This is a genomic window from Sphingomonas sp. Leaf20 (genome assembly GCF_001421535.1).
Lineage (GTDB): Bacteria > Pseudomonadota > Alphaproteobacteria > Sphingomonadales > Sphingomonadaceae > Sphingomonas.
Genome location: NZ_LMKN01000001.1, coordinates 1249855 through 1305506, shown reverse-complemented (window position 1 = coordinate 1305506; position 55652 = coordinate 1249855). Strand labels below are relative to the sequence as shown.

Genomic DNA, 55652 nt, shown 5'->3' with positions numbered 1-55652 from the left:
CAAGGCGGTGCTCGCGATGCAGGCGCTCGCCGAGGCGCTCAAGGTCACGATTCCGACCAGCTTCTTCGAGGCCGATGGCCCGCACCATTACAACAGCCTCGCGATGATCGGCCCCGACGGCGAGGTGCAGGGCGTCTATCGCAAGAGCCACATCCCCGACGGCCCGGGCTATGAGGAAAAATTCTATTTCCGCCCCGGCAATACCGGCTTCAAGGTCTGGCCGCATGCCGCCGCGCAGGGCCGTTCGACGCTCGGCGTCGGCGTCTGCTGGGACCAATGGTATCCCGAGACCGCGCGCGCGATGATGCTGATGGGCGCCGAAGTCCTGTTCTACCCGACCGCGATCGGCAGCGAGCCGCACGACACCAGCCTCGACACCGCGCGGCTGTGGCGGCGTGCGATGGTCGGGCATGCGGTCAGCAACGTCGTGCCCATCGTCGCCGCCAACCGCGTCGGCGTCGAGCATGGCCAGACCTTCTACGGCACCAGCTTCATCGCCGACGAGCGCGGGGATATCCTCGCCGAACTCGGTCGCGACGACGAGGGCGTGATCACCGCAACGATCGATCTCGACATCGTCAAGCGCCACCGCGCCGCTTTTGGATTCTTCCGTGACCGCCGGCCTGATCTTTACGGGAGACTTGTTGCAGACGTCTAGCTATCGTGAAGTTCTTCGTGGCGGAGACATGTGCTATGGTGAACAGAACTTCGCGGGTTATCTTGCTGGCGATCGGTGCTTCGACCATGGCAAATGCGCAGGACAAGTTGGCTCGCCAGCCGGACGTTGAGCCACCCGCGGGGCAAACGGCATTACCTCCCGCGGCAGCATCTGAGAATGATATTGTCATTCAAGGATACAGGCTGCGTAAAGATATCGATACGACTGCGCGTTATCCAACGGCAATCTCAACGATCAATATTCGTGCGCGCTACGACGCCAGCGAGCGAATGGCAAAATGTGCCGCGCGTAGCAATTTGAGCGAGTATGCCTGGCTGCACAAGGTTGTTGATGGCGAGTTCAATAGTGTTCGTCACGCCTACGCGCAGGATAGACTGGCTCGGATCTATGCGACGTGTGGCGAAGGGGCCAATGCACTCGGACGTCAGGGGCGCGATGCCACGGAACTCGAGGCTGCCACTGCTATGAATGGTGGGCAGAAAGGTATTTCACCAAATATCGAGGCCGCGCCGCTCGGCCATTCCATTTATGATCGCGGCGCGTTCACGATCCAAGCATTGAAGATGTTCGTACCAGACTTGGAACTCACCACGGAGCAGACGCGTGATCCGGAGGTCGAACGCCGATTCGATCTCCGGGAGATTCCGCGTAACCGCTTTCGTTCGCCGGTCGACCAAGCCTATTATCGTATTGCAGCGTGCATGGTGCGGCTGCAGCCCAAACTATCCGTGCAGTTGGCGTTAGGTGACGGTCCCGCACTGTTTGGCGATCTTCAGGCTGCTTTGATCGATCAGGCAAGGCCCTGTGTTGGCGGCGCGAAGAACGTTCAGGTCGATCCTACCCAGTTCCGGATTTATATTGCGGATGCGGTTTATCGTTGGGCAGTCGCAGCGCGCAACGTCGCCTCACTGATCCCCGCAGACAAGGGTTAGCGCAACTCCAGCGCCCGCGCGAACACGGCTTCGAACATGTCGGGGGTCAGGACGCGGGTGTTCTGGTTGTAGCGCGAGCAGTGATAGCTATCGATCAGGATGCGGCCGTCGGGCATGACATGCTCGGCGAGATGCCCGAACTTGGCCTTGGGCAGCCGCCCGCCGAGCAGTTTCACGCTGGTCTGGTGCGCGATCTGGCCGAGGGCGATGAAAACTCGCGCCTTAGGCAACTCCGCGAGCTGGTTCTCGACGAACGGGCGGCAGGTGCGGATTTCCTCCGGCGTCGGCTTGTTCTGCGGCGGCAGGCATTTGACTGCGTTGATGATGATCGCGCCGTTCAGCTTTAGCCCGTCATCGGGTTTCGCTGCGAACACGCCGTCTGCCAGCCCGAACTTGCCGAGCGTGTCGTAGAGCAATTGCCCCGCGAAATCGCCGGTGAACGGACGCCCGGTGCGGTTGGCGCCGTGCTTGCCGGGCGCGAGGCCGATGATGCCGAGCCACGCATCGGGATCGCCGAACGCGGGGACGGGGGCATTCCACCAGGTCGGAAATTCGGCGCGCAATTCGTTGCGGAAGGCGACGAGACGCGGGCAATTGGGACAGTCGTGCGGCGGCTCGGTTTCGGGCAGCGGGGAGGGTGCGAAGTTCATCGCGGTGCGTTAGGCGGGTCGGATGGAGCGGACAACCTATGCGATCGCGCTCGGATCGAATCGGCGCGGAATCCACGGTGCGCCCGCCGCGACGATCCGCGCCGCGCTGGCGGCGGTCGGGGGCGTCGTCGCCGTGTCGCCGATCATCGCGAGCGCGCCGCTCGGGCCGTCGATCCGGCGCTACGCCAATGCGGTCGCGCTGGTCGAGACGCACGACTCGCCGCCCGTGCTGCTTGCGCGGCTGAAGCGAATCGAGACCGCGTTCGGTCGGCGGCGCGGCCGCCGCTGGGGATCGCGCGTGATCGATCTCGACATCATCCTGTGGTCCGGCGGCGCATGGCGGGGGCCGGGGCTGAGCGTGCCGCATGCCGCCTATCGGGACCGCGGCTTCGTGCTGGCCCCGCTCGCGCGCATCGCGCCGCGGTGGCGCGACCCGCTGACCGGGCAAAGCGTCCGTCATCTCGCGCACAAGGTTGACCGACCGCGGCTGCGCCCCTAGTGGCTCGCAGCCGATATACGGGTCCGTAGCTCAGTTGGTAGAGCAAGCGACTTTTAATCGAGAGGTCCCGGGTTCGAGCCCCGGCGGACCCACCATCGGCACCTTATCCTCTCGCAGACTCCCGATTCGCACCGGTTGCACCGCGGCGGCGGTGCGCGCATCGTCGCGCGATGGACGAACTCACCACGTCGATCGTCGGGATCGACTTTCCCAATACCGACAAGAGCCGGAGCAACCGGCGGATGGAAATCCTGCTCTGCGCGTCCGGCGACCGCGTGACCTTGCGCCGCGAGCCCAAGAACCCGCATGATCCGAATGCGGTCGGCGTGTGGAGCGAGCGCGACATCCAGATGGGCTATATCAGCGCCGAGCGCGCGCCGCTGATCGGCCAGCGCATGCAGGCTGACGAAACGGTCGCGGTGTTCCAGGCGATGCATGGCGGCGGCGCGTATATCCGCATCCGCTTCGGTGGCGGCGACCCGACGCTGCCCCCTCCGGTCGCGGATACGGGTCGCCGGGCCGCCCCACCCGCGCCGGACCGGAGCGACGGCTTCTATCCCGACGAGGACGGGCCCGAATGGGGCGCCTGAGCGCTGCCGGTCTCCCGCCCGAGCCCCTTTCCGTCATGCTGACGAACGTCAGGATCCAGAGCCAGTCGCGCCAGCGCGCGTAATCCAGGCGTACGGCGCTATCCGCGCGTACCGTCCCGGTCATCCGGATCAAAGCCGGCAGTCACGGGTTATCGCTGCCATACCTACCCCGCACCGGCGACGCGCGAAGGCGTTTTCCGGGGTTGCCCCATGCGAGGGGCGCGGGCAGGGACATTCGCGCAACCCCCGGGAGTCCACAGACATGGCCAGCAGCCTCGTAATCGACCAGAACAGCCTTACCGACAACGACCGCGAGCGGCAGGTCGAATTTACCGCCGAGATCGATGGCGACGACCGCGACTTCGCGGTGAAATACGCCGTGCTCAAGGAACTGAGCGGCGATGAGCCCGAGGATGATGCGCTCGAACTGTTCGAACGCTTCAGCGACGAGATCATCGACGTCTGCGCCGAGGCAGCGATGAAGAAGCCATCGGCGTCGCTCGTCGTGATCGACGAGGGCGATCTGGAGTAAGCTCCGTCGTTAGCCAGCAAAACGGCGCGGACGACGGTCCGCATCGTCGTCGCCTGCCCGTGGTGCTGGCGGGCGCGTCGGTCGGCGCGGCGGGGATCGCGGTCGTCCTGCTCATTGGTCTGGCCATCGGTCACTGGCCGTTTGCGTTCGACCGCGCGATCATCGTCGGTCTGCGCGACTGGGGTAGCCCGTCGTGGCTGCCCAAGGTCGCCGCGGACGTCACTGCGCTTGGCGGCGGCGTCATCCTGACGATCGTCGTCCTGCTTGCCACGGGTCTGCTCGCCGTTCAGCGGCTCTGGCTAAGCGCAGCGGCGACGCTTGCGGCGAGCATCAGCGGCGGCCTCGTCGTCAGCCTGGTCAAGACCGAGGTCGCACGTCCGCGCCCGGATCTCGTCGACCACCTTGTTCAGGTGTCGAACATGAGTTTCCCCAGCGGCCATTCGGCAAACAGCGCGATCGTCTATCTGACGCTCGCCGGGCTGGCCTCGCAGGTCACCGTATCCGCCGCCGCGCGCCGCTATATCCTCGTGATGGCGATCATCATGGTCGGAGCGATCGGCTGCAGCCGCGTCTATCTCGGCGTACACTGGCCAAGCGACGTGCTCGCCGGCTGGAGTTTCGGGACGTTATGGGCGCTTGGCTGGTGGCTTGCGACCGCGCGCGCACGCGAGGCGATCGGCGGCGAACGTCACGCCTTTGGTACGCCGCCGGCCGACGCCTGATCTCCTTCTTCAGCCCTCCCCCGGCGGGGAGGACTAAGGATGGAGACCCTAGCGCTGGCGTTCGGCGAGCGTGCGCTCCCAGGCCAGTGCGTCGCGGACGATGCCGTCGAGATCGGCATGGCGCGGCGTCCAGTCGAGCGTCGCGAGGATCGCGCTGTTGTCCGAGATCAGCATCGCCGGATCGCCTGCGCGGCGCCCCTCGAGGCGGCGATCGATCGTCATGTTGGTGACCTTGTCGACCGCGTCGAGCACCTGCAGCACCGAGAAGCCCGTCCCATAGCCCGCGTTGAGCGTGTGGCTCTTGCCCGGATCGGCGACCAGCAGGTCGAGTGCGGCGACATGCGCAGCGGCAAGGTCGCTGACATGGATATAGTCGCGCACGCCCGTACCGTCTGGCGTGTCGAAATCGGTGCCGTAGACCCCGACATGGCTGCGCTTGCCCGTCGCCGCCTCGACCGCGATCTTGATCAGGTGAGTCGCGCCGACCGTCGACTGGCCGCTGCGCCCTTGTGGATCCGCGCCCGCGACGTTGAAATAGCGTAAAGCGGCATAGTTGATCGGGTGCGCCGCCGCGACGTCGCGCAGCATCGCCTCGGTCATGAGCTTGGACATGCCGTAGGGATTGATCGGCACCGTCGGATCGCCCTCGGCGACCGGCACCTTTTCGGGCGTGCCATAGGTCGCCGCGGTCGACGAGAAGATGAAGTGCGGCACCCCTTCCGCCACCGCGCTCTCGATCAGCGACCGGCTGGCGGCGGTGTTGTTGCGGTAATATTTGAGCGGGTCGCTGACCGATTCGGGCACCACGACCGAGCCTGCGAAATGCATGATCGCGCGGACCTTGTGATCGCGGATCGCCGCGCGGACCTTCGCATCGTCGGCGACATTCGCCTCGACCAGCGTCGCGCGGGGATCGACCGCCCAGTCGAAGCCGGTGACCAGATTGTCGACCACGACCACCTCATGCCCCGCGTCGAGCAGCGCCAGGACCGCATGGCTGCCGATATAGCCGGCGCCGCCCGTTACCATCACCCTGCCATCAAGCCTTGGACCGTCGATCACATGTGTCTCCTCTTTGTTGCGGGGTAGCGGCTTCCTATCTTGGCGGAAAGGAGATCGTGATGACGGATTATGTAACGCTGGCGGGCGGGTGCTTCTGGTGCACCGAGGCCGTGTTCAAGGACGTGATCGGCGTCGAAAGCGCCGAGAGCGGCTATATCGGCGGGCATGTGCCTGATCCGACGTACAAACAGGTGTGCGGCGGCGATACCGGCCATGCCGAGGCGATCCGGATCGGCTTCGATCCCGAACAGCTGAAACTTGGCGACCTGCTCGACATCTTCTTCGCGACGCACGACGCGACGACGCTCAACCGGCAGGGCAACGACGTCGGCACGCAATATCGTTCGGCAATGTTCCCTGCCGACGATGCGCAGAAGGCGGAGATGCAGGCGGCGCTCGAGCGCGCGCAGGCGGACAGCGCCAAGCCGATCGTCACGACGATCGAGCCGATGACCACCTGGTACGAGGCCGAAGGCTATCACCAGGATTATTGGGAAACCTCGGGGCGCTCCAACCCCTATTGCATGGCGGTGATCCCGCCAAAGCTGCAGAAGCTGCGCAAGAGCTTCGCCGCACGGTCGAAGGCGGCGGTCAGCGCGTAAGCCTTGAACCGGCCGGACGAGCCACACCCCCCGTCATCCTGACGAAAGTCAGGATCCAGGGTTTCGGGGGGTGTCGCTCGTGGCTCTGGGTCCTGACGTTCGTCAGGATGACGAGAGCGTCAGCGATGCGCAGCGCGGCGGAGGCGGTCGTTGATTGCTTCGCCGATGCCGTCGAACGGGATCGGCGCGATAGCAATCCGCGCGCTCGCATTTGCGTCAGCGGCGTGGAGCAGGTCGAATAACCTCGCGGCGGCTTTGACGAGGTTTCCCGATGCGGAGAGCGATACGTCGCCCGCGACGTCGCCAAACCCGATCAGCCACTCATCGCGTTCCGCATCGATCGCGTTCAACCGGAGCACCTTGCTCGGCGCGTAGTGGCTATCAAGCTGTCCCGGCGCCGTCACCGCACGCCCCCCCGGCGAAGGCCGGGGCCCAATTGGGGGACGGTCATGATCCGCACCGCGCTCCATTACAGGAGACGTGCCAATTGGGCCCCGGCATTCGCCGGGGAGGTGCTGGCGGAGAGCGTCGGCCGTCACCGGCCCCGGCCGCAACACCGACCGCCCCGCCACGATCGTCGATTCCAGCCCCGCCTCGGTCGCGCCGTCGTCGAGGATCAGCGGCACGTTCCCTCCCAGACTCGCTGCCACATGCACCGCGCTGGTCGGGCTGATCCCCCCGCTCGCATTGGCAGACGGCGCCGCGAGCGGCCGGCCCGACGCTGCGATCAGGCCCTGCATCGCGCGGTGGCGCGGCACCCGGATCGCGATCGTATCGAGCCCCGCGGTCACCAGCGCCGCAATCCCCGAATCGTGGCGCACCGGCAGCACCAAAGTGAGCGGCCCCGGCCAGAACGCCGCGGCCAGCGCCAACGCATCCGCGTCGAGCAACGCGATCCGCTCCGCCGCCGCCAGATCGGCGACATGCACGATCAGCGGGTTGAAACTCGGACGGCCCTTGGCGGCATAGATGCGCGCCACCGCCTCGGCATTGGTCGCGTCCGCGGCGAGGCCATAGACCGTCTCGGTCGGCACCGCGACGATACCGCCTGCGCGAATCAGCGTTGCGGCCTCGGCGATCGCGGCTGTGCCGTAGGGTAAAATCCGAGGGTGTGGACGGGTCATTTCACAGGCTTATAGCGGGTCCAAACCGTAGCGATAAGAGGATGCGATGGCCTTCACACCGGCAACCACCGAACAGCGTTTCGTGCTCGATCACGTCGTACGGATCGGCGACCTTGCAGACACCGAACGCTATGCCGCCGCGAGCGGCGACGTCGTCGACGCGGTGCTCGAAGGCGTCGGGCAGCTCGCCGCCGGCGAATGGGCGCCGCTCAACCGCACCGGCGACACCGTCGGCGCGAAATGGACCCCCGAGGGCGTCGTCATGCCCGACGGCTTCGCGCAGGCGTACAAGGATTATGTCGAGGGCGGCTGGGGCGGAATCGGCGTCGAGGAAGAATGGGGCGGGCAGGGCCTTCCTTTCGCGATCCAGACCGCGGTGCTCGACACGCTGGGTTCGGCGAACATGGGCTTCGCGCTCTGCCCGACGCTGACCGTCGGCGCGATCGAGGCGCTCCAGCATCACGGCAGTCCCGAACAGCAGGCGCTCTACCTCCCGCATCTCGCGACCGGCGAATGGACCGGCACGATGAACCTGACCGAACCGCAGGCCGGCTCCGACGTGGGCGCGCTCCGCGCGACCGCGACGCCACTCGGCGACGGCAAATGGTCGATCAAGGGCACCAAGATCTACATCTCGTTCGGCGATCACGACATGGCGCCGAATATCGTCCACCTCGTCCTCGCACGGACGCCGGGCGCACCGGCCGGGACCAAGGGCATCTCGCTGTTCCTCGTGCCCAAATACCGGCTTCAGGACGACGGCACGCCGGGCGACTTCAACGACGTCCGTGTCGTCTCGATCGAGCACAAGATGGGGCTCCACGCCTCGCCGACCTGCGTCTTGAGCTTCGGCGACAGTGACGACTGCGTCGGCGAGCTGATCGGCGCGGAACTGGGCGGCATCCGCGCGATGTTCACGATGATGAACAATGCGCGGCTCAACGTCGGGCTTCAGGGCGTGCAGGTCGCCGAGGGCGCGACGCAAGGCGCGGTCGCCTATGCGCTCGACCGAGTCCAGTCGGCACGCGCGGGTTCGCCGAACAAGGAGTCGGTCAAGATCGTCGAGCATCCCGACGTCCGCCGCATGCTGATGCGGATGAAGGCGCAGACGCAGGCGGCGCGTGCGCTCGTCTATTACGCCGCGGGGCAGGTCGATCGCGCCAATCTGGGCGATCACGCCGCGCGCAACCGCCTCGAACTCGTCACGCCGCTCGCCAAGGCGCATGGCACCGATCTCGGCAACGAGGTCGCAAGCCTCGGCATCCAGGTGCATGGCGGCATGGGCTATGTCGAGGAGACCGGCGCCGCACAGTATTTCCGCGATGCGCGCATCACGCCGATCTACGAGGGGACGAACGGCATCCAGGCCGCGGACTTGGTTGGCCGCAAGCTCGGTCTCGACAATGGCGGCGCGTTTGCCGCGCTGATCGCCGACATCCGCGCGGAGGCAAAGGACGAGCGTCTGCTGGCGCTGGTCGACGCGTGCGAGGCGATCGGGCGTCGCCTGGCGACCGCGGACGCCGACGACAAGCTCGCGGCAAGCTATCCGTTCCTGACGATGCTGTCGGTCGCGACCTGCGGCTGGCTGATGGAGCGGCAGGGCGGCGTCGCCGGCACCGACGACTTCGGCCGGATGAAGACCGCCGCGGTGCGGTTCTACCTCGACCAGATCGTCCCCGAGGCGATGGGGCTCAACGCGGCCGCCAATGCCAGCGCGGCGGTGCTCTATTCGATCGAGGCGGACCTGTTCGCCGCCTGAGCCGCGCGATCAAGCCCCGTCATCCTGACGAAAGTCAGGATCCAAAGTCACGCGCGCCGGCGTCTGTGGCTCTGGATCCTGGGTCGAGCCCAGGATGACGGAGGGGGTAGGGCCGGCGCTTGTCCATTCTCCTCTACCCCCCGTTCGATCCTCCACCGTCCGTTCGCCCTGAGCGAAGTCGAGGGGCACGTCTCAACCTTAGGTGCTTCGACTTCGCTCAACACGAACGGTATAGGGGGCGGAAAAGGGATACAGAAAACCAGATGTTCGACCTCGACGCCTATCTCACCCGTGTCGCCATGCCCGCGCGGCCGACGCTCGATTCGATCGGGCTCGGTCGCCTGCAACAGGCGCACCGGCTGGCGATCCCGTTCGAGGATCTCGACGTCGTGCTCGGGCGCGGTGTCGCGATCGACAGCGCCCCGGTCTTCGCCAAGCTCGTCACCGCGCGCCGCGGCGGCTATTGTTTCGAGCATAACCGGCTGTTCCTCGATGCGCTCGCCGAACTCGGTTTTACTGCGCGGCCGCTCCTCGCGCGCGTCTGGATTGCCGCGACCGACGTTCCGCCGCTGACGCATACGTTCGCGCTGGTGACGATCGACGGGCAGGACTGGATCGCCGACACCGGTTTCGGCGGCAGCTACACGCCCGTTCTTCCGCTGGCGGACGGCGCCGAGGCGACCGCGCCGGACGGCGCGCGTTTCCGGCTCGACGCGACCGAGCAGGGCTGGCTGTTGCTGCGTGACGGCGATCCGATGTCCACCGATGGCCGCGGCGAGACGGGCGGGTTCCAGCCGCAATACAGCTTCACGCTCGGCGAGGTGTTCGACGCGGATCTGGCGATGGGGAACCACTGGACCTCGACCGCGCCCGCCAGCCGCTTCACGCATACGCCGATCGCGAGCATCGTCCTTCCGAACGGCTTTGCCTCGCTGATCGGCCGCAATTATCGCCGCCGGTCGGGCACCGACACGACCGCTGGCGAGATCACCGATCCGCGCGTGTACCGGATCCGGATGAGCCTGTTGTTCGGGATCGACCTCAGCGTCGAGGACGTCGCCGCACTCGGAATCTTCTAGGCCGGCCACCCGGGACGGGCGCGGCAGGTCAGATCCGCTCGCGCTCCAGCAGATCGTGCGCGTCGAGCCCGAGCAATTCGATATGCCCGAGAATGCGCGGCCACTGCGTCGTCACGAAGTTCTCGCGCTCGGCGACGCGCAGCGCTTCGGCGGCGCCCGGCATTACGAACATGCCGACGCCGCGGCGCACCTCGACATAGCCGTCGTCCTGAAAGCTCTGATAGGCCTTGGCCACCGTCAGCGGATTGGCGCCGTGTTCCGCCGCAAAGGCGCGCACCGATGGCAGCTGGTCGCCCGTGCGATAGTCGCCACGCAGGATCCCGGCCGCGATCGTGCTGCGGAGGCGGAGATATACCGGGCTGTCGTCGCTGCTGAGCGCTGTCATGCTCCCCTAATACAGCAATTCGGCGATTCGTCGAGTCCTACGGCCGCCAGCGCGAGACGACGCGTTCCATATCGGGGCGGGGCCGTTCGTCGAGCGCGCGCGATGGCGTGCCGATGAACATGAATCCGGCGATGCGCTCGTGCGGTTCTCCGAACGCATCGCGAACCGCGTCCGAAAAGCTCGGCCACCCGGTCAGCCAGCCGCCGGCAAAGCCGAGCGCATGCACCGCGTGGAGCAGGTTCATACACGCGGCCCCCGCCGACAATTCCTGCTCCCATACCGGGATGTGGCTCGGCCTTGGGGACGACAGCACGACGACGAGCGCGGGCGCCTGATGTGCGAACTGGTCGAGCGCCTCGATCTCGGTGCGCGACGCGGTGGGGCGCTCGACGCGGTACGCATCGATGATCAGCGCAGCCAGCGCGGTCCGCTGGTCCTGCCCGACCACGACGAAACGCCAGGGCGCCAGCTTGCCGTGATCGGGGGTCCGCGCGGCGATCGCGAGAATTTGCGCGAACTGGTCGGCGTCGGGACCAGGGGCGGCAAGGTCGCGCGGCTTGCCCGAGCGGCGGGTCGCGAGCAGTGCGAGCGGACTGGAAGTGTCGTTGAACATCGCCCCGCAGATAGGCACGTAGCGCGGCGATTTACAGCCGCATCCGCGATTTAGCAGGTGGTCCCACGGCCACCGATATTTACAGTCCCGGCTTTGCCGCTAGGTAAGGCGGCAATGAAGCCGCCGCGTTCGACGGCGGCCCAGCGTAGCAGGGAGCGTAAGAGATGGTGGACACCCCGACCGCGGATACACCGCGAGAGCCGGATATCACCCACGTGAACCCCGCCAGCGGGGAGACCTGGTTCGGCCATCCCCGCCAGCTCGCGCGATTGTTCACCACCGAGATGTGGGAGCGTTTCGGCTATTACGGCATGCGCGCGCTGCTCACGCTGTACCTCACCAAGCATTTCGTGTTCGGCGACCGCGAGGCGACCGGGCTGTACGGCGGCTACACCGCGCTGGTGTATCTGACGCCGCTCGTCGGCGGCTATCTCGCGGATCAGTATCTGGGTTCGAAGCGCGCGGTGAAGTTCGGCGCGATCATCATGGCGATGGGGTATCTGCTGCTCTGCTTCGGCGGCGAGACCGCCAAGCCCTATGCGACGATCGCCAGCCAGCGCTACGAGATCCAGGTCGAGGAGCGCAACGGCAGCGAGGTCCGCTATCTCGCCGATCCCGCCGGGCGCCTTCAGATCAAGGGGAACGACGACGGCACCGTCTCGCTGCTCGCCGCCGACGGCTCGGTCGCGCGCACCGTCGAGAAGGGTGGCTTCGCGTCGGGTGCCGAACGCAGCGAGTTCTACGTCACGATCATGCTGCTCGCTCTGTGCATGATCTCGGTCGGTAACGGCTTCTTCAAGCCCAACATCTCGACGATGGTCGGCGAGCTCTACGCACAGGGCGACAAGCGGCGCGATGCCGGGTTCACGATCTTCTACATGGGGATCAACCTCGGCTCGCTGTTCTCGCAGCTGCTCTGCCCGTTCCTCGCGGTCGCGTTCGGCTGGTGGGCCGGCTTCGGGCTGGCGGCGATCGGCATGCTGTTCTCGTGGACGCTGATCCAGTTCGATGGCGGCAAACTGAACGGATATGGCGAGCCGCCGGTGCGCAGCGGTCCCGATCGCGCGCTCGGCATCTATGCGCTCGCGCTGCTCGGCATCCCGATCTTCTATCTGCTGTTCGTCAACCTGATGAACGCCGAGCCGCCGGTGCCGGGGTCGGGGATCATCGGCTACATCGTCTCGCTGTCGCTGATGGGCAAATTGCTGTTCGGCACGTTCCTGGTCGCGGTGCCGGGCATCCTGATCTGGTCGTTCGTCAATGGCGAGCGGCGCGAGTTCCAGATGATGCTCGCGGCGATGGTGCTGATCGTGTTCAACGTCGTGTTCTGGACGCTGTTCGAGCAGGCAGGCTCGAGCCTCACGCTGTTTGCGGATCGCAACACCGATCTCAGCGTCTTCGGGCTGTTCAGCATCTCGGCCGGGCAGACGCAGTTCTTCAACGCCTTCTTTATCGTCGCGCTCGCGCCGGTGATGTCGATCCTGTGGACCAAGCTCGCCGCCCGGGGCATCGAGCCGTCGATCCCGGTCAAGTTCGGCATCGCGCTGATCGGCGTCGGCGTCGGCTTCCTGTTCCTCGTCTGGGGCGCGAGCATGGTGGGCCCCACGTTCAAGGTCGCGATCTGGTGGCTGGCCGGGCTCTACTTCATCCACTCGTTCGCCGAGCTCTGCATCTCGCCGGTCGGTCTCAGCATGATCACCAAGCTGTCGATCGCGCGCGTCGTCGGGTTGATGATGGGCGTCTGGTTCCTGTCGATCTCGGTCGCGCAATATGTCGCGGGCATCGTCGCACAGGTCGCCAGCGTCGAGACGGTCGGCGGTCAGGTGACCAATCTGAAGGTCAGCCTCGACACCTATGCGGGCGTGTTCTGGACGATCGGGCTGGTCTCGGCGGGGATCGGCGTGCTGCTGCTGCTGATCTCGCCGCTGATCAAGAAGTGGATGCACGGGGTTCAGTAAGGCTGCTGGACCTACCGACGGATCATTCCCCATGATCCGTCATCGCCTAAACGATCCGTCATCCCCGCGAAGGCGGGGATCCAGACACTCTGTGGTTCGTGATAGACCACGGTTCGCCAGTCTGGATCCCCGCCTGCGCGGGGATGACGATTATGAGAGGGTAGGACCCGGTTAGATCCGCGTCATCGACAGCGCCTTCTCCCCATACCGCGGCCCCGCCGTCCCACCCTTGGGAGCCGCCGCATCAAGCTTAGCCAGATCATCCGCCGACAGCGTGATGTCCGCCGCCTTCATGCTGTCCTCCAGCGTGACACGGCGCTTCGACCCCGGGATCGGCACGATGTCGTCACCCTGCGCGAGCAGCCACGCCAGCGCCACCTGCGCCGGGCTCGCCCCATGCGTGTCGGCGATCGCTTTCACCGCCGCGACCATTTCCATGTTCTTGGCGAAGTTCTCGTCCGAATAGCGCGGGTCGTTGCGGCGGTAATCGCCCTCGGGCAGTTCCGACCGCGCGGTGATCTGCCCCGTCAGGAACCCGCGCCCAAGCGGCGAATAGGGCACGAACCCTATCCCCAGTTCGCGACACAGCGGCAGGATTGCGTCCTCGACCCCGCGCTCCCACAGCGAATATTCGCTCTGCAGCGCGGCGATCGGATGCGTCGCCGCGGCGCGCCGGATCGTGTCGAGCCCGGCCTCCGACAGTCCCAGATGCCGCACCTTACCCTCGCGCACCAGCTCGGCCATCGCGCCTACCGTATCCTCGATCGGCACGCCCGGGTCGACGCGGTGCTGGTAGAGCAGGTCGATCGTCTCGACGCCGAGCCGCTTCAGCGATCCCTCGCACGCACGCCGAACATTGGCGGGGGTGCTGTCGACGCCGGTCATGCCGTTGTCGTCATAGCGGAAGCCGAACTTGGTCGCGATCACGACGCCGTCGCGCTTGCCGCGGATCGCCTTGCCCAGCAGCTCCTCGTTGATCAGCGGACCATAGATCTCGGCGGTATCGAACAGCGTCACGCCGAGCTCGATCGCACTGTGGATCGTCGCGATGCTCTCGTCCGCGTTCGCCTCGCCGTACATGCCCTTGCCGATCCCGGCCATCGGCATGCAGCCGAGCCCGAGCGCAGAGACTTCGAATTCGGGGCCAAGCGTACGATATTTCATCGGGTCATCCTTCGCTGTCGCGGCCGCCATTCCGGCGCGAAAGCGTCACCGTGGTCGCGAGATCCATCATAACGTTCCCCAGCGTCCGGATGATGTCGGGGATCGTCTCGACCGCGACGAGCAGCCCCAGCGGCGCGACCGGTGCCCCGATCGCCGCCGCGATCGGCGCGATCGCGCTGACATAGCTGATCGTGCCCGGCAGGCTGACCGACCCGAGCGAGGTCAGCGTCGCGACGACGACGCCGACCGCAAGCACCGCGGGCGACAGCGGCACGCCGAACCAGAAGGCGACATAGATCGCGACAGCAAGGTTCATCGCTGGCCCGGTCGCGCGAAAGATCGCCACCGCCAGGGGCAGCGTGATCCCCGACGTGGCGACCGGGACGCCGAGCGCGCTCGCCCCCTCGACCATTGATGGGAGCGAGGCGATCGACGACTGCGTGCTGATCGCGACCGCCTGGCTCGGCAGCGCGGCGCGTGCATAGTCGCCGATCCGCACGCGTCCGCCGAACACCGCGATCGGATAGGCGGCAAGCGACACGATGACGCCCACGCCGGCGACGATCAGGATATAATGGACCAGCGCGCCGAACGCGCCGGTGCCCGCGCGTGCGCCGACGACGAGCGCGAGCGCAGAGACGCCGACGGGTGCGATCCACAGGATCCATTCGATCACCACCAGCATCGCGTCGCGCACCGCGGTGAAGAACGCGGTCAGCAGCGCGCGACCCTTCGCATCGATCCGCGTCATCGCGAACGCGAAGATCAGCGCGAAGATGATGAGCGAGATGAACGCGTTCTCGGCCGCCGCCTTGACGATGTTGGTCGGGATGATCGCGGCCAGAAACTCGCCTAGCGGCGGCGCCGCGCTCATCGCATGCAGCCCTGGGATCGCCGCGCGCAGGCTGGCGGCGGAGTCGGCGGGAATCGGGAACAGCGCGAGCAGCAGCGGCGTCACCAGCGCAGCTGCGGTCGCCGACAGCGCGAGCAGCGCGACATACAGCGCGATCGCCCGCCCCGCGAGCCGCCCGGCCTGCGCCGCCTCCGCGGTTGCGGCGACGCCGGTGATCAGCAGCGAAACGACCAGCGGGACGATCGTCATCTGCAACGCGTTCAGCCAGGCACTTCCGATCGGCTGTGCGACGGTGATCACCGGACCGACGCTGCCGGGTGCGAACGCGGCGAGCGCGATGCCCGCGGCCAGCCCGATGATCAGGGAGAGAAGAATCCGTGTAGCCTGCGACATGCTCGCCCTTCGTGTGACACCGCGCTATCAACGCCGCCAGACCCCGATACCGGACGGAAAGCATAACGAATGGCAAGGAAATATTTCGGCACCGATGGCATTCGTGGCGCCACCAACCTGTCGCCGATGACCGCGGAGATGGCGATGAAGGTCGGCATGGCGGCGGGCGCCTATTTCCTGCGCGGCGATCACCGCCACCGGGTGGTGATTGGCAAGGATACGCGGCTGTCGGGTTATATGCTCGAATCCGCGCTGGTCGCGGGCTTTACCAGCGTCGGCATGGACGTGGTCATGGTCGGGCCGATGCCGACGCCCGCGGTCGCGATGCTGACGCAGTCGATGCGCGCGGATATCGGCGTGATGATCTCCGCCAGCCACAATCCCTATGCCGATAACGGGATCAAGCTGTTCGGCCCCGATGGCTACAAGCTGTCTGATGAGGCGGAGACCGCGATCGAGGCGCTGATCGACGGCGACGTGCCACTCGTCGCGTCGAGCGCCATCGGCCGCGCACGCCGGATCGACGACGCGCAGGGACGCTATATCCATTTCGCCAAGTCGACCTTCCCCGAAAATCTCCGGCTCGACGGGATGCGGATCGTGCTCGATTGCGCGAACGGCGCCGCCTACAAGGTCGCGCCGTCCGCGCTCTGGGAGCTCGGCGCGGACGTCGTCGCGATCGGCGTCACCCCCAACGGCATCAACATCAACGACGGCGTCGGTTCGACCGCACCGCAGGCGCTCGCCGAGACGGTGGTGGCGAGCGGCGCGGACATCGGCATCGCGCTCGACGGCGACGCGGACCGGCTGATCGTCGTCGACGAGACCGGCACGATCGTCGACGGCGACCAGCTGATGGCGACGATCGCCGCCAGCTGGGCGCGCCAGGGGCGGCTCGCGGGCGGCGGCCTCGTCGCCACGGTCATGTCCAACCTCGGCCTCGAACGGCATCTCGCCGCGCAGGGACTGGGTCTGATCCGCACCAAGGTGGGCGATCGCCATGTGCTCGAGAAGATGCGGTCGAGCGGCTATAATGTCGGCGGCGAGCAGTCGGGGCATATCATCCTGTCGGATTATGCGACGACCGGCGACGGGCTCGTTGCGGCGCTCCAGATCCTCGCCGAGGTCAAGCGCTCGGGCGCGCCCGCGGGCGAAGTGCTGCACCGCTTCGAGCCCCTGCCGCAGTTGCTCAAGAACGTCCGGTTCGGCGGCGGCAAGCCGCTCGACGACGAATCGGTGAAAGCAGTGATCGCGCAAGCGGAGGACGAGCTTGTCGGCAAGGGACGGCTCGTCATCCGCCCGTCGGGCACCGAACCCGTGATCCGCGTGATGGCGGAGGGCGATGATCCCGGTCAGGTCGAGCGCGTCGTCGACCGGATCTGCGACGCGGTGCGCAAGGTGGCCGCCTGATGCTGGAGATGCGCCCCAGCTGCGAACGCTGCGCCGCCGAGCTTCCGGCCGATGCGCCTGGCGCGTTCATCTGCTCGTTCGAATGCACCTTCTGCGCGACCTGTGCAGACGCGCTCGACGAGCGTTGCCCCAATTGCGGCGGCGAACTGCTCGACCGCCCGACGCGGTTGGGCGAAGCGCCCCCGCAGAGGCCGGCGTCGGGTAGGCGGCACTAAACACCTTTCCAACCTCTACCACCCCCGGCGAAGGCCGGGGCCCAATTGGAAAGGCGTCGGTAACGGATCTGCCCTCTGCCAGCAGCCCCCAGTTGGGCCCCGGCCTCCGGCGGGGCGGTGGTGAAGGCATGGCCCTGTCCCGCACCGCACCGACTATGGCATAGCTCAACCCATGACCTCCAACCCCGCCCGGCACCGCCAATGACCGCCAGAATCCTCATCATTGCCGGCTCGGATTCAGGCGGCGGCGCCGGCATCCAGGCGGACATCAAGACCGTGACGATGCTTGGCGGCCATGCGATGACCGCCATCACCGCGATCACCGCGCAGAACACGCTCGGCGTTCAGGCGGTCCACCCAGTGCCCACCGACATCGTCCTCGCGCAGATCGACTCGGTCGTGTCCGACATCGGCGTCGACGCGGTAAAGATCGGCATGATCGGCTCGGCAGAAACCGCCAACGCCGTAGCCGACCGCCTGACCACATTGTTCTCCCGCGAAGGCGGGAGCCCAGACTGGACTCCCGCCTTCGCGGGAGAACAAGGAGGGGCAGGGCGACATCACCAAGCACGCATCCCCATAATCTTCGACCCGGTGATGATCGCCAGCAGCGGCTCCGTACTCGCCGACCCGGCGACCATTGCCGCGTTCGCCCGCCTCATGCGGGTCGCTACGCTCGTCACCCCCAACCTCCCCGAGCTCGCCGCCCTCGGCGGCGAGGCGGCGGTGCGCGCGCTCGGGCCGGCCATGCTGATCAAGGGCGGGCACGGCGAGGGCGAGCAGATCACCGACCGCCTCGTCACCGACGCCGGCGAAACGCGCTGGACCAACCCCCGCATCGAAACCCGCCACGCGCACGGCACCGGTTGCACGCTCGCCAGCGGCATCGCCGCGGGGTTGGCACAGGGCATGCCGCTCGACGCGGCAATTGCGCGCGCGATCGCGTTCGTCCGCGCCGCGCTTGCACAGCCGCCGGGGCTGGGTGCAGGGCACGGGCCGATGGGGCATGCACTCGGTGTCAGCCCGTTCGACCAGCTGAAGGACCGCAAATGCCCGGCATGAAACATGAAAAGCTCTGCGTCGGCCCCGTCGCCGGCGTCGACGAAGCCGGCCGCGGTCCGCTCGCCGGCCCGGTGGTCGCGGCCGCGGTGATCCTGCCCGCCAAAGGCGTCCCCCGCGGCATCGACGATTCGAAGAAGCTCTCCGCCTCCGAACGCGAACGGCTCTGCGCGCGGCTGAAGGGCTGTGCGATCGTCGGTATCGGCATCGTCGAGCCCGACGAGATCGACACGCTCAACATCTACTGGGCGACGATGAAGGCGATGACGCTCGCGGTCGATGCGCTCGCGACCGAACTCGGCCACGCGCCCGGCCACGTCCTCGTCGACGGCAACCGCCTGCCGCGCTGGACCTACCCCGCCACCCCGCTGGTCGGCGGCGATGCCAAATCGCTGTCGATCGCTGCGGCCTCGATCGTCGCCAAGCACACGCGCGACCTGATCATGGTCGCCGCCGCCGACGTCCACCCCGAATATAACTGGCATTCGAACAAGGGTTACGGCTGTGCGCACCACATGAAGGCGCTGCGCGACCACGGCCCCACGCCGATTCACCGCCGCAGTTTTGCGCCCGTCGCCGCGGCCTATCGGACGCGCGAGGGACTCTTCGCAAAGGAAACGACGAGCTGAGTCTTTCGCGCCACACCCCAAGGGCTTGAGGCGCACGTCTCCCACGACTCAATATCTGGAGGACGGCGACTCGATTGGTCGCATCCGCCGAATCGCGTGGGAGAGCCGTTAACGATTGTTTGCTTGACGGAGTCGGACAATTCCGCCGCTATGCGGGCCGACAAGGGGCGGAAAACATGGGTTTGATCGACACGATCGCGCGGCCGCGCGCGGCAAAGAAGGCAGCGGAACCGGCGGTTCAGCCGGCGCTCCCGCTCGACCAGATCCTGCGCGGCGACTGTATCGAGCGGATGAAGGCACTGCCGTCGAACTCGATCGACATGATCTTCGCGGACCCCCCCTATAATCTCCAGCTCGGCGGCGAACTCTATCGCCCCGACGGCAGCCATGTCGACGCGGTCACCGACGACTGGGACAAGTTCGACACCTTCGCCGCCTATGACCGCTTCACCCGCGCCTGGCTGAAGGAAGCGCGCCGCATCCTCAAGGACGACGGCTCGCTCTGGGTGATCGGCAGCTATCACAACATCTTCCGCGTCGGTGCCGCCGTCCAGGACCTCGGCTATTGGATCCTCAACGACATCGTCTGGCGCAAGACCAACCCGATGCCCAACTTCCGCGGCACGCGCTTCACCAACGCGCACGAGACGTTGATCTGGGCGTCGAAGGGCGAGAAGGCGAAGTATCACTTCAACTACCGCGCGATGAAGACGCTCAACGACGAGCTCCAGATGCGTAGCGACTGGGAATTCCCGACCTGCGGCGGCGCCGAGCGGCTGAAGAAGAACGGCACCAAGGTCCATCCGACGCAGAAGCCCGAGGCGCTGCTGTACCGCATCCTGCTCGCCTGCACCGAGCCCGGCGACGTGGTGCTCGATCCGTTCTTCGGCACCGGCACGACCGGCGCGGTTGCCAAGCGGCTCGGCCGCAGCTGGATCGGGATCGACCGTGAGGGCGACTATATCGAGGCCGCGCACGAGCGGATCGAGGCCGCGCTACCGCTCGACGAATCCGCGATCCGCACGATGATGAGCCCGCGCACGCAGCCCAAGGTCGCGTTCGGCGTGCTGGTCGAGAATGCGTATCTGACGCCCGGCACGGTGCTGACCGATTCGAAGCGGCGGTGGCGCGCAACGATCCGCGCGGACGGCTCGCTGCTCAGCGACTGCGGCACGATCGGCTCGATCCACAAGCTCGGCTCGACGCTCCAGAACGCGCCCGCCTGCAACGGTTGGAGCTTCTGGCATTACGAGAGCGACAAGGGGCTCAAGCCGATCGACGACCTCCGCCAGACTTATTTGTTGGCGACGACGGTCTGAGCAAAGTTCCGTTCGTGGCGAGTAGAGACCGAGCATAGTCGAGGGCTCGTATCGAGGGACATGTCCTTCGATACGCCATCTCGACAAGCTCGATGTCTACTCGAGACGAACGGCGTGGGTTTGATCGAGCGACGGATTTGGGGAAAAGGGGATCATGACCAGCCTCCACCTCCGCCCCGTCCAGTTCGTCGACACGCCGATCGGCCACCCCGACGGCAGCGTCGCGCGGCTCGCGGGCGGGATGCAGTGGTTCGCCGCCTATGAGGTGATCGAGGGGCGTGACCGGCGCACGGTGGCGGTCGCCAACGTCGCGGCGCTGGGCGCGCGCGCCGCGCATCTCCACGCCGCCATCACCGCCCCGCGCCCCGCGCTCCGGCTCGGCGAGCGGACGCTGCGTTTCGACCAGCCACTCGTCGCGGGCATCCTCAATATCACCCCCGACAGCTTTTCGGACGGCGGCAAGCATGTCGGCGATCCCGCCGCTGCCGCCGCCGCGGGAATCGACATGGCCGCGGCGGGCGCGACGATGATCGACGTCGGCGGCGAATCGACGCGGCCCGGCGCACCCGCCATATGGGAGGGCGACGAGATCGCGCGGCTCGTCCCCGTCGTCACCCGGCTCGCGCGCGCGGGCGCGATCGTCTCGGTGGACACGCGCAAGGCGGGCGTCATGGAGGCGACGCTCGCCGCCGGGGCGCATCTCGTCAACGACGTCGCCGCGTTGCTGTGGGACGACCGCGCGCTCGAGGTCGTCGCGACGAGCGGCTGCCCCGTCGTGCTGATGCACTCGCCCGATCCCAAGGACGGCGGCCATGGCCGGATCGGTTACCGCGACGTCGTCACCGACGTGTTCGACTGGCTTGAGGCGAGGATCGCCGCGGTCGTCGCGGGCGGGGTCGACCGGGCGCGGATCCTCGTCGATCCGGGCATCGGCTTCGGCAAGACGCTTGCCGATAATCTCGCGCTGCTCAACGGGCTCGCGCTGTTCCACGGCCTGGGTTGCCCGATCATGCTGGGGGCAAGTCGCAAGCGGCTGATCGGTGCGCTGTCGAACGAGGCGCCGGTCGGGGAGCGGCTGGCTGGATCGCTCGCCTTGGCGATTAAGGGGGCAGATGCCGGGGTGCAGATCCTGCGCGTTCACGACGTCGCCGAGACCGTTCAGGCGCTCAAGGTGTGGCGTGGACTGCGCGACCAGTCGTTGAGCGGGGGCTGATCGCCGCGGCGTGTCCGGGGCCCGGCGACGTGGCGCGATTCCGCGGCCAGTCGCTTGGCTGGGGCTGGTCACCGCTGCATTGCAGCGAAACCGGTCTTCGCGCATTAGAGGCGCGTAAACAAGGAGCTGCCCGTTGATCGTCACCGCAACCCCTCGCTTAAGTCAGATCCTCAGCGAGGTGTGGCGCCCGCTGCTCGGACTGTTCGTCTGGGACGTGATCGTGACGGTCACCTATTATGTCCTGCCATTTCACGCGCCGTCGCTGCCGCTGACGCTGTTTGGTACCGCGCTCGCGCTGTTTCTCGGGTTTCGCGACAACTCCGCCTATCAGCGCTGGTGGGAAAGCCGCGGGCTCTGGGGGCTGATGACCAATGCCTCGCGCAGTCTTGCGCGTATGACGCGCAACATGCTGCCCGAGCCCGAGGGGCATGATCTCAAGCGCACGATCGTGCTCCGCCAGATCGCCTATGTGAACGCACTGCGGTGCCAACTCCGCCGCCAGCCGATCGCGCCCGAGGTGCTGCGCTTCCTGTCGGAGGACGAGGCGGCCTATGCGCTGGCCCGGACCAATCCCGCCAACGGCCTGCTCGACGGCACCGGTCGCCGGATCGACATCGCGCGCCGCAACGGCTGGATCGATACCATCCAGCAGACCCAGTTCGAAAGCATCCTCGTCGATATCGCGAATGCACAGGGCGGGATGGAGCGGATCAAGAACACGCCGCTGCCCAACCAGTTTCGCTTCTTCCCCAGCCTGTTCACGCGACTGTTCTGCGTGCTGTTGCCGATCGGCCTGGTCGAGACGCTGGGCTTCGCGACGCCGATCGGCTCGACGATCGCAGGGCTGATGTTCCTTGCCGTGCTGCAGATCGGTGACGATCTGGTCGATCCGTTCGCGGACACGATTCACGACGTGCCGCTCAACGCGATGTGCCGCACCATCGAGATTGATCTGCTTCAGTCGATCGGCGACGAGGCGCCGAAGCCGCTGACCCCGGTCAAGGGCGTGCTCTGGTAGAACGCGGGTGGCGACGGTTCCTGGGCAATCGCGCCGGAACCGCGGCCGCGAAAATCATGCCGCGTTGTCGATCCCGAGTTCGCTGAGCTTGCGATACAGCGTCGACCGGCCGATCCCGAGGCGGCGCGCTACCTCCGTCATCCGGCCGCGATAATGGCCGATCGCGAGGCGGATGACGTCGGCCTCGATCTCCTCAAGCGTCCGCAGATGCCCGTCGGCATTGAACAGCGTGACACCCCCGCCACTCGCGACCGATGGCTTGGTATGCCGCTGCCGGGTACCGAGCGCGGCGATCTGCGGAAAGTCGGCGCGGGTCAGCGCATCGCCCTCGCAGAGCACTGCGGCCCGGAACAGCGCGTTCTGCATCTGGCGGACATTGCCCGGCCAGTCATATTGCACGAGCAACGCGAGCGCGTCATCGGTGATGCCGAGCGGTCGCAACCCCGGCTGCTGCGCGATTCGCGACAGCAGGTGGCGGGCAAGCGCGGGAATGTCGCCCGCGCGTTCGCGCAGCGGCGGGATCGTGACCTGCACCGCGTTCAGCCGATAGCAGAGATCCTCGCGGAACCGTCCGGCATCGACCTCATCGAGCAGCGTCGTGTTGGTTGCGGCGATCACCCGCACGTCGACCTGCTGCAGGTGCCGTCCGCCGAGCGGCTGGACCTCGCCGGTGTTCAGCACGTGGAGCAGCTTGGCCTGCGCGGCGAGTGGCATCGCGCCGATCTCGTCGAGGAACAGCGTCCCGCCATCGGCCTCCTGGAAACAGCCGACCCGCCGTTCGAACGCGCCGGTGAACGCGCCCTTCTCGTGGCCGAACAGCATGCTCTCGACCAGATTGGCGGAAATGGCGCCGCAATTGACGCTGATCATCGGCTTTTTCGCGCGCGGCGATGCGGCGTGGATCGCCTCGGCGATGACTTCCTTGCCAACGCCGCTCTCGCCTTCGAGCAGGACCGCGACGCGCGCCCGCGCGGCCTTTGCGGCGATCGCCAGCGCGGCGCGGAAATCGGGCGATGACCCCACGATCTCGTCGAACGCGAGCAGTGCGGGGATCTTCTCGGTCAGCGGACGCAATTCGCCCGCCGTCGTGCCTGCCATCACTGCGTCGAGCGAGGCGAGCAGGCGTTCGGGGGCAAGCGGCTTGACGAGGAAGTCGGTCGCGCCGGCGCGCATCGCCCGGACGGCCTGTTCGACCGATCCGTCGGCGGTCAGCATCAGGATCGGCAGCGCCGGGCGTCGCGTCCGCAATTCCGCGATCAGCGCGGCGGCGTCGTCGTCGGGGGCCGAGCGATCGAGGATGATCGCATCGAGCTGCGCGCCGTCGTCGGTGGCCAGCGTCGCGATCGCGGCTTCGCCGTCATCCGCGAAGATCGCGCGCCAACCCCCGCGTGCTGCCAGCGCCGCAACGAGTCGCCGTTGCGCCGTCTCGTCGTCGATCAGAAGTAACAGCCGCTGCCCATTGCGCGTCATGGCATATCCCGTCCCATAGCAGGACGGTCCCTAAACGGGACAGGTAAAGGCCGCCTTAAGCGCATGAACGATTCATGCCCGCCCTCTCGCCCGATGGCGAGTGCTTTGCCGGGGTAGGGGTTGAGGCTCAGGGTTTGCCCGGATAAGGTCTGCGCAGAGCAAAATGGCGCAAGGGACGGGATCATGGCTGACGATACGAATATGAAGAGCCATGTGGCGACCTATGGCAGCATGATCGGCGTAATGAAATGGGGCGCGATGGCCTGCGCGCTGCTTGTCGCGATTGTCATCTGGCTGATTGCATAACCCGATGAAAATCGCCGTCCTGAAAGAACATGCGGACGGCGAGCGGCGGGTTGCCGCAACGCCGGAAACCGTCCGGAAATTCGCGGCGCTGGGCGCGACGCTGGCGGTCGAGACGGGCGCCGGTGACACCGCCTCGATCGCCGATGCCGCGTACCGCGATGCGGGCGCGACCGTCGGGGACCGTGCCGAGACTCTCGCAGGTGCCGACATCGTGCTCGGGGTGCAGGGGCCGGCCGCGTCATCGCTGACGGGCGTTTCGCGCGGCGCCTGGATTGTCGCCAGCCTCGATCCGTTCGGCACCGGGCCGGATCGCGGACGCGCGCGCGTCGACGACTATGCCGCGGCGGGTTACGAGGCACTGGCGATGGAGTTCATGCCGCGGATCACGCGCGCGCAGTCGATGGACATCCTCTCCTCGCAGTCGAACCTGTCGGGGTACAAGGCGGTGCTCGACGCCGCTGCCGAATACGGCCGTGCGTTTCCGATGATGATGACCGCGGCCGGCACGATCAGCGCAGCAAGGGTGTTCGTGATGGGGGTTGGAGTCGCAGGGCTCCAGGCGATCGCGACCGCCCGCCGGCTCGGCGCGCAGGTGTCCGCCACCGACGTCCGCGCGGCGACACGCGAACAGATCCAGTCGCTGGGGGCCAAACCGATCTTCGTCGAGACCGTTGCCGGGATCGAGGGCGAGGGGGCGGGCGGCTATGCCGGCGAGATGAGCGCCGAATATCAGGCGGCGCAGGCCGAACTGGTGTCGGGGCATATCGCCAAGCAGGATATCGTGATCACCACCGCGCTGATCCCCGGCCGCCCCGCGCCGCGGCTGATTTCGGCGGCGCAGGTCGCGAGCATGAAGCCCGGTTCGGTCATCGTCGACCTCGCGGTCGAACAGGGTGGCAATGTCGAGGGCGCCATCGCCGGCGAGATCGTGGACGTGAACGGCGTCAGGATCGTCGGTCACCGCAACGTGCCGAGCCGCCTTGCCGCCGATGCCAGCGCGCTCTTCAGCCGAAACCTGTTCAACTTTCTCAGTGCATTCTGGGACAAGGGCACGGGCCGCCCGGTCCTCGACGCGGAGATCGGCGACGCGATCCGGCTGACCAGGGACGGCAAGGTGGTCAATGCGCGACTGCTCGCATGACCCCGCGCTTCGGCTGGCGGGTGCACGGGGATACGATAATGCTGTCCTACATCGGCCGGTTCTGCTTACCTCCTCATGCGGCAGGCCGGATGAGAGGTATCGAATGTTGAGACAGTGCCAGACCCTCAACTTCCTCAACTTAAGCGCGCGGCGCGGGAGCTGACATGGACTTTATCGGGATCCTGTCGATCTTCGTCATGGCCTGCTTCGTCGGCTATTACGTCGTCTGGTCGGTGACGCCGGCGCTCCACACGCCGCTGATGGCGGTGACCAATGCGATCTCGAGCGTGATCATCGTCGGCGCGCTGATCGCATCGGCTGCCGCCGGCTCGCCCGTGGCCAAATATCTCGGGCTGCTCGCGGTCGTGCTGGCGAGCGTCAACATCTTCGGCGGCTTTGCGGTCACCGCGCGGATGCTGGCGATGTACAAGAAAAAGGAACGGCCGGTCGCCAAGTGACCGTCACGGATCCGAGGGGAACTGAGTGATGCATGACGTGGCGGTAAACCCGTGGGTGGCGCTGGCCTATCTTGTCGCAGGCGTGTGCTTCATCCTCGCGCTGCGCGGTCTGTCGAGCCCGGCGACGAGCCAGCGCGGCAACCGGTTCGGGATGATCGGCATGACGATCGCGGTCGTCACGACGCTCGTCACGCATCTCAACGTCGGGATCTGGGAAATCGTCGTCGCGATCGGGATCGGTGCCGCGATCGGGCTTGTGACCGCGCGGCGGATCGCGATGACCGCGATGCCGCAGCTCGTCGCCGCGTTCCATTCGCTCGTCGGGCTCGCCGCGGTGCTGGTCGGAATCGCTGCCTATCTCAATCCCCAGGCGTTCGGCATTTCCGACCTGATGATCCCGCTGCTCGGCGATCCGGTCGCGATCATCCGTCCCGTCAGCCGGATCGAACTGGGCCTTGGCGTCGCGATCGGCGCGATCACCTTCTCGGGATCGGTCATCGCGTTCCTAAAGCTCAACGGCAACATGGGCGGCAAGCCGATCATGCTGCCCGGCCGCCACGTCATCAACATCGCGCTGCTCGCCGGCATCCTCGGGCTCATCGCCTATTTCGTGACCGACCAGGCGCCGTGGATCTTCTGGACGATCACGGTGCTCAGCTTCGTCATCGGTTTCCTGCTGATCGTGCCGATTGGCGGCGCGGACATGCCGGTGGTCGTCAGCATGCTCAATTCCTATTCGGGGTGGGCGGCCGCGGCGATGGGCTTCACGCTGCACAACACCGCGATGATCATCACCGGCGCGCTGGTCGGATCGTCGGGTGCGATCCTCAGCTACATCATGTGCCGCGCGATGAACCGCAGCTTCATCAGCGTGATCGCGGGCGGCTTCGGACAATCCGCCGATGCCGGCGGACCCGCGGCCGCGAGCGATCGGCCTTGGAAGCGCGGCTCGGCGGAGGATGCGGCGTTCCTGATGAGCCAGGCCGAGCAGGTCGTCATCGTTCCCGGCTATGGCATGGCGGTGGCGCAGGCCCAGCACGTCCTGCGCGAGATGGGCGACAAGCTGAAGGCCGAGGGAGTGCGCGTGAAATACGCGATCCACCCGGTTGCGGGGCGCATGCCGGGGCACATGAACGTGCTCCTCGCCGAGGCGAACGTGCCCTATGACGACGTCTTCGAACTCGAGGACATCAATAGTGAATTCGCGCAGACCGACGTCGCGTTCGTGATCGGCGCGAACGACGTGACCAATCCGGCTGCGAAGACAGACAAGGCCTCGCCGATCTACGGCATGCCCGTTCTCGACGTCGAGAAGGCGAAGACGGTGCTGTTCATCAAGCGGTCGATGGGCGGTGTCGGCTATGCCGGCGTCGATAACGAGTTGTTCTACCGCGACAATACGATGATGTTGCTCGCCGACGCGAAGAAGATGGTCGAGGAAATCGTCAAGGCGCTCGACTGACGCGCTGACGACGTCGGGCGCGGTCCCGGCCCGGGCATCGCGAAGTCCGCCGGGATCTGATCCAGTTCGGGTGTAACGCCGGCCTGTTTCATGGCCTATTGCCCGTTTGGACTGAGACGGAAGGGGCGGCCATGGCGATGCACGAGCCAGCGAACGACATTCGGTACCAAAACGGTGTCGAAGCGGTTCTGATCGCCGACCCGTCCACGTTTCTGTCTTCGCGTGATGCCGGGAGCGACCGGCTGGCGACGGCGTTCACCGCGCTGGGCGGGCGGATGGTGGGGCGGATCGGCTGGCATGATTCGCTGGAACGACAGCCCGTGCCGCGGGTCGTGCTCGTCGATGCGGCGGGGATCGAACCCGGGACGATCGCCGAGCGTCTCGGTGCGATCGTTGCCTGGGCTGCCGGCGACCGCGCCGCGCTGGTCATCGCGCTTGCACCCGAGCAGATCGACGCGATCGCCGCGGTAACGCTCGGTGGCGGAACCGCACTGCTGGTGAACCCCGGGATCGGCGAATGCGTCGGCGCGGTGGCGCAGGCGATCGAGCAGGCGCGGGGTCCCGACAGCGTGTTCGATATCAATCGCGAAAGCGACAGCGCCCGCCTCGAGCGACTGAACGTCGAGGTGAGCCGTATCGCCGAGGCGCTGGCGCGCCTTACGCGGACCGAACAGGAAAGCGATCGCCGGCCGCCGTCGATCGTCGGGGACCGCATCGATCGGTACGGTGCGCCACCCGCCATTCCGTCGCATGGCGCCCCCGAAATCCGCCGCGCCATCCGCACGCGGCGAATGCGCGACCAGTTCTTCACGAAGACATTGTTCGAGGATCCGGGCTGGGACATGCTGCTCGATCTCTATGCAGCCGAACTCGAAAGCCGGCGCGTATCGGTGTCGAGTCTGTGCATCGCATCCGCCGTAGCGGCGACGACGGCGTTACGTTGGATCGCGCGGATGACCGACGACGGCCTGTTCGAACGCGAGCGCGACCCGCACGACCGCCGCCGCGCCTATATGGCGCTGTCGTCGCAAGCGCGCGCCGCGATGCACGGCTATATGACGAGCGTCCTGCGCGAGGAATTGCGGATTGCCTGACAGATGGTCGCATTGGGGGTTGCCCCCAGGCCCGCGCTTTGGCATCGGGCATGGGTCTCCGGGGCCTGGTCCTCGTGAGGGCGCTTAGCTCAGCTGGTAGAGCGGCTCGTTTACACCGAGTAGGTCGGCGGTTCGAACCCGTCAGCGCCCACCATATGCACCGATAGGGTTGCTTAAGCTTCCTCCCTGGCGAGCGCCTTGAGGCGATACAGCGCCTCGAGCGCATCGCGCGGGCTCATCGCATCGATATCAAGGTTCGCCAGATCCTCGCGGAGCAGGTCGCACGCCACCTCCTCGACCTGCGCGGCTGCGGCGAACAGCGGGAGGTCGTCGAGGCCGGCGGCAAGTCCGCCCGTCTTCGCACGGCCCGCCTCCAGCTTGGCGAGAACGGCCTTGGCCCGCTGCACCGTGACCGGCGCCATGCCCGCCAACCGCGCGACCGCAAGACCATAGCTGCGGTCGGCGGGACCATCGGCGAGTTCATGCAACAGGACGAGCTCGCCCTTCCATTCGCGCGCACGGACGTGGTGCAACGAAAGCGCGTCGCATCGCTCGGCAAGACGCGTCAGCTCATGATAGTGCGTGGCGAACAGGCATCGGCAGCGATTATCCTCGTGGATCGCCTCCACCACCGCCCATGCGATCGCGAGTCCATCATAGGTCGATGTACCGCGCCCGACCTCGTCGAGGATCACGAACGAGCGCGGCGTCGCCTGCGCGAGGATCGCGGCAGTCTCGACCATTTCGACCATGAATGTCGATCGGCCGCGTGCAAGATTATCCGATGCCCCGACACGGCTGAACAGCCGATCGACGAGCCCAAGCGTCGCCTTGCTCGCAGGGACGTAGCTTCCCGCCTGCGCAAGGACCGCGATCAACGCATTCTGGCGGAGAAACGTCGACTTGCCGCCCATGTTCGGCCCGGTAACGAGCCATAGTCGGGACGATTCGGACAGGTTGCAGTCGTTGGCAACGAACCGGTCGCCAGATTTCGCGACCGCCGCCTCGACGACTGGATGCCGGCCGCCCTCGATCTCGAAACAGGCGTAATCGACCAGCGTCGGGCGTGCCCAGCCCCCCTCGGCTGCACGTTCGGCGAGCCCCGCCGCGACGTCGAGGCGAGCGAGTGCATCCGCCGTCGCGGCGATGGCCTCACGAACGGCCAGTGCCCGGACGGTAAGATCCTCGAGATGGGCCGATTCCGCCGCCAGCGCATGCGCACCCGCCTGGCTGACCTTGGCCGCGACCTCGTGAAGCGCGGGGGTATTGAAGCGCACCACGCCAGCGAGCGTCTGGCGGTGCGTGAAGCCGCTTTCGGGTTTCATCAACGGGTCGGCAGCACGCGCCGGAACCTCGACGTGATAGCCGAGCACGCCATTGTGGCGGATCTTCAGGGCAGCGATACCGGTGGCCGTCCGGAATTCTGCCTCGAGGGCTGCAATCGCGCGCCTGCCACCCGCACCCGTGTCGCGGAGATCGTCGAGTGCCGCGTCGTACCCGGCCGCGATATAGCCGCCATCGGACGCCTCGATCGGCGGCGAAGGAACGAGCGCCCGCTTCAACAGGTCGATCACCGCGCCATGTCCGCGCAGTCGCGGCGCGATCTCGCTGAGCAACTGCGGTCCATCGGCGATGTCATCCAGTCGCTCGCCGAGGTTCCACGCACCGTCCAGCCCATCGCGCAACTGGCCAAGATCGCGCGGCGAACCACGTCCTGCCGCCAGCCGTCCCAGTGCGCGGCCAATGTCAGGCAGCGCGCGCAACGTTGATCGCAACCGTTCGCGCAGGCCCTGATCCTCATGAAACAGCCGGACTAGATCCAGCCGTGCGTCGATGGCGGCCTTGTCCATGAGCGGGGCTCCCAGATCGGCACCCAGCAATCGTGCCCCCGCGCCGGTCACCGTACGGTCGACCGCATCGAGCAGGCTGCCCTTTCGAGCGCCACCCGTCGTGCAGGTCAGTTCGAGGCTTTCCCGCGTCGCTGCATCGATCGCCATCGTTTCGGTAGCACGACCGATCCGCGGCGGCCGTAGAAAGGGCAGTGCGCCCTTCGCATTATGTTCGAGATACGCGACGAGACCGCCCGCCGCGGCGAGTCCTGCACGTCCGAAGTGACCGAAACCGTCGAGCGTCGCGACGCCGTACAGGCGCTTCAGTCGCGCCTCGCCTGCGTTGCTGTCAAAGTCCGTCTTGGGGCGCAGGGTCGTGGCAACCTCTTCGTATCCGCCGGTCTCCGATGCGACGACTTCGGCAGCGCCCAATCGCGCGAGTTCGGCGCCAACCGCGTCGCTTGCGACTTCGACGATCTCGAACCGCCCCGTCGAGACGTCGGCGGCGGCGATCGCGACGGTGCCGCCCGCCTCGCCGATCGCGACGCACCAATTGTCCGAGCGCGCGTCCAGCAGCGCTTCTTCGGTCAGCGTCCCCGCCGTCACGACGCGGACGATCGCGCGCGCGACCAGTGCCTTCGATCCGCCGCGCGCCTTGGCTTCTGCCGGGCTTTCGACCTGCTCGGCGATTGCGACGCGGTGGCCAGCCTTGATCAGACGCTGGAGATAGGCGGTGGCGGCATGCACGGGAACGCCGCACATCGGGATCGGCTTGCCGTCATGTTCGCCCCTTGCGGTGAGGGCGATGTCGAGCACGGCCGCGGCAATCCGCGCATCGTCCATGAAGAGTTCGAAAAAATCTCCCATGCGATAGAATAGCAGGCAGTCGTCGGCCTCCGCCTTCAGGCCGAGATATTGCGTCATCATGGGGGTAGGGGCGGGAGTGGGCATTGCCGCGGGGTAGCGAAAGACGCGTCAGGCTCCAATAGCGCTCGCATGGACCGCTCAAGGGGTGACGAACAGCCACGCGTTCCGTAAAGGCATGGGCTCCCCCCCAGATACCCCCGAGGCCCCGCGCATGTCCGACGACAATAATCTCCAGTTCTCCGAACGCGAAGCGCTGCTGTTCCATTCGGAAGGCCGTCCCGGGAAGCTCGAGATCATTGCGTCGAAACCGATGGCGACGCAGCGCGACCTCGCGCTCGCCTATTCGCCCGGCGTGGCCATCCCGGTGCAGGCGATCGCCGACGATCCCTCGACCGCGTATGACTATACCGCCAAGGGCAATCTGGTCGCGGTGATTTCGAACGGGACCGCGATCCTCGGGATGGGCAATCTCGGCGCGCTCGCGTCCAAGCCGGTGATGGAGGGCAAGGCGGTGCTCTTCAAGCGCTTCGCCGACGTCGATTCGATCGATATCGAGCTGAAGACCGAGGACGTCGATCGCTTCATCGACGCGGTCGAGCTCATGGAGCCGACGTTCGGCGGCATCAACCTCGAGGACATCAAGGCACCTGAGTGCTTCATCATCGAGCAGACGCTGCGCGAACGCATGAACATCCCGGTGTTCCATGACGACCAGCACGGCACCGCGATCATCTGCGCGGCGGGGCTGATCAACGCCTGCCGGGTTACCGGGCGCAAGCTCGGCGACATCAAGCTGGTCGTCAACGGCGCAGGGGCCGCGGCGATCGCGTGCACCGAGCTGATGAAGGCGATGGGTGTCCGCCCCGACAACGTCATCATGTGTGACCGTACGGGTGTGATCTATCAGGGTCGCGACGACGTGAACCAGTGGCAGTCGGCGCATGCCACGACGAGCAGCGCGCGGACGCTGACCGAGGCGCTGGTCGGCGCGGACGTATTCCTCGGCCTGTCGGCGGCAGGCGCGCTCAAGCCCGAGATGGTCAAGGACATGGCGGCGGCGCCGATCATCTTCGCGATGGCCAATCCCGAGCCCGAGATCCGCCCGGAGCTGGCGATGGCCGCGCGCCCCGACGCGATCGTCGCGACGGGCCGGTCGGATTATCCGAACCAGGTCAACAACGTACTGTGCTTCCCGTTCATCTTCCGCGGTGCGCTCGACGTCCGCGCGACGGGGATCAACGACGCGATGAAGATCGCCGCAGCGAACGCGATCGCCGAGCTCGCGCGCGAGCGTGTGCCCGAGGAAGTGGCGCTGGCGTACGGCGTCAGCCACAGCTTTGGTCCGGCCTATATCATTCCTGCGCCGTTCGATCCGCGGCTGATGGAGGTCGTTCCCGTCGCGGTCGCCAAGGCGGCGATGGCATCGGGCGTCGCGACCAAGCCGATCCTCGACATCGAGGCGTATCGCCAGTCGCTGCGCGCGCGCCTCAACCCGACCACTTCGGTGCTGTCGATGGCCTATGAGGGCGCTCGGGCGCATCCCAAGCGCGTCATCTTCGCCGAGGGCGAGGAAGAGGTCGTGCTGCGCGCGGCGATCGCGTTCAAGGAGGGTGGCTATGGCACCCCGGTGCTGGTCGGTCGCGACGACGTGCCAGACCGGCTGCGCGCGCTGGGCGTCACCGATCCTGAAAGCTTCGAGCTGCACAACAGCCGCGTCTCGCCGCTGGTGCCGCGAATGGTCGAGTTGCTCTATGCCCGGCTCCAGCGCCGCGGCTATCTGCGTCGTGATTGCGAGCGGATGGTGAACCAAGATCGCAACATCTTCGGTGCGCTGCTGCTGCAGCTCGGCGAGGGCGATGCGATGATCACCGGCATCACGCGTACGTACGGCGAGACGATGCGCCAGATCTACCGCGTGATCGATCCGGCGGCGGGGAAGACGCCGTTCGGTATCCATCTGCTCGTCGGGCAGAGCCACACGGTGTTCATCGCCGACACCACGGTCAACGAACGTCCGACCGCCGAACAGCTCGCCGATTTCGCCGAGCAGACCGCGGCAGTCGCGCGTCGCATGGGGCATGAGCCGCGCGTCGCGTTCCTGAGCTATTCGAATTTCGGCAACCCGAAGGGCGAGTGGCTCGACAATATCCGCGATGCGGTGACCGTGCTCGACGGCCGTCAGGTCGGGTTCGAATATGAAGGCGAGATGGCGCCCGACGTTGCGCTCAATCCGAAGCAGCTGGCGAACTATCCGTTCGCGCGGCTGTCGGGGCCGGCGAACGTGCTGATCATGCCGGGCCTGCAGTCCGCGCATATCTCGGCCAAGCTGCTGCGCGAGCTGGGTGGCGATTCGGTGATCGGGCCGATGCTGATCGGCATGGAGAAGCCGGTGCAGGTCGCGCCGATGACGAGCACGGCGAGCGAGCTGGTGACGCTGGCGGTTCTGGCCGCGGGTGGGATTGCGCGCTGACAGGCGGGCCCTCTCCCCGGCGGGGAGAGGGAAAGCGCGCATAGCGCGCGAGGGTGAGGGCACGGGAGGGAATGCGGCGCGTGCCCTCACCCTCCCACCGCTTCGCGGCGGGCCCCTCCCTCTCCCCCGAGGGGAGAGGGGTTTTGCTTAGGCGTCGATGCTGGTGCCTAGCGAGGCGTGGACGAGGCCGCCGTCGACGGTGATCGTTTCGCCAATCACGTAATCGCCGGCGCGGCTCGCGAGGTAGATCGCGGCGCCGGCCATGTCCTCGTCGACTCCGACCCGCTTGGCGGGAATCCCTTGCGCGACCGCGTCGCCGTGATCGCGGGCCGCCTTGTTCATGTCGCTGGCGAACGCGCCGGGGGCGATCGAGGTGACGTTGATCGAGTCGGTCACGAGCCGCGCGGCCATGCGCTTGGTCAGATAGATCAGTGCCGATTTCGACGCGTGATAGCTGTACGTTTCCCACGGGTTGAGCCGCTGGCCGTCGATCGAGGTGATGTTGATGACCTTGGCCGGCCGGTCGCGCGAGCCCGACGCCTTGAGCGCCGCGTGCAGCGCCTGCGTCAGGAAGAAGGGCGACTTGACGTTGAGGTCCATGACCTTGTCCCAGCCGACTTCCGAAAACTCCTCGAACGGCACGCCCCAGGCCGCGCCCGCATTGTTGACGAGGATGTCGAGCTGGCTCTCATGCTCGGCGAACTGCGCCGCGAGCGCCTTGCAGCCGTCGACCGTGGACACGTCCTGGGGCAACGCGATGCAGTTGGGGCCGAGCTCCGCCGCGGCTGCCTCGCAGGCATCGGCTTTGCGCGACGAGATATAGACCTTTGCCCCCTGCGCGATGAAGCCCGCCGCGATCATCTTGCCGATTCCGCGACTGCCGCCGGTTATCAGCGCGACGCGGCCGTCCAGGCAAAACAGGGTGGTCGTATCCATGCGGCATCCTCCAGTGTTTTTCGACTGGTATCGCCGCCCGCCGCCCGCCGCAAACCCGATTTTCAAATAGTGTCTGATTGACGGGTCGCGCTTCCATACTCCGGTCGGAAATATCGGAAACTGGCCGTGTCCTGCCCCGCCCGCTTCAGATCCGTGCCGTTGCTGCGCGCGGCGCCAGACGAGAGGCAGTGGTGCGTCAGAAGCCGCATCTGCCGGTTCAGAACGCCAGTGTCGCTGTCGCAAAAAGGAACTCGTCGGTGAGGCAACACGCTTCGTCGGATATGGTTCCGCGGCGACTTTCAATTAAATCGCGGCTCCCGTAGCCAGACTGTGACGAACGGGTTTTGACCGGGGGGTCTCGATGAATTTCAAGGCGTTAGCAGCGCGTTTTGCGCTGATGGTATCGTGCGGCCTGATGACGGCCACACCGGCAGCAGCACAGTTCTGGCAGTGCGTGACCTTTGCGCGCTCGGCGTCCGGCATCGAGATCCGCGGCAACGCGAACACCTGGTGGAGCCAGGCCGAGGGCCGCTACGAGCGCGGCCATACCCCGAAGGCCGGCTCGGTGCTCGCCTTCTCGCCGACGTCGCGGATGCGCGTGGGCCATGTCGCGATGGTTTCGAAGGTCGTCAGCGACCGCGAAGTCCTCCTCACCCACGCCAACTGGTCGCGTCGCGGTGCGATCGAGACCAATGTCCGCGCGATCGACGTCTCGAGTGCGGGCGACTGGAGCATGGTCAAGGTGTGGTATGGCCCGCAGGGCGACCTGGGCACCTCGGCCTATCCGACCAAGGGCTTTATCTATTCGGGCCGTGCACCCGCTCTCGATACCGAGACCCAGCCTGCAATGCAGATGGCATCGATCAACACCTCCACATCCGCCACTGCGCGCGCCAACGCCGTATCCGCAGCGGCCTCGAGCGCATCACGCGGCGGCTTCAGCGATCCGCGCCACATCTTCACGCTGGTCGACTCGCGCTTCTGAGACGTGACGCAATGCGCGTCGTCTATGCCGGTTTGAAGGTCAGCGCGTCACCGTTCATGCAATAGCGCTTGCCCGTTGGCTTGGGGCCGTCATCGAACACATGGCCCAGATGACCGCCGCACCGGCGGCAATGCACCTCGGTCCGCGCCATGCCGAGCGTGCGATCCACACGGTTTCGAACGGCATTGGGCAGGGGCTGCCAGAAGCTCGGCCATCCGGTGCCGCTCTCGAACTTGGTCTTCGACGAAAACGCCGGCAGCGCACAGCCGCCGCATCGGAAGATCCCGGCACGATGCTCGCCGTTCAGCGCGCTTGAATAGGGCCGCTCGGTCCCCTCCTTGCGCAGCACATCATAGGCGTCCGGCGAGAGCCGCTTGCGCCACTCGGCATCGGTCAGCTGGATTTCGAAACGCTCGGCGGCTTCGGCGGGCTGTGCGCTGCAACCCCAGAGTGCGAAGCCGGCTGTACCGGCGCCTGCGATTGTCAGAAACGTGCGGCGATCTGAAGATGTCTGCGTCATGGTCATGATGTAAGTACGATCTCGCCCGGCAACAGGATGTGTCGATCAATATCGGCTGATCTCGACGGGTAAGCTACGGTAACCGTGGACAAAGCAGGCGGCGACCCGGTCCGGCTCGGCAAGCACGTTGACGCGCATCCGCCGGTTCGCCATTTCCTCGAGAAGGATCGCGATCTGCATTTCCGCGAGCCTTGCGCCGACGCAGCGGTGGATCCCGTGCCCGAATGCCAGATGGCGCCGGGCATTCGGGCGATCGACCCGAATGGAGTCGGCATCATCGCCAAAGACGGTCTCGTCGCGATTGGCCGACAAATACCACAGCGCCAGCTTGTCCCCCGCCTTGATCGACTGGCCCATCAATTCCGTGTCACGGGTCGCGGTCCGGCGCATATGCGCGAGCGGCGTCTGCCAGCGCAGAATCTCGCTCACGGCGTTTGGAATGTGGCCTGGATCCGCCTCGAGCATCGCGCGGGCATCAGGAAATCTGTCGAGGCCATACGCCAATGCCGACATCGAATTGCGCGTCGTATCGTTGCCGCCAACGATCAGCAGGATCAGGTTCCCGATGAATTCGTGATGCTCCATATGCGCCATGGCATCCGAGTGGATCATCATGGAGATCAAGTCCGGGGTCGGATCCTTGCCGATCTTCGCATTCCACAAATTCTGAAAATAGGCGCCGCACTCAAACATATGCGCGAGGCGTTGCTTGCGCGTCGTCTCGTCCCGGACGAGTTCGATATCACCTGCCCAGTCGGACCAGAGCGTCAATTTCCGCCGATCGGCCCAAGGGAAATCAAACAGGATCGCAAGCATCTGCGTCGTCAGTTCGACCGAAACCGTATCGACCCAGTCGAACGGCGTATTCCAGGGCAGACTGTCGAGAATATCCGCGGTTCGCCGACGGATATCGGCGGCCATCCGGGCCATCTCGCTGGGGGTAAAGGCGGGTGCCACCGTGCGACGCTGGCTGGTGTGAACGGGGCGATCGCGCGCGATGAACATCGGCATGCGGACGTCGCGGTTCTCGTCGAAATCGGCGAGCGTGATGCCGCCTGCTTCCGACGAATAGATCTCGGGCAGCGACTCGACCTCGACGATGCCCTTGTAGGTCGAGACCGACCAATACGCGCCATAACCCGACCGCGACACGTGATGGACCGGCGCGGACGTACGCAGCGTTCGAAAGGGCGCCTGCCACACGTCGTCGCGGTACAGTTCGGCGCGGCTGACATCGAGAGGATCGATCGGATAGACGCGCGGGGGTGCCTGCGCGGTATCCTGCGGAATCGAGGCCATCGTTGCTCTCCTAGCGTTTTCCACAGGAGATCGCCTGCTGACATTCCTGTCAACAGCGTTGGATCAGTCGGAGCTGCGTCGCCTGCGCCAGAACGGGCGTGCGCTGCCCGATTGCAGCACGCCGCGCCGGAACAGCCGCGCGCCGACCGCAATGAAGATCGTCACCCACAAGGCCTGCCATGCCAGCGCTGCGAAATGCGGCCACAGCTCGGGTGAATTGGCGGCATGGCCCGCCATCGCGAAGGGCGATGACAGGGGGAAGATTTCGGCAAAGGTGGCGAGCCAGCTGTCCGGACGCGAAACCGCTGCCGACGACAGGCCGAACATCCCGACCTGGAGGATCGTGATCGGCAACGAGAGCATCTGGATCTCGCGCATCGTCGAGGCCTGTGCGCCGACGCCGAGGAAAACCGATCCGAGTAGCAGATAGGCCATCGAGAAATAGGCGGCGAACAGCAGCATGAATGCAGGGCCGCCCACGGCCGGGGTGAGGTCGCCGATCGCCGCCGCCGCACCCGCCGGAAGCAGCGACGTGATCTGCCCCACCACGGTGCCCCAGAAGGCGACGAACAATACTGCAACGCCGAACATGCCGATCAGTTTGCCGAAGAAGACCGATTCGAGCGGGACCGCGGCCGCAAGCACCTCGATAACCTTGTTGTTGCGCTCCTCGGCCATCGTGCCGACGACCTGGCCGGAGAGGAACAGCGTCAGGAAGAAGATCCCGAACACCGCGAAGAAGGCGGACTGGTGCTGACCACCGATCGAGGTCCCCGTGCGCGTCATCCGGATCTTGGTCGGGTTGCTGGCTGGCAGCGTCCCGCCAAGTCGTTCCGTCGCCAGCGTCACCTGCGCGAGTGTCGCGAGATAGTCGGCGGCGCGGACACCACGCGATCCGTACAGGATCTGCGGCGCGTCCAGCGGGCCATAAAGCACGGCTGCGGCATCGATATTTTTGGCGTCAAATGCAGCCCGCGCCTGGGCAGCGGGATCGCGCCTCGGGGTGACCGTCATGAGCGCGGGCGGTGTCTCGTCGCGGCGGAACATGGCGCGAAGCCGGGCGTCGCCGCGCTGAATGACCGGCGTGGTTCCGGCGGGAACGATCGCGATGATACGCGCCTTGTCCTGCGCGCCATCGCTGACACTGGCGGCACCAAGCCCACCGATCGCGCCGAACGAGCCCATGATGACGGGGGCGAAGAGGAAGAGGAGGAAGATCGGGGTGAAGACCGTGGCGATGAAATCGCGGCGGGCGATCGTCATCGTCTGGCGAAGCATGCGGCGGAAGGGGCTCATGGCTGGACGTCCTGCCCGCCGACGATGCGGACGAATGCCTCGTGTAACCCGGGTCTCTCGATCGACAGGCCGGAGATGCCGTACCCGGCATCGATCAGCCGGACGAGCAGCGCCTCGATCCCCTCGCCGGGAAGCTGGAAGCTCCAGCCCCCTGCACCCACCGGACCGTCTGCGACCGCGTCGCCGGGCAATATGCCGCGGATCGCCGGATCCGGGCGGTGCGGTGTATAGCGGACGCGTTGCGGCAGCATCCCGCGCGCGTCGTCGACGGTGCCCTCGAACCGGCGCTTGCCCCCCGCGATGATCGCCAACCGGTCGCACAGCCGCTCTGCGTGGCTCATGATATGCGTCGAAAACAGGATCGTCGCGCCCCGGTCGCGCTCGACGAGGATGAGCTTCTCGAGTCGCTCCTGGTTGACCGGATCCAGCCCGGAAAACGGCTCGTCGAGCACCAGCAGATCGGGCTGGTGCACCACCGACCCGAGCAGCTGGACGAGTTGCGCCATCCCCTTGGAGAGTTTGCGAATCTTCTCGTCCACGGCATGGCCAAGGCCTGCGCCCTCCATCAACGTCACGGCGCGGGCGCGTCCGGTCTTCCAGTCGAGGCCACGTAGCGCCCCCATGAAGGCGATCGCCTCGCGCGCCTTCATCGCCGGGTAGAGACCGCGTTCCTCGGGCAGATAGCCGACGCGGTCGCTCGCATCGCGCGGGCGGTCGTGGCCGAGCAGCGAGCGGTGGCCAAAATCGGGTTCGATGATGCCGAGCAGCATGCGCAGCGTGGTGGTCTTTCCCGCCCCATTGGGCCCGAGCACGCCGTATATCGACCCCGTCGGGACGGCGATGTCGACCCCGTCGACGACGCGCCGATCCCCGAACATCTTTACCAGTCCGCTCGCGCTGACCGCCCACTTCTCGTCCACGCGCAACTTCCTTCAAACCCGTGGCCTGTGGTAGCGGCGAGCACTCCACCAATACAAGTCATTGGACCGGACCGATTGGAACTTGAAGCACGTCTGAAGGCGAAGGCCACCGAGCTGGGTTTCGCGGCATGCGGGATCGCGCGGGCGGATGCCGCGCCGCGTGCAGGCGAGCGCCTTCACCAGTGGCTCGCCGAGGGACGGCACGGCGACATGATCTGGATGGAGGAGCGCAAGCACCACCGCGAAAGTCCGGCCGGGCTCTGGCCCGAAGTGCGCAGCGTGATCGCGCTGGGGATGAGCTATGCGCCGAAGGACGATCCGCTCCGCCTGGCTGACGAGGGCGGAATCGGCCGGATCTCGGTCTATGCGCAGGGGCCGGATTATCACGATGTCATCAAGCGTCAGCTGAAGGCACTCGGTCGCTGGCTCGCGGTCGATGCAGGGCAGGAGCGCGGCGATTTCGACCTGAAGGTCTTCGTCGATACGGCGCCCGTCATGGAAAAACCCCTGTCGGAAGCCGCGGGGCTCGGGTGGCAGGGCAAGCATACCAATCTGGTCAGCCGTACCGAGGGTAGCTGGCTGTTCCTCGGGGCGATCTACACGACGCTCGACCTCGTGCCCGATCGCGCCGGTACGGATAGCTGCGGCAGCTGCGATGCGTGCCAGCGCGCGTGCCCGACCGACGCGTTTCCGGCGCCCTACAGGCTCGATGCGCGGCGGTGTATCTCGTATCTGACGATCGAGCATTCGGGTGCGATCCCGCACGAATTCCGGCGCGCGATCGGCAACCGCATCTATGGCTGCGACGATTGCCTCGCGGTCTGTCCGTGGAACAAGTTCGCGGCGTCGGCCAGTGCGAACCTGGCCTTCGCACCCCGCGCGGAACTCGTCGCGCCCGGCCTTGCCGACCTGCTCGCGCTCGACGATGCGGGGTTTCGACAGGTCTTTGCGGGATCGCCGATCAAGCGCATCGGTCGCGTGAAGATGACGCGCAACGCCTTGATTGCGGCCGGAAACAGCGGCGAGGCCGCGCTGATCGGGGTGGTCACGGCGCTCCTCGACGACCCGCATGCGGTCGTTCGCGGCGCCGCGGTCTGGGCGCTGCGAATGCTCGATCGCCCGGTCTGGGGAACCGAGCGCGCGGCGCGAATGGCCGTCGAGCCGGACGAGGATGTTCTGGCGGAATGGGACCGCCAGTAGGCCGGTCGGTGTGGCGCGCGATTCTTCTGCACAAGATCGCGCCGACGCCATTCACCGCTTGCGTTGCGCGGACAATCGCCACACCGATGCAGGCGTAGCGTCGGTGCCTGGGCATCGGCGACCGGGAAGGCGACGAGTTCTGATGTTGGCATTTACGACCGCAACGATGATTGCCGCCTTGTCGGGATCGGTTGCGGACGCCCTACCGATGACGCAGGTGACCACGCCGGTCGAAATGCCCGCGACCACGAGTACGCCCGCGCCCGCGACTACGCCCACGACGACGCCCGCGCCCACGATCACGCCGGCCCCGGACGAGACGCGGCCGACCGGCGCGGTGCCGCCCGTTGCGACGAAGCCGCGGCAGACATCCGGCAGGGCGGGGGCACCCAATGCCGCGAGCGACATCGTCGTGGTGGGGCGCAAGCGCGATCCCGGTGACCCGCTGCGGTCGGTCAATGCGCAGGCGTTCGGCGCGACGCAGGCGGTCGACAAGGCCGTGGTCGGGCCGGTCGCGCGCGTCTATCAACGCAAGGTGCCAAGCCCCATCCGCCGGGGAATCCACAATTTCCTGTACAATCTGCGCGAGCCGATCGTGTTCGTGAACTTCCTGCTCCAGTTCAAGCCGGGCAAGGCGGCGGAGACGGTCGGGCGGTTCCTGGTCAACACGACCGCGGGCATCGGGGGGGTGCTGGACGTCGCCAAGAAGCGTCCGTTCCGCCTGCCGCGCCGGTCGAACGGCTTTGCCAACACGCTGGGCTATCACGGCGTCAAGAACGGTCCGTTCCTGTTCCTGCCGCTGGTCGGGCCGACCACGGTGCGCGATCTGGTCGGGGGGACGCTCGACCGGCTGCTGTTGCCCGCGGCGGTCGGTTCGCCGTTCACCGATACGAGCTATACCGCGCCGGCGGGGGTGCTCGGCGCGCTCGATCACCGCGCGGATTTCGACGAGACGCTGAAATGCCTGCATGACGACGCGTCCGATCCCTATGCCTCGTCGCGCGCCTTTTACCTGCACCGGCGTCAGGCGGAGATCGACCATCTCCACCGCCGTCCGCCCGCGCCCGCGCCGTTCTGCGAGGATGCGCTGCCCGCGACGCGGCGGTTGACGCCGAACAGCGACGGGACGGTGGATCCGACCCCCGTCGGAGCGCCGCCCGCCGTACCGCCCGCCGTTCCACTCACCGCTCCGACCGCCGTCCCGTCTGCGGCGGTGCCGTCGTCGGGTGCGACCGAACCGGCGCCTGCCGACCAGACGGTGCCTGTGGATCCGGCGCCCGTGCCAGCGACCGAGATTCGTTAGCGGCCGCCGTCGCGACGGGTGAGCGCGGCGACGCAGCTGGCGCGGTCGATCGTGCTGCCATCGGGTTCGCGGGCATCGAGATAGGTGACCTTGGGCTCGCCCGACCCGCTCGGATAGAGATAGGCGTCGAGCACGCAGATGCCGCTCTGGAACTGCAATTTGCGCACGGTGCCCTCACGGACATCGGCATCGGGTTCGCCGAACAGCCGCGTCAATCCGGCGGCGTCCTGACCCACAACCCGTTCCAAACCCACGCTTGTATAGGGAATGACGGTGCGGCCCACGACGGGCTTGGCGACCGGTGCGGCGCACGCGGCAAGCCCCAGCCCGAGCGCGAGACCGACCGCCAGTTTTGCCGATGCCGTCATTGATCCTGTCCCCCGATGCGGCGTGTGCCGCGGTTTGCGTGATAGTCGTGCGTCGCCATCGCGGCACCCAGGACCGGGGCCGCGATGTTGAGCACGGGAACCACGAACAGCCCGGTATTCGCAAGACCCAGCACGAACCGGCGCAAGCGCGTCGTCGCACGCCAGCCCCGCATCGCCCCGGCATCCATGTGACGGGCCGCGACCATGTCGCCGAGATCGCGCCCGAGCAGCCAGCCATTGACCACGAAAAACGCCGCGGCGGTGCCGATTCCGGTAACGAGCAGAGCGACATAGACGGGGAGCATGACGAGATTGACCAGCACGACGCGGAGCGCGGAGCGCAGCCCCATCGCGACGCCGCGCGCGAACGGGACGGGGCGGGCGGTCGCCAGCGCGGCGGGATAATGCCGCGCCTCGACCGCCGCGACGACGTCGTCGGCGAAGATGCCGACCACCGCGATCGCGACGACGCGGAACACGAGCCAGAGCGCGAGCGCGGTGACGAACAGCGCAAAAAGCGCGGCGATTCCAGTGCTCATGTCGGCGGACTGCGCGCCGAGCCAGGTCGCCAGCATCGCCTGCGTCCCCAACCACACGCCGATCCCGACGACCACAAAAGTCAGCAAGGTCAAGGCCATGGACTTGGCGAACACGCGCAGGATCGGCGGGTCGCCGAGCTGGCCGAGCGCGAGGAGGAGCGAGCGGATCATGCGCCAGCGATGGGCCGGGGGCGGGGGGGCGTCAACGGACGAATCGGCCGCGAGGAATCAGAGTTCGCGGATCAGGCGGACCGCGCGCGCGATCCAGACGGGGCGGTCGATCGTCTGCGGTTCGGTGCCGTGGCCGGGCGGAATAATCGTGGCGCTGCCGTCGGTTATCGCAACGAGCCGGCCAAAGGCGAAGCGGCCTGCGGGGCGCGGGACGAGCACGTCGCGGTAGAGCGCGGTGTCGAACTCGGCGGGCGCGAGCGTGGTGCACCAGAGTACGTCGCCCGCACGATAATCGCCGATCCCGGCCGCGACGGTCAGCGCGACCTGACCCGGCGCAGCCTGTGGCGGCGTAGCGAGGTTGGGACGCGTAGGCGCCTGTATTCCCGTCGAATCCAGGATCGCGACCACGGGCAGATCGGCGCGTTCGGGCATCGTGACGAGATCGACCGTGGCGACGTCGAGCGCGGCGGCGATCCGGTTGAGCCAGCCGACCGAAACGGTCCGCGTCCCCGTCTCGAGCCGGCCGATCGTCTGCGCGGTTGTCGGGGGATCGCAACGCCTTGCGACATCGTCGAGCGTCAGCCCCTTGGCACGGCGGACGGCACGGATAGCAGTGATCATCGACAGGCTCCGTCGCTTGTACAAACCAAACAGGTTAGTTTCGCTTGCATTTTCTGATCGAATATGGCAAAGAAAACCATATTCGGCAAATGGAAAGGGGCGGCGCATGCAGGAGCTGATCGAGGTCGCGATCGACGGGCAGGGCATGCGGCGGGAGCCTGACAGGGAAGGTGAGCGGGACGCTGACAGGGTGGTCGAGCGGGAGGTGCAGAGCGAAGGTGTCGCGCGGGGCGGGCGGAGCGTCACGGTCAACCGGGCGGAGTCGCCGCTGACCTGGCTGCGGTCGCGCGGGCTGATCGACGCGCGGCACTATGCGGCGGGCGAGCGGTTGCGCGCGGCGTACGAGACCGCGTCGATCGCGCCGAGCGTGACGATGCGCTGGACGCCGCGCGTCGATGGCGGCGGGCAGGACGCGCTCGACCCGACCAGCGCGCAGATCGCGGCGAAGCGGCGGTTCGATGCGGCGATCGCGGCGGCGGGGCCGGGGCTTGCGGACATCTTGTGGCGCGTGGTGTGCGCGGGCGAGGGGCTGCCCGCGGCGGAACGGGCGCTGTCCTGGCCCGCGCGCGCGGGGCGCGTCGTGCTGACGCTCGCGCTCGACCGGCTGGCGACGCATTATGAAGGCGGGCATTATGAAGGCGGGCATTATGAGGGCGGGGATGGGGGGCGCGGCTCGCCTTTGCGGAGCGACGCGGTTAAGGGCGCGGCATGCGCTTCGATCTGATCAAATGTCATGGCTCCGGCAACGATTTCCCGCTGATCGACGCGCGTGCGCTGTCGCTGGGCGATGCGGACTGGGCGTGCGTTGCGCGCGCGCTCGCGGATCGCGCGGGGCCGGTCGGCGGCGACGGGCTGCTGCTCCTGACCGCTGGCGACGATGACGGCGCACGGGCGTTCGGGATGCGGATGTTCAATTCGGACGGGAGCGAATCGGAGACGTGCCTCAACGGGCTGCGCTGCGTCGCGCGCGCGGGCTTTGCCGCGACCGGGCTCGACCATGCGACCGCGCGGCTCAAGACGAGCGAGGCGGTCGTCGCGCGCGACCGCGACATCGCGCCGGGCGTGTTCACGGTGCGCGAGACCGCCGGCCCCGCGTCGCTCGACGTTGCCGCGTGGCCGATGCACGTGGATGCGCAGAAGATCGTCGAGACGCCGCTCGCCGGGCTGCCGTCGACGCGCGCGTTCACCGCGGTGGCGATGCCCAACCCGCATCTGGTCGCGTTCGTCGAGGCGGTCGACGATGCCGAACTGGTCCGCGTCGGCGAGGCCTGCGAGGCGGCGCCCGACTGGCTGCCCAACCGCGCCAATGTAAGCTTTGTCGAGCTGCGCGGGACCGATCTGTTCGTCCGCACGCACGAGCGCGGCGTCGGGCTGACCGACAGTTGCGGCAGCGCGATGGCGGCGTCGACCTTTGCCGCGTGCCTGACGGGGCGGATCGCGTACGACACGCCGACGACGGTGTTCAACCGCGGCGGGCTGGTGCGCGCCGAGGCGGGCGCGGACGGCATGGTGACGCTGTCGGGGAATGCGACGGTCGAATGGAGCGGGTCGGTGACGGTCGATCTCGAGTCCGGCGAGTCGGGCGTGGAGTCGGGCACGCGCGACCTGGTGATCACGCAGCGACATGACGAGGAAATTGCCGCCTGGGAAACATTGCGCAACCCAATGTAAGGAAGCGCGTGCATCGTTGCGGTCCGGGTGGCCGTATCTTCGCCGCGGCAGCCGGATCATCGGCGCCGATCAGGAGAGATGTGCCATGACCCCCATGTTCCGTACGACGATCGTTGCCGCCGCTATCGCCGTCGGCGGCACCGCGCTCGTCGCCGCGCAGACCAACCCGATGGTCGGCGGCGCCGCGATGTACCCGACCAAGACGATCGTCGACAATGCGATCAATTCGAAGGATCACACGACACTGGTCGCCGCGGTCAAGGCCGCCGACCTGGTCGAGACGCTGTCGGGTCCGGGGCCGTTCACGGTCTTCGCGCCGACCAATGCCGCGTTCAAGAAGCTGCCCGCGGGGACCGTCGACACGCTGCTCAAGCCCGAGAACAAGGCGCAGCTGGCGGGCGTGCTGACCTATCACGTCGTGCCGGGGACGATCACCGCGGCCGACATCGCCGCCAAGGCGAAGGCGGATGGCGGGACGGCCAGCTATACGACGGTGCAGGGCGAGCCGCTGATGTTCGCGAAGTCGGGAAGCGGCTGGGGGATCATGGACGGCAAGGGGCACAAGGGGCGGATCACGATCGCCAATGTGCGCCAGTCGAACGGCATGATCCACGTGATCGACACGGTGATGCTGCCGTAACGCGCGCTGCGCTGGCGGGGTGACGGGGGTGGGGGATGTGTGCGCCCCTCGCCGTCATCCTGGGCTTGACCCAGGATCCAGGGTTACGGCGCGTGGCGCTGCTTGGCTCTGGGTCCTGACTTTCGTCAGGATGACGGGTGGGGGGCCTCACGTGCCCTCACCCTCCCACGCTTCGCGTGGGCCCCTCCCTCTCCCCCAAGGGGAGAGGGGTTTGCCGCTCCTCGTCATCCTGGGCTTGACCCAGGATCCAGGGTTACGGTGCGTGGCGCTGCTTGGCTCTGGATCCTGACTTTCGTCAGGATGACGGGTGGGGGGCCTCGCGTGCCCTCACCCTCCCACGCTTTGCGTGGGCCCCTCCCTCTCCCCCGGGGGGAGAGGGGTTTGCCGCTCGCCGTCATCCCGGGCTTGACCCGGGACCCAGGGTCACGGGCGTGTCGCCGCTTGGCTCTGGGTCCTGACTTTCGTCAGGATGACGGGGGTTTTTAGCTGATCAGGAGGCCGGCCAGCGCGGCGGACATGAGGTTCGCGAGGCTGCCGGCGGCGAGCGCGCGGAGGCCGAGTTTGGCGATCATCGGGCGCTGGTTGGGGGCGAGGCTGCCCGTCACCGCCATCTGGATCGCGATCGACGAGAAATTGGCGAAGCCGCACAGCGAGAAGGTGATCACCGCGATCGTCCGCGGGCTGAGCCCCGTCTGCGTGCCGAGCGAGATATAGGCGACGAATTCGTTCAGCACGATCTTCTGCCCGAACAGCCCGCCGGCGATCCCCGCCTCGCTCCACGGCACGTTCAAGAGGAACATGATCGGCGCGAAGACATAGCCGAGCAGACCCTGGAAGCTCAGCCCCGGCAGCCCGATCATGTTGCCGAGCCCGCCGAGCAGGCCGTTGGCGAGCGCGACCAGCGCGACGAACGCCAGCACCATCGCGCCGACCGCGACCGCGAGGCGGACGCCGGTCTGTGCGCCCTGCGCCGCGGCCATGATCAGGTTGGCGGGCTTTTCCTCGTCATGCGTCGCCTGCGGCATGGGTTCGCCCGCGGAGGATTCACCGGGCAGGTCGCCGAGCGCGAGTTCGCCCTCGGGCGGCGTGACGCGGTCGGGCATGATGATCTTCGCCATCAGGATCCCGCCGGGCGCGGCCATGAAGCTGGCGGCGAGCAGATAGTCGATGCGGATCCCCATCGAGGCATAGGCCGCGAGGATCGTCCCCGCGACGCCCGCCATCCCGCTGGTCATCACGGTGAAGAGCTGCGCCGGGGTGAGGCCGGCGAGATAGGGGCGGATGACGAGCGGCGATTCGCTCTGGCCGACGAAGATGTTCGCCGCCGCGCAGAGCGATTCGACCTTCGACACGCCGATCACCTTCTCGATGCCGCCGCCGACCCAGCGCACGACGAACTGCATGATGCCGAGATAATAGAGGATCGAGACGAGGCTGGCGAAGAAGATGATGACGGGGAGCGCGGCGATCGCGAAGCTTTGGCCGCCAATCTCGGGGGTCGCCATCTTGCCGAACAGGAATTCGGTGCCCTTTTGCGAATAGCCGAGCAGGTTGGCGACGCCGCCCGACATGCTGCCGAGCACGACCTTGCCGAAGCTCGAATAGAGCACGAGGATCGCGATGCCCGCCTGGAGCGCGAACGCGGCGCCGACGATCCGCAGCCGGATCGCGCGGCGGTCGCTCGAGAGCAGCACCGCGATGCCGAGGATGACGGCGATGCCGGCAAGGCCGATGACTAATCTTTCCATGGACGCCCTTGCGCTCTTTTCGAATGTCACACGCGGCCCCCCGGCAGCGCAAGCGAGCGACATGACACGGGAGGATGGTCGTCGCCAGTGAATTGCGGGGAGGTGTTTGACGCCGCGCGTGTTTTCGCTAGCGTCCCGCGCGATGACTATCCCCCCCAATCCGGCGCCCGCCTTTCCGCGCTCGCTCTTCGTCTTCTCGGTCCTTTACGGCGGCATGGTGTGCATCGCCGGCGTGCTGGGGGTGAAGCAGGTCGCGCTCGGGCCGCTCGCGGTCGAGGCGGGGATCTTCGGGTTTCTGCTGCTCGTCGTGCTGAGCAGCGCGATCTCCGAGCTGCACGGGCAGAACACCGCGACGTTCCTCGTGCGGCTGGGGTTCATCCCCTTGCTGGTGTCGGCCGCGCTGATCCACCTCGTGCTCGCGCTGCCGCACGATCCGGGGATGTACCCGCCCGCGATCGAGGCGTTCCCCATCGTCGTCGGGCAGAGTTCGCGGATGATGATCGCGGGGCTGATCTCCTACGGCATCTCGCAGACGCTCAACGTGCTGATCTTCGCCAAGCTGTCGGGGCAGGTCGGGAGCGGCGCGGGCAAGCTGGTGTGGCTGCGCGGGATGATCGCGAGCATCGTGTCGCAGGTGATCGACACGATCCTGTTCATCACGATCTCGTTCCTCGGCGAACGCCCGATCCTCGCGCTGATGGAGGGGCAGATGCTGACCAAGGTCGTGCTGTCGATCGTGCTGGTGCCGTTCATGATCACGTTCTTCGTGGGGCTGGGGCGGCGGCTCGACCGGGTCTGACGCGGTCCGTCATCCTGACGAACGTCGGGATCCAGAGCCATGGAGGACACCGCCCGTAACCCTGGATCCTGACTTTCGTCAGGATGACGGAGTTGGCGATGCGCGGTCCTGCTTTCGCTAACCCCTCGCACTGGCTAAGGGGGCGCGATGACCGATCATACGCCCGATCCCGCCCTGCTCGCCAAGGCCGAGACGCTGACCGAGGCGCTGCCCTATCTGCAGCGTTATGCCGGCAAGACCTTCGTCGTGAAATATGGCGGCCACGCGATGGGCGATCCCGAGCTGCAGCGCGATTTCGCCGAGGACATGGTGTTGCTGAAGGCGGTCGGGATCAACCCGGTCGTGGTGCATGGCGGCGGGCCGCAGATCGGCGCGATGCTCAAGCGGCTGGGCGTCGAATCGCGGTTCGTCGACGGGCTGCGCGTGACCGATGCGGAGACCGCGCAGATCGCCGAAATGGTGCTGGCGGGTTCGATCAACAAGGAAATCGTCGGCTGGATCGGCCAGGCGGGCGGCCGCGCGGTCGGGATCTCGGGGAAGGACGCCGGCCTCGTCCTCGCGCAGAAGGTCGGGCACGGGCGCGAGCCCGACAAGCTGCAGGGGATCGAGCGGCATGTGGACCTGGGGTTCGTCGGCGAGCCGATCGCGGTCGATCGGACGATCCTCGACACGCTGATCAAGGCGGACATCATCCCGGTGATCGCGCCGATCGGGATCGGTGCGGACGGGCATACGTACAACATCAACGCCGACACGATGGCGGGCGCGATCGCCGCGGCGATGGGCGCGGCGCGGTTCTTCCTGCTGACCGACGTGGTCGGCGTGCTCGACAAGCAGGGCGAGCTGCTGACCGATCTGGATCCGGCGAAGATCGCCGAGCTGCGCGCCGACGGGACGATCACGGGCGGGATGATCCCGAAACTCGAGACGTGCGTCGCCGCGGTCGGATCGGGGGTCGACGCGGCGGTGATCATCGACGGGCGCGTCCCGCACGCGATGCTGCTCGAGATCTTCACGAAGCAGGGCGCAGGCACGCTGGTGAGCGCGAAGGGCGGCGCGCGGTAGGGTCACTCTTCCGTCATCCTGGGCCTGACCCAGGATCCAGGGTTACGGGGGTGATGCTGCTTGGCTCTGGATCCTGACTTTCGTCAGGATGACGGGGTTGGGGCAGGGGGGTGCTCTTCTTTCGTCATCCCGGGCTTGATCCGGGATCCAGGGTTACGGGGGTGACGCTGCCTGGCTCTGGATCCTGACTTTCGTCAGGATGACGGGGTTGGGGCAGGGGGGTGCTCTTCTTTCGTCATCCTGGGCTTGACCCAGGATCCAGGGTTACGGGGGTGACGCTGCTTGGCTCTGGATCCTGACTTTCGTCAGGATGACGGGGTTCGGGCAGGGGGGCTCTTCTTTCGTCATCCTGGGCCTGACCCGGGACCCAGGGTTACGGGGGTGACGCCGCCTGGCTCTGGGTCCTGACGTTCGTCAGGATGACGGACGGGGTGTTTGCGGTGCGGGGTTCTCGTTGTCGTTCGGCTGCCTTATATCGGGGATACACCAGCGGAGACCCTTGCCTTGCTCGCCCTTCTTCAGATCGTCCAGTTGCTGCTCAACCTCGTCTGGTGGGTGATCGTCATCCAGGCGATCCTGTCGTGGCTGATCGCGTTCAACGTCATCAACACGCACAGCGATTTCGTCCGGTCGGTGTGGAACGCGCTGCAGCGGATCACCGAGCCGATGTACCGGCCGATCCGGCGGATCCTGCCCGATTTCGGTGCGCTCGACCTGTCGCCGCTCGTCGTGCTGCTGATCCTCTACATCCTGCAGAACATCGTCGTTCCCAACATCGCGCAGAGCCTGCTCGCTCCGACGCTGTGAGCGAACCCGCCGCCTGGCGCGCCGTCGACGGCGGCCTGGCGATCGCGGTCCGCGTGACGCCGCGCGGCGGGCGGGACGCGCTGACGGCGGGGACGCCCGAGCATCTTGCCGCAAGGCTCGCGGCGGCGCCCGTCGACGGCGCCGCGAATGCCGCGCTGATCGCGCTGGTCGCCAAGCGCTTCGGCGTGGCGAAACGCGCGGTGCGGATCGTCGCGGGCGAGACCGCGCGGCTCAAACGCCTGCATGTCGCCGGCGACACGCCCGCGCTGGCGGAAATCGCCGCCGGTCTTTAAGGACCGCGGGCATGAGCGCGACCATCATCGACGGCAAGGCCTTCGCCGCCGGCCTCAGGGCCCGTATCGCAGACGGCGTCACCGCCTTTCGGGCCGAGGCGGGGCGTGCGCCCGGGCTCGCCGTGGTGCTGGTCGGCGAGGATCCCGCGTCCAGCGTCTATGTCCGGTCGAAGGGCAAGGCGACGCGCGAGGCGGGGATGGAGAGCATCGAGCACCGGCTGCCCGCCGACGTCCCCGCCGAGCAGCTGCTGGCACTCGTCGCGACGCTGAACGCGGATCGCGCGATCGACGGCATCCTCGTGCAGCTGCCGTTGCCCAGGCATATCGACGAGCAGGCGGTGATCGCGGCGATCGATCCCGACAAGGACGTCGACGGGTTTCATCCGATCAACGCGGGGCGGCTCGCGACGGGGCTGCCGGGGTTCGTGCCGTGCACGCCGTTCGGCTGCGTGCTGTTGCTGAAAAGCGTGCTGCCGAGCCTGAGCGGGCTCGAGGCGGTCGTCGTCGGGCGGTCGAACATCGTCGGCAAGCCGATGGCGCAGCTGCTGCTGCGCGAGAGCTGCACCGTGAGCGTCGTGCACAGCCGGACGAAGGACGTGCCCGCGCATGTCCGCCGTGCCGATATCGTCGTCGCGGCGGTCGGCATTCCCGAAATGATCAAGGGCGACTGGCTGAAGCCCGGCGCGACGGTGATCGACGTCGGTATCAACCGGACCGAGACGGGGCTGGTCGGCGATGTCGACTTTGCGAGCGCGGTCGCGGTCGCGGGCGCGATCACGCCGGTGCCGGGGGGCGTCGGGCCGATGACGATCGCGTGCCTGCTCCGCAACACTTTGGTGTCCGCCGGGCGCCGCGCGGGCGTTGCGATCGACGAGGCCGCGCTGTGATCGAGCTGTTCGTCTCGTCGCTGATCACGTTCTTCGTCGTCATCGATCCGCCCGGCTGCGCGCCGATCTATGCCGGGCTGTCGGCGAGCGCGTCCGCGGCGCAGAAGCGCGCGATGGCGATCCGCGCGGTCGGCGTGTCGGCGGCGATCCTGTTCGTGTTCGCGCTGTTCGGCGAGGCGTTGCTCAAAGGGCTGGGGATCAGCCTGGCCAGCTTCCGGATCGCGGGCGGGATCATGCTGTTCCTGATCGCGCTCGAGATGGTGTTCGAGAAGCGCACCGAACGCCGCGAGGACCGCGCCGCCAAGGTCGCGAGCGACCCCGAGGCGGAGGACGTCTCGATCTTCCCGATGGCGATGCCGATGATCGCGGGGCCGGGGTCGATCGCGTCGGTGATGCTGTTGATGAGCCGCAACAGCGGGCTCGAGCGCAGCCTCGTCGTGCTGGGCGCGATGGTGACGATCCTGCTGCTGACGCTGGCTGCGCTGCTCGCGGCGGGGCCGATCATGCGGATCCTGGGGGCGAAGATCGAGGCGGTGATCACGCGGCTGCTCGGCGTGCTGCTCGCGGCGCTGGCGGTGCAGTTCGTGCTCGACGGGGTTTCGGCGGTGATGCGCTAGGGGGCGTTTTCGTCATCCTGACGAACGTCAGGACCCAGAGCCAAAACCGGCTGCGCGCGTAACTCTGGATCCTGACTTTCGTCAGGATGACGGGGGAGGGGGTGCGTGCCCCTCCTTCGTCATCCTGGGCTTGACCCAGGATCCAGGGTTACGGGTGGTGGTGCTGCTTGGCTCTGGATCCTGACTTTCGTCAGGATGACGGGGGGCGGTGTGTTCGCCCTTCTTCGTCATCCTGGGCTTGACCCGGGATCCAGGGTTGCGGGCGGTGGTGCTGCTTGGCTCTGGATCCTGACTTTCGTCAGGATGACGGGGGGAGGGGGTGGCTGCCCCTTCTTCGTCATCCCGGGCTTGACCCAGGATCCAGGGTTACGGGTGGTGGTGCTGCGTGGCTCTGGGGCCTGACGTTCGTCAGGATGACGGGTGTGTCAGTCGACCTTGAACAGCCGCAGCGGGGAGTTGCGGGGGAGGGGGAGCGGGGTGAGCCAGGCCGGGACCTCGTTCTTTGCCATCCGCGCGTAGAAGCCGTTGGGGCTGCGCGCCTTGTAGTTGGTCGATTCCGCCGCGTTGGGGCAGAGCAGCAGCAAGGTCGCGCCGTGGCGCTTGATGATCGCGTGCGCCGCGTCGGGGCTGCGGCCGAAGGCGTGCTGGACGTCGAGGATCGCCGCGCCGTTGCGGTGATAGGGGCCGGCGATCGCATCATGGTGCGTGATCGTGATCAGCCGCGGGCCCATGTCGACGAAGGTGAAGACCGTCTGCGCGGGGTATTTGTTGAGTGCGAGCAGCACCGTCGTGCGCAGGCAGTTGCCCGTCGCCATGTTGACGCGCTTCTCATACGCCTTGGGGCGGCCGACGGGGACGTATTTGAGCGCGATCCCGACGAAGAACCCCGAGATGATCACCATCGCGCCGACCGTCCCGAAGACGCGGACGAAGACCGAGCGGTGGCCGAGCAGCCAGGGCAGCACGAACCAGGCGAGCGCGACGATGCCGGGCACCGCGAGCAATTGCGCCGCGGGGCCCGCGCGGACCTGCCACAGCAGCATCGCCGCGGCGAAGGTCGTGAACAGCGCGACCGCGACCCAGCCGATCGCGCGCCGCTCGCGCCGCGCGCGCCACGCCGCGACGAGCGCGCCGATCAGCCCGATGATCGGCAGCGTCGCGAGCGCGACCCCGGTCCGCCAGCTATGCTTGTAGATCGGCTTCGCCTCGCGGACATTGTCGAGCCAGTTGCGCTGGAGCTCGGGCGAGACGCCCTCGGGCCGGGCGAGGCATTGCGGGAACATCAGCGCGAAGCCGATGACGATTCCCGCGCCCGCCGCGACCGCGAGCGCGAGCCGGGCGCCGCGCGACGCAGGGCCGAAGCGGGCGAGCAGGAAAAGGAGCATGCCCGCCGCGATCATGACGCTGAGCCAGACGGGGGTCAGCGCGTCGCAGCGCATCGCCTGGTTCGCGTTCGAGGCGAACAGCGCGAACCCCAGCGTGCTGCCGCCGCCCAAGGTCAGCGCATAGACCGCGAGCCGCGGCGCCTCGGCACGGTCCCACACCCAGCGCAGGCCGATGATCGCGCCCGCCATCGCGGCATAGGGGAGCAGCTCGAGCCCGATCGAGAGCGACACCGCGCTCGCGATCCCGACGAGCGCGCCGCCGCGCCGCGCCTGCGGATCGCAGAGCCCGGCGAGCGTGAGGCTGAGCATCGCGAGCTGCCAGCCGTGATGATCGATGCGCTCGGGCATGTACATCAGCATTGTCGCGGTCGCGCCGACGAGGAAGACGATCGACAGCGGCCAGGCATAGGGGTGGACCAGCCGCCGCACCGTCGCGCCGATCCCGAGCATCGCGATCGACAGCGGCAGCAGCGGCGCGATCCCGCAAGCGAGCCGCTCGGCCCAGCTGTTGCTCGTGAACAGGCGGAAGAACAGGATCAGCCCCGCGATCGGCAGGTCGACGATCCGGCTCCAGTGGATGTCGAACCCGACGGGCGGGTTGAGCCGGTACTGGCGCAGATCGTACCAGCCCTGACCGCCGAGCCATGCGCGGACCTGCATCAGCCGCATGTTGTCGTCGGTGTCGCCAAGCGACAGCCAGCGGACCTGGCCCCAGCGGTCGAACACCGACCACGCCGCGACCCCCACCCATGCGATCAGCGTCAGCGCGATCCAGTGCCGGTCGAGCAGGTCGAGCCACCGCTGCCGTGGGGACTGTTGGGGCTGATCCAAAACGCTTTCCTCCTGACCGCGCGCGGACTAATGCGCGGGGCTATCGTGAGCGCCGCTGTATCGACGCGCGTACAAAGAACAAGGCGGGCATGCAGGCGATCAGGCGACAGATGGACCAGATGCGGGCGAGCGGCGTGCTCGGCCAGCTCCTCCGCTTCGGGATCGCGGGCGGGCTGTCGAGCGTGATCTATTCGCTCGTCTATCTGCCGCTCACGAAATTCGTGTTTCCGCCGCAGCAGGCGGTCGCAGCGGTCCCGTTCGCCTTTGCGGTCGCGGTGACCGCGGGCTATTTCCTGCACAGCCGGTGGAGCTTCAAGGGGCATGCCGCCGAACCGGGCGGGGCCAAGCACGTCAAGTTCGTGCTGGTGCAGGGCACGGGGCTCGCGCTCAACGCGCTGATCACCTGGGTGGGGACCGCGTTCCTGCACCTGCATCCCTGGGTGCCGCTGGTCCCTGCGGTGTTCCTTGCGGCGATCGTGACGTTCGTGCTCAACCGTTTCTGGGTATTCTCTTGATTATGGCCGATTGCTGATGGACCGCATCGTTTACGACCGGATGGCCGCGCATGATTCCACGCACTGGTGGTACCGCGCGCGCCGCGACATCCTGGCGGATTACCTGACGCGCTATGGCGGTTTGCCCGCGCAGGCGAAGATCCTCGAGATCGGGTGCGGGACGGGGCATAACCTGCCGATGCTCGCGGGGTTCGGCGAGATCGACGCGATCGAGATCGATCCGGCGGCGCGCGAGATCGCGAGCGCCAGGCTCGGCAAGCCGGTCGGGGCGGCGCCTTTGCCCGAACTGCCGGGGGTGCCGCGCGGGCATTACGACCTGATCGCGGTGCTCGACGTGGTCGAGCATATCGCGGACGACGTCGCGGCGCTGAAGGCGATGGCGCAGTGCCTCGCGCCCGGGGGCAAGATCCTGATCGCGGTGCCGGCGCACCAGTGGCTGTGGAGCGCGCACGACACGGTCAACCATCACCACCGCCGCTATTCGAAGGCGACGCTGAAGACCGCGATCGCGGCGGCGGGGCTGAAGCCCGACAAGCTCGGCTATTTCAACTCGCTGCTGTTCCCGCTGGCGGCGGCGGCGCGGATCGCCGGACGGCTGTCGGGCCGCGACGACAGCGACGACTCGCCGCCCGCCAAGCCGCTTAACGCGCTGTTCGAGCGGATCTTCCGGCTCGAGCGGC

General features: G+C 67.1%; 56 protein-coding genes and 2 tRNA genes (2 of these 58 only partly in view). 39 read left to right on the top strand and 19 right to left on the bottom strand.

What is annotated here, in order from left to right; genetic code table 11:
- Both aguB and ASE72_RS05925 read left to right on the top strand, forming a co-directional pair.
- Window positions 1–658: the 3' portion of an N-carbamoylputrescine amidase gene (gene aguB, locus ASE72_RS05930; protein ID WP_056017857.1), read on the top strand. The gene continues 203 nt to the left of window position 1, outside the view; 658 of the gene's 861 nt are visible here — the last part of the coding sequence; the start codon falls outside the window, past its left edge; it ends in the stop codon at window positions 656–658.
- A gap of 35 nt (window positions 659–693) precedes the next feature.
- Complete coding sequence (locus tag ASE72_RS05925) at window positions 694–1611, top strand: hypothetical protein (RefSeq protein WP_156350145.1); 918 nt, start codon at window positions 694–696, stop codon at window positions 1609–1611.
- Here the strand turns inward: ASE72_RS05925 and ASE72_RS05920 are convergent.
- A complete protein-coding gene (locus ASE72_RS05920) occupies window positions 1608–2261 on the bottom strand; it encodes a uracil-DNA glycosylase (protein WP_056017851.1) in 654 nt (217 codons plus the stop codon). The genes ASE72_RS05925 and ASE72_RS05920 overlap by 4 nt on opposite strands.
- A gap of 22 nt (window positions 2262–2283) precedes the next feature.
- Here ASE72_RS05920 and folK point away from each other — a divergent pair, with 22 nt between their 5' ends.
- The 5 genes from folK to ASE72_RS05895 all read left to right on the top strand — a co-directional run bounded on the left by folK (window position 2284) and on the right by ASE72_RS05895 (window position 4604).
- Window positions 2284–2760, top strand: a complete 477-nt coding sequence (gene folK, locus ASE72_RS05915; protein ID WP_056017848.1) for a 2-amino-4-hydroxy-6-hydroxymethyldihydropteridine diphosphokinase — start codon at window positions 2284–2286, stop codon at window positions 2758–2760.
- Window positions 2761–2779: 19 nt separating this feature from the next.
- Window positions 2780–2855, top strand: a tRNA-Lys gene (locus ASE72_RS05910).
- A 75-nt stretch (window positions 2856–2930) separates the two neighbouring features.
- Window positions 2931–3350, top strand: a complete 420-nt coding sequence (locus ASE72_RS05905; protein ID WP_056017846.1) for an HIRAN domain-containing protein — start codon at window positions 2931–2933, stop codon at window positions 3348–3350.
- A gap of 262 nt (window positions 3351–3612) precedes the next feature.
- Window positions 3613–3882 (top strand): DUF1488 family protein, encoded by a 270-nt coding sequence (locus ASE72_RS05900; protein WP_056017843.1) that lies wholly within the window; start codon window positions 3613–3615, stop codon window positions 3880–3882.
- Between the two features lie 59 nt (window positions 3883–3941).
- Window positions 3942–4604 carry a phosphatase PAP2 family protein gene (locus ASE72_RS05895; RefSeq protein WP_235532248.1) on the top strand — a complete coding sequence of 221 codons (663 nt, stop codon included), beginning with the start codon at window positions 3942–3944 and terminating at the stop codon, window positions 4602–4604.
- A gap of 48 nt (window positions 4605–4652) precedes the next feature.
- Here the strand turns inward: ASE72_RS05895 and galE are convergent, their stop codons facing one another.
- Complete coding sequence (galE, locus tag ASE72_RS05890; protein WP_056017840.1) at window positions 4653–5633, bottom strand: UDP-glucose 4-epimerase GalE; 981 nt, start codon at window positions 5631–5633, stop codon at window positions 4653–4655.
- 92 nt (window positions 5634–5725) lie between these two features.
- Between galE and msrA the strand changes: the two genes are divergently transcribed.
- Entirely contained in the window at window positions 5726–6268 is a 543-nt protein-coding gene (msrA, locus tag ASE72_RS05885) for a peptide-methionine (S)-S-oxide reductase MsrA (RefSeq protein WP_031395728.1), read from the top strand.
- Window positions 6269–6387: 119 nt separating this feature from the next.
- Here msrA and ASE72_RS05880 read toward each other — a convergent pair whose 3' ends face one another.
- Complete coding sequence (locus ASE72_RS05880) at window positions 6388–7392, bottom strand: L-threonylcarbamoyladenylate synthase (protein WP_056017837.1); 1005 nt, start codon at window positions 7390–7392, stop codon at window positions 6388–6390.
- Window positions 7393–7438: 46 nt separating this feature from the next.
- On the opposite strand from ASE72_RS05880, the gene ASE72_RS05875 reads away from it, so the two are divergent.
- Both ASE72_RS05875 and ASE72_RS05870 read left to right on the top strand, forming a co-directional pair.
- Window positions 7439–9151 carry an acyl-CoA dehydrogenase gene (locus ASE72_RS05875; protein ID WP_056017835.1) on the top strand — a complete coding sequence of 571 codons (1713 nt, stop codon included), beginning with the start codon at window positions 7439–7441 and terminating at the stop codon, window positions 9149–9151.
- 263 nt (window positions 9152–9414) lie between these two features.
- Window positions 9415–10230 carry an arylamine N-acetyltransferase family protein gene (locus ASE72_RS05870; protein WP_056017832.1) on the top strand — a complete coding sequence of 272 codons (816 nt, stop codon included), beginning with the start codon at window positions 9415–9417 and terminating at the stop codon, window positions 10228–10230.
- 28 nt (window positions 10231–10258) lie between these two features.
- Here ASE72_RS05870 and ASE72_RS05865 read toward each other — a convergent pair whose 3' ends face one another.
- Together ASE72_RS05865 and ASE72_RS05860 are read right to left on the bottom strand one after the other, a co-directional pair.
- On the bottom strand, window positions 10259–10615 hold the full coding sequence (locus ASE72_RS05865) for a GntR family transcriptional regulator (RefSeq protein ID WP_056017830.1): 357 nt from the start codon (window positions 10613–10615) through the stop codon (window positions 10259–10261).
- A 37-nt stretch (window positions 10616–10652) separates the two neighbouring features.
- On the bottom strand, window positions 10653–11228 hold the full coding sequence (locus ASE72_RS05860) for a nitroreductase family protein (RefSeq protein WP_056017828.1): 576 nt from the start codon (window positions 11226–11228) through the stop codon (window positions 10653–10655).
- A 164-nt stretch (window positions 11229–11392) separates the two neighbouring features.
- Here ASE72_RS05860 and ASE72_RS05855 point away from each other — a divergent pair, with 164 nt between their 5' ends.
- A complete protein-coding gene (locus tag ASE72_RS05855; protein ID WP_056017825.1) occupies window positions 11393–13186 on the top strand; it encodes a peptide MFS transporter in 1794 nt (597 codons plus the stop codon).
- 171 nt (window positions 13187–13357) lie between these two features.
- Here ASE72_RS05855 and ASE72_RS05850 read toward each other — a convergent pair whose 3' ends face one another.
- Both ASE72_RS05850 and ASE72_RS05845 read right to left on the bottom strand, forming a co-directional pair.
- Entirely contained in the window at window positions 13358–14350 is a 993-nt protein-coding gene (locus ASE72_RS05850; protein ID WP_056019073.1) for an aldo/keto reductase, read from the bottom strand.
- A 4-nt stretch (window positions 14351–14354) separates the two neighbouring features.
- On the bottom strand, window positions 14355–15596 hold the full coding sequence (locus ASE72_RS05845; RefSeq protein ID WP_056017822.1) for a dicarboxylate/amino acid:cation symporter: 1242 nt from the start codon (window positions 15594–15596) through the stop codon (window positions 14355–14357).
- Between the two features lie 69 nt (window positions 15597–15665).
- Between ASE72_RS05845 and glmM the strand changes: the two genes are divergently transcribed.
- The 7 genes from glmM (at window position 15666) to ASE72_RS05810 (ending at window position 22459) form a co-directional block, all read left to right on the top strand.
- On the top strand, window positions 15666–17006 hold the full coding sequence (gene glmM / locus ASE72_RS05840) for a phosphoglucosamine mutase (RefSeq protein ID WP_056017820.1): 1341 nt from the start codon (window positions 15666–15668) through the stop codon (window positions 17004–17006).
- Window positions 17006–17221, top strand: a complete 216-nt coding sequence (locus tag ASE72_RS05835) for a DUF1272 domain-containing protein (protein ID WP_056017817.1) — start codon at window positions 17006–17008, stop codon at window positions 17219–17221. The genes glmM and ASE72_RS05835 overlap by 1 nt, the downstream gene beginning before the upstream one ends.
- Before the next feature lie 201 nt (window positions 17222–17422).
- Window positions 17423–18283: a bifunctional hydroxymethylpyrimidine kinase/phosphomethylpyrimidine kinase gene (gene thiD, locus ASE72_RS05830; RefSeq protein ID WP_056017814.1), complete on the top strand. Its 861-nt coding sequence runs from the start codon at window positions 17423–17425 to the stop codon at window positions 18281–18283.
- Window positions 18271–18909 carry a ribonuclease HII gene (locus tag ASE72_RS05825; protein ID WP_056017811.1) on the top strand — a complete coding sequence of 213 codons (639 nt, stop codon included), beginning with the start codon at window positions 18271–18273 and terminating at the stop codon, window positions 18907–18909. Before thiD ends, ASE72_RS05825 begins: the two co-directional genes overlap by 13 nt.
- Before the next feature lie 176 nt (window positions 18910–19085).
- Entirely contained in the window at window positions 19086–20228 is a 1143-nt protein-coding gene (locus tag ASE72_RS05820) for a site-specific DNA-methyltransferase (protein WP_056017808.1), read from the top strand.
- Window positions 20229–20382: 154 nt separating this feature from the next.
- Window positions 20383–21441, top strand: coding sequence for a dihydropteroate synthase (gene folP, locus ASE72_RS05815; protein ID WP_056017806.1), 1059 nt, complete (start codon window positions 20383–20385; stop codon window positions 21439–21441).
- Between the two features lie 133 nt (window positions 21442–21574).
- Window positions 21575–22459 (top strand): bestrophin family protein, encoded by an 885-nt coding sequence (locus tag ASE72_RS05810; protein WP_056017803.1) that lies wholly within the window; start codon window positions 21575–21577, stop codon window positions 22457–22459.
- A 54-nt stretch (window positions 22460–22513) separates the two neighbouring features.
- On the opposite strand, the gene ASE72_RS05805 is transcribed toward ASE72_RS05810, so the two are convergent.
- Window positions 22514–23929, bottom strand: coding sequence for a sigma-54-dependent transcriptional regulator (locus tag ASE72_RS05805; protein WP_056017800.1), 1416 nt, complete (start codon window positions 23927–23929; stop codon window positions 22514–22516).
- Window positions 23930–24112: 183 nt separating this feature from the next.
- Between ASE72_RS05805 and ASE72_RS20140 the strand changes: the two genes are divergently transcribed.
- The 6 genes from ASE72_RS20140 (at window position 24113) to ASE72_RS05775 (ending at window position 28544) form a co-directional block, all read left to right on the top strand.
- Entirely contained in the window at window positions 24113–24235 is a 123-nt protein-coding gene (locus tag ASE72_RS20140; RefSeq protein WP_235532247.1) for an aa3-type cytochrome c oxidase subunit IV, read from the top strand.
- Window positions 24236–24239: 4 nt separating this feature from the next.
- Window positions 24240–25376, top strand: coding sequence for an NAD(P) transhydrogenase subunit alpha (locus tag ASE72_RS05795; protein ID WP_056017796.1), 1137 nt, complete (start codon window positions 24240–24242; stop codon window positions 25374–25376).
- 164 nt (window positions 25377–25540) lie between these two features.
- On the top strand, window positions 25541–25834 hold the full coding sequence (locus ASE72_RS05790) for an NAD(P) transhydrogenase subunit alpha (protein ID WP_056017793.1): 294 nt from the start codon (window positions 25541–25543) through the stop codon (window positions 25832–25834).
- A 28-nt stretch (window positions 25835–25862) separates the two neighbouring features.
- The gene (locus ASE72_RS05785; protein WP_056017790.1) at window positions 25863–27296 is read left to right on the top strand and encodes an NAD(P)(+) transhydrogenase (Re/Si-specific) subunit beta; all 1434 of its coding nucleotides are present in this window, start codon (window positions 25863–25865) and stop codon (window positions 27294–27296) included.
- 137 nt (window positions 27297–27433) lie between these two features.
- The gene (locus ASE72_RS05780; protein ID WP_156350143.1) at window positions 27434–28390 is read left to right on the top strand and encodes a hypothetical protein; all 957 of its coding nucleotides are present in this window, start codon (window positions 27434–27436) and stop codon (window positions 28388–28390) included.
- A 78-nt stretch (window positions 28391–28468) separates the two neighbouring features.
- Window positions 28469–28544 (top strand) — tRNA-Val (locus ASE72_RS05775).
- 19 nt (window positions 28545–28563) lie between these two features.
- Here ASE72_RS05775 and mutS read toward each other — a convergent pair.
- The gene (gene mutS, locus ASE72_RS05770; protein ID WP_056017784.1) at window positions 28564–31146 is read right to left on the bottom strand and encodes a DNA mismatch repair protein MutS; all 2583 of its coding nucleotides are present in this window, start codon (window positions 31144–31146) and stop codon (window positions 28564–28566) included.
- A 151-nt stretch (window positions 31147–31297) separates the two neighbouring features.
- On the opposite strand from mutS, the gene ASE72_RS05765 reads away from it, so the two are divergent.
- Complete coding sequence (locus ASE72_RS05765) at window positions 31298–33556, top strand: NADP-dependent malic enzyme (protein ID WP_056017781.1); 2259 nt, start codon at window positions 31298–31300, stop codon at window positions 33554–33556.
- Between the two features lie 147 nt (window positions 33557–33703).
- Here the strand turns inward: ASE72_RS05765 and ASE72_RS05760 are convergent, their stop codons facing one another.
- Window positions 33704–34492 (bottom strand): SDR family oxidoreductase, encoded by a 789-nt coding sequence (locus tag ASE72_RS05760; protein ID WP_056017778.1) that lies wholly within the window; start codon window positions 34490–34492, stop codon window positions 33704–33706.
- 361 nt (window positions 34493–34853) lie between these two features.
- On the opposite strand from ASE72_RS05760, the gene ASE72_RS05755 reads away from it, so the two are divergent.
- Entirely contained in the window at window positions 34854–35477 is a 624-nt protein-coding gene (locus tag ASE72_RS05755) for a CHAP domain-containing protein (protein ID WP_082445802.1), read from the top strand.
- Window positions 35478–35499: 22 nt separating this feature from the next.
- Here the strand turns inward: ASE72_RS05755 and msrB are convergent, their stop codons facing one another.
- From msrB to ASE72_RS05735, 4 genes are all read right to left on the bottom strand, one after another.
- Window positions 35500–35997 (bottom strand): peptide-methionine (R)-S-oxide reductase MsrB, encoded by a 498-nt coding sequence (gene msrB / locus ASE72_RS05750; protein WP_056019070.1) that lies wholly within the window; start codon window positions 35995–35997, stop codon window positions 35500–35502.
- A 45-nt stretch (window positions 35998–36042) separates the two neighbouring features.
- Window positions 36043–37296, bottom strand: coding sequence for a cytochrome P450 (locus ASE72_RS05745; protein WP_056017775.1), 1254 nt, complete (start codon window positions 37294–37296; stop codon window positions 36043–36045).
- 63 nt (window positions 37297–37359) lie between these two features.
- Window positions 37360–38592, bottom strand: coding sequence for an ABC transporter permease (locus ASE72_RS05740; protein WP_056017772.1), 1233 nt, complete (start codon window positions 38590–38592; stop codon window positions 37360–37362).
- A complete protein-coding gene (locus ASE72_RS05735) occupies window positions 38589–39470 on the bottom strand; it encodes an ABC transporter ATP-binding protein (RefSeq protein WP_200916198.1) in 882 nt (293 codons plus the stop codon). The genes ASE72_RS05740 and ASE72_RS05735 overlap by 4 nt, the downstream gene beginning before the upstream one ends.
- A gap of 117 nt (window positions 39471–39587) precedes the next feature.
- Between ASE72_RS05735 and queG the strand changes: the two genes are divergently transcribed.
- Together queG and ASE72_RS05725 are read left to right on the top strand one after the other, a co-directional pair.
- Window positions 39588–40712, top strand: coding sequence for a tRNA epoxyqueuosine(34) reductase QueG (gene queG, locus ASE72_RS05730; protein WP_443024721.1), 1125 nt, complete (start codon window positions 39588–39590; stop codon window positions 40710–40712).
- Between the two features lie 142 nt (window positions 40713–40854).
- Entirely contained in the window at window positions 40855–42015 is a 1161-nt protein-coding gene (locus tag ASE72_RS05725; RefSeq protein ID WP_235532246.1) for an MlaA family lipoprotein, read from the top strand.
- Here the strand turns inward: ASE72_RS05725 and ASE72_RS05720 are convergent.
- From ASE72_RS05720 to ASE72_RS05710, 3 genes are read right to left on the bottom strand one after another with little or no spacing between them, the layout of a single operon-like run.
- Complete coding sequence (locus ASE72_RS05720; protein WP_056017763.1) at window positions 42012–42383, bottom strand: hypothetical protein; 372 nt, start codon at window positions 42381–42383, stop codon at window positions 42012–42014. The two genes, ASE72_RS05725 and ASE72_RS05720, sit on opposite strands and share 4 nt — an antisense overlap.
- A complete protein-coding gene (locus tag ASE72_RS05715; RefSeq protein ID WP_056017760.1) occupies window positions 42380–43093 on the bottom strand; it encodes an EI24 domain-containing protein in 714 nt (237 codons plus the stop codon). Before ASE72_RS05715 ends, ASE72_RS05720 begins: the two co-directional genes overlap by 4 nt.
- Window positions 43094–43150: 57 nt before the next feature.
- Entirely contained in the window at window positions 43151–43714 is a 564-nt protein-coding gene (locus tag ASE72_RS05710) for a helix-turn-helix domain-containing protein (protein ID WP_056019065.1), read from the bottom strand.
- A 145-nt stretch (window positions 43715–43859) separates the two neighbouring features.
- On the opposite strand from ASE72_RS05710, the gene ASE72_RS05705 reads away from it, so the two are divergent.
- The 3 genes from ASE72_RS05705 to ASE72_RS05695 all read left to right on the top strand — a co-directional run bounded on the left by ASE72_RS05705 (window position 43860) and on the right by ASE72_RS05695 (window position 46025).
- Entirely contained in the window at window positions 43860–44438 is a 579-nt protein-coding gene (locus tag ASE72_RS05705; RefSeq protein ID WP_235532284.1) for a DUF6456 domain-containing protein, read from the top strand.
- On the top strand, window positions 44423–45385 hold the full coding sequence (dapF, locus tag ASE72_RS05700; protein ID WP_056017757.1) for a diaminopimelate epimerase: 963 nt from the start codon (window positions 44423–44425) through the stop codon (window positions 45383–45385). The genes ASE72_RS05705 and dapF overlap by 16 nt, the downstream gene beginning before the upstream one ends.
- An 85-nt stretch (window positions 45386–45470) precedes the next feature.
- Entirely contained in the window at window positions 45471–46025 is a 555-nt protein-coding gene (locus ASE72_RS05695; RefSeq protein WP_056017754.1) for a fasciclin domain-containing protein, read from the top strand.
- Window positions 46026–46507: 482 nt separating this feature from the next.
- Here ASE72_RS05695 and ASE72_RS05690 read toward each other — a convergent pair whose 3' ends face one another.
- On the bottom strand, window positions 46508–47773 hold the full coding sequence (locus ASE72_RS05690) for a NupC/NupG family nucleoside CNT transporter (protein WP_056017751.1): 1266 nt from the start codon (window positions 47771–47773) through the stop codon (window positions 46508–46510).
- A gap of 142 nt (window positions 47774–47915) precedes the next feature.
- Between ASE72_RS05690 and ASE72_RS05685 the strand changes: the two genes are divergently transcribed.
- From ASE72_RS05685 to ASE72_RS05660, 6 genes are all read left to right on the top strand, one after another.
- Window positions 47916–48572, top strand: a complete 657-nt coding sequence (locus ASE72_RS05685; RefSeq protein WP_056017747.1) for a queuosine precursor transporter — start codon at window positions 47916–47918, stop codon at window positions 48570–48572.
- 147 nt (window positions 48573–48719) lie between these two features.
- Window positions 48720–49637 carry an acetylglutamate kinase gene (argB, locus tag ASE72_RS05680; RefSeq protein WP_056017745.1) on the top strand — a complete coding sequence of 306 codons (918 nt, stop codon included), beginning with the start codon at window positions 48720–48722 and terminating at the stop codon, window positions 49635–49637.
- 504 nt (window positions 49638–50141) lie between these two features.
- Window positions 50142–50444: a YggT family protein gene (locus ASE72_RS05675; protein WP_056017741.1), complete on the top strand. Its 303-nt coding sequence runs from the start codon at window positions 50142–50144 to the stop codon at window positions 50442–50444.
- Entirely contained in the window at window positions 50441–50737 is a 297-nt protein-coding gene (locus tag ASE72_RS05670; RefSeq protein ID WP_056017738.1) for a DUF167 domain-containing protein, read from the top strand. Before ASE72_RS05675 ends, ASE72_RS05670 begins: the two co-directional genes overlap by 4 nt.
- An 11-nt stretch (window positions 50738–50748) precedes the next feature.
- Window positions 50749–51624 (top strand): bifunctional methylenetetrahydrofolate dehydrogenase/methenyltetrahydrofolate cyclohydrolase FolD, encoded by an 876-nt coding sequence (gene folD, locus ASE72_RS05665; protein ID WP_056017735.1) that lies wholly within the window; start codon window positions 50749–50751, stop codon window positions 51622–51624.
- Entirely contained in the window at window positions 51621–52241 is a 621-nt protein-coding gene (locus ASE72_RS05660; protein ID WP_056017732.1) for a MarC family protein, read from the top strand. The genes folD and ASE72_RS05660 overlap by 4 nt, the downstream gene beginning before the upstream one ends.
- 425 nt (window positions 52242–52666) lie before the next feature.
- On the opposite strand, the gene ASE72_RS05655 is transcribed toward ASE72_RS05660, so the two are convergent.
- Window positions 52667–54457, bottom strand: coding sequence for a hypothetical protein (locus ASE72_RS05655; protein WP_056017729.1), 1791 nt, complete (start codon window positions 54455–54457; stop codon window positions 52667–52669).
- An 89-nt stretch (window positions 54458–54546) separates the two neighbouring features.
- Between ASE72_RS05655 and ASE72_RS05650 the strand changes: the two genes are divergently transcribed.
- Window positions 54547–54972, top strand: a complete 426-nt coding sequence (locus tag ASE72_RS05650) for a GtrA family protein (protein WP_082445801.1) — start codon at window positions 54547–54549, stop codon at window positions 54970–54972.
- Between the two features lie 16 nt (window positions 54973–54988).
- On the top strand, window positions 54989–55652 hold the 5' portion of the coding sequence (locus tag ASE72_RS05645; protein WP_056017727.1) for a class I SAM-dependent methyltransferase. Its footprint extends 65 nt past the window's final position; 664 of the gene's 729 nt are visible here — the first part of the coding sequence; the start codon lies at window positions 54989–54991; its stop codon lies beyond the right edge, outside the window.

Bases quoted from the DNA above. Each gene is read 5' to 3' on its own strand.
- ASE72_RS05865 (WP_056017830.1), bottom strand. From the start codon at position 10,615: ATGACAGCGCTCAGCAGCGACGACAGCCCGGTATATCTCCGCCTCCGC.
- ASE72_RS05720 (WP_056017763.1), bottom strand. From the start codon at position 42,383: ATGACGGCATCGGCAAAACTGGCGGTCGGTCTCGCGCTCGGGCTGGGG.
- ASE72_RS20140 (WP_235532247.1), top strand. From the start codon at position 24,113: ATGGCTGACGATACGAATATGAAGAGCCATGTGGCGACCTATGGCAGC.
- argB (WP_056017745.1), top strand. From the start codon at position 48,720: ATGACCGATCATACGCCCGATCCCGCCCTGCTCGCCAAGGCCGAGACG.
- ASE72_RS05870 (WP_056017832.1), top strand. From the start codon at position 9,415: ATGTTCGACCTCGACGCCTATCTCACCCGTGTCGCCATGCCCGCGCGG.
- ASE72_RS05900 (WP_056017843.1), top strand. From the start codon at position 3,613: ATGGCCAGCAGCCTCGTAATCGACCAGAACAGCCTTACCGACAACGAC.
- ASE72_RS05760 (WP_056017778.1), bottom strand. From the start codon at position 34,492: ATGGATACGACCACCCTGTTTTGCCTGGACGGCCGCGTCGCGCTGATA.
- ASE72_RS05685 (WP_056017747.1), top strand. From the start codon at position 47,916: ATGACTATCCCCCCCAATCCGGCGCCCGCCTTTCCGCGCTCGCTCTTC.
- ASE72_RS05725 (WP_235532246.1), top strand. From the start codon at position 40,855: ATGTTGGCATTTACGACCGCAACGATGATTGCCGCCTTGTCGGGATCG.
- folP (WP_056017806.1), top strand. From the start codon at position 20,383: ATGACCAGCCTCCACCTCCGCCCCGTCCAGTTCGTCGACACGCCGATC.
- ASE72_RS05745 (WP_056017775.1), bottom strand. From the start codon at position 37,296: ATGGCCTCGATTCCGCAGGATACCGCGCAGGCACCCCCGCGCGTCTAT.
- ASE72_RS05825 (WP_056017811.1), top strand. From the start codon at position 18,271: ATGCCCGGCATGAAACATGAAAAGCTCTGCGTCGGCCCCGTCGCCGGC.
- ASE72_RS05695 (WP_056017754.1), top strand. From the start codon at position 45,471: ATGACCCCCATGTTCCGTACGACGATCGTTGCCGCCGCTATCGCCGTC.
- ASE72_RS05650 (WP_082445801.1), top strand. From the start codon at position 54,547: ATGCAGGCGATCAGGCGACAGATGGACCAGATGCGGGCGAGCGGCGTG.
- ASE72_RS05690 (WP_056017751.1), bottom strand. From the start codon at position 47,773: ATGGAAAGATTAGTCATCGGCCTTGCCGGCATCGCCGTCATCCTCGGC.
- galE (WP_056017840.1), bottom strand. From the start codon at position 5,633: ATGGTAACGGGCGGCGCCGGCTATATCGGCAGCCATGCGGTCCTGGCG.
- ASE72_RS05875 (WP_056017835.1), top strand. From the start codon at position 7,439: ATGGCCTTCACACCGGCAACCACCGAACAGCGTTTCGTGCTCGATCAC.
- folD (WP_056017735.1), top strand. From the start codon at position 50,749: ATGAGCGCGACCATCATCGACGGCAAGGCCTTCGCCGCCGGCCTCAGG.
- ASE72_RS05755 (WP_082445802.1), top strand. From the start codon at position 34,854: ATGAATTTCAAGGCGTTAGCAGCGCGTTTTGCGCTGATGGTATCGTGC.
- msrA (WP_031395728.1), top strand. From the start codon at position 5,726: ATGACGGATTATGTAACGCTGGCGGGCGGGTGCTTCTGGTGCACCGAG.
- ASE72_RS05820 (WP_056017808.1), top strand. From the start codon at position 19,086: ATGGGTTTGATCGACACGATCGCGCGGCCGCGCGCGGCAAAGAAGGCA.
- ASE72_RS05835 (WP_056017817.1), top strand. From the start codon at position 17,006: ATGCTGGAGATGCGCCCCAGCTGCGAACGCTGCGCCGCCGAGCTTCCG.
- ASE72_RS05735 (WP_200916198.1), bottom strand. From the start codon at position 39,470: ATGTTCGGGGATCGGCGCGTCGTCGACGGGGTCGACATCGCCGTCCCG.
- ASE72_RS05850 (WP_056019073.1), bottom strand. From the start codon at position 14,350: ATGAAATATCGTACGCTTGGCCCCGAATTCGAAGTCTCTGCGCTCGGG.
- ASE72_RS05905 (WP_056017846.1), top strand. From the start codon at position 2,931: ATGGACGAACTCACCACGTCGATCGTCGGGATCGACTTTCCCAATACC.
- glmM (WP_056017820.1), top strand. From the start codon at position 15,666: ATGGCAAGGAAATATTTCGGCACCGATGGCATTCGTGGCGCCACCAAC.
- ASE72_RS05740 (WP_056017772.1), bottom strand. From the start codon at position 38,592: ATGAGCCCCTTCCGCCGCATGCTTCGCCAGACGATGACGATCGCCCGC.
- ASE72_RS05845 (WP_056017822.1), bottom strand. From the start codon at position 15,596: ATGTCGCAGGCTACACGGATTCTTCTCTCCCTGATCATCGGGCTGGCC.
- mutS (WP_056017784.1), bottom strand. From the start codon at position 31,146: ATGATGACGCAATATCTCGGCCTGAAGGCGGAGGCCGACGACTGCCTG.
- ASE72_RS05920 (WP_056017851.1), bottom strand. From the start codon at position 2,261: ATGAACTTCGCACCCTCCCCGCTGCCCGAAACCGAGCCGCCGCACGAC.
- ASE72_RS05860 (WP_056017828.1), bottom strand. From the start codon at position 11,228: ATGTTCAACGACACTTCCAGTCCGCTCGCACTGCTCGCGACCCGCCGC.
- ASE72_RS05805 (WP_056017800.1), bottom strand. From the start codon at position 23,929: ATGACGCGCAATGGGCAGCGGCTGTTACTTCTGATCGACGACGAGACG.
- ASE72_RS05795 (WP_056017796.1), top strand. From the start codon at position 24,240: ATGAAAATCGCCGTCCTGAAAGAACATGCGGACGGCGAGCGGCGGGTT.
- ASE72_RS05765 (WP_056017781.1), top strand. From the start codon at position 31,298: ATGTCCGACGACAATAATCTCCAGTTCTCCGAACGCGAAGCGCTGCTG.
- ASE72_RS05710 (WP_056019065.1), bottom strand. From the start codon at position 43,714: ATGATCACTGCTATCCGTGCCGTCCGCCGTGCCAAGGGGCTGACGCTC.
- ASE72_RS05880 (WP_056017837.1), bottom strand. From the start codon at position 7,392: ATGACCCGTCCACACCCTCGGATTTTACCCTACGGCACAGCCGCGATC.
- ASE72_RS05790 (WP_056017793.1), top strand. From the start codon at position 25,541: ATGGACTTTATCGGGATCCTGTCGATCTTCGTCATGGCCTGCTTCGTC.
- ASE72_RS05780 (WP_156350143.1), top strand. From the start codon at position 27,434: ATGCACGAGCCAGCGAACGACATTCGGTACCAAAACGGTGTCGAAGCG.
- ASE72_RS05855 (WP_056017825.1), top strand. From the start codon at position 11,393: ATGGTGGACACCCCGACCGCGGATACACCGCGAGAGCCGGATATCACC.
- ASE72_RS05785 (WP_056017790.1), top strand. From the start codon at position 25,863: ATGCATGACGTGGCGGTAAACCCGTGGGTGGCGCTGGCCTATCTTGTC.
- ASE72_RS05705 (WP_235532284.1), top strand. From the start codon at position 43,860: ATGCGGCGGGAGCCTGACAGGGAAGGTGAGCGGGACGCTGACAGGGTG.
- ASE72_RS05925 (WP_156350145.1), top strand. From the start codon at position 694: ATGGTGAACAGAACTTCGCGGGTTATCTTGCTGGCGATCGGTGCTTCG.
- folK (WP_056017848.1), top strand. From the start codon at position 2,284: ATGGAGCGGACAACCTATGCGATCGCGCTCGGATCGAATCGGCGCGGA.
- thiD (WP_056017814.1), top strand. From the start codon at position 17,423: ATGACCGCCAGAATCCTCATCATTGCCGGCTCGGATTCAGGCGGCGGC.
- ASE72_RS05715 (WP_056017760.1), bottom strand. From the start codon at position 43,093: ATGATCCGCTCGCTCCTCCTCGCGCTCGGCCAGCTCGGCGACCCGCCG.
- dapF (WP_056017757.1), top strand. From the start codon at position 44,423: ATGCGCTTCGATCTGATCAAATGTCATGGCTCCGGCAACGATTTCCCG.
- msrB (WP_056019070.1), bottom strand. From the start codon at position 35,997: ATGACGCAGACATCTTCAGATCGCCGCACGTTTCTGACAATCGCAGGC.